54 protein-coding genes are annotated in these 55011 nt (G+C 65.4%); 30 read left to right on the forward strand and 24 right to left on the reverse strand.

What is annotated here, in order from left to right; genetic code table 11:
- Positions 1–234, reverse strand: a 234-nt coding sequence (locus BI327_RS39665) for a transposase (RefSeq protein ID WP_143271787.1), incomplete at its 3' end; no start/stop codon positions are given.
- A 351-nt stretch (positions 235–585) separates the two neighbouring features.
- Here BI327_RS39665 and glpD point away from each other — a divergent pair.
- From glpD to BI327_RS39710, 9 genes are all read left to right on the forward strand, one after another.
- Entirely contained in the window at positions 586–2130 is a 1545-nt protein-coding gene (glpD, locus tag BI327_RS39670) for a glycerol-3-phosphate dehydrogenase (RefSeq protein WP_076867081.1), read from the forward strand.
- The gene (locus BI327_RS39675) at positions 2127–3242 is read left to right on the forward strand and encodes an ABC transporter ATP-binding protein (RefSeq protein WP_076867082.1); all 1116 of its coding nucleotides are present in this window, start codon (positions 2127–2129) and stop codon (positions 3240–3242) included. Before glpD ends, BI327_RS39675 begins: the two co-directional genes overlap by 4 nt.
- The gene (locus BI327_RS39680) at positions 3229–4314 is read left to right on the forward strand and encodes an ABC transporter ATP-binding protein (protein ID WP_076867083.1); all 1086 of its coding nucleotides are present in this window, start codon (positions 3229–3231) and stop codon (positions 4312–4314) included. The genes BI327_RS39675 and BI327_RS39680 overlap by 14 nt, the downstream gene beginning before the upstream one ends.
- Positions 4314–5288, forward strand: coding sequence for a carbohydrate ABC transporter permease (locus BI327_RS39685; RefSeq protein WP_076867084.1), 975 nt, complete (start codon positions 4314–4316; stop codon positions 5286–5288). Before BI327_RS39680 ends, BI327_RS39685 begins: the two co-directional genes overlap by 1 nt.
- A complete protein-coding gene (locus BI327_RS39690; RefSeq protein ID WP_021075985.1) occupies positions 5288–6094 on the forward strand; it encodes a carbohydrate ABC transporter permease in 807 nt (268 codons plus the stop codon). The genes BI327_RS39685 and BI327_RS39690 overlap by 1 nt, the downstream gene beginning before the upstream one ends.
- Before the next feature lie 9 nt (positions 6095–6103).
- A complete protein-coding gene (locus tag BI327_RS39695) occupies positions 6104–6430 on the forward strand; it encodes a DUF2160 domain-containing protein (RefSeq protein ID WP_076867085.1) in 327 nt (108 codons plus the stop codon).
- A 115-nt stretch (positions 6431–6545) separates the two neighbouring features.
- Positions 6546–8288, forward strand: coding sequence for an ABC transporter substrate-binding protein (locus tag BI327_RS39700; RefSeq protein ID WP_167386936.1), 1743 nt, complete (start codon positions 6546–6548; stop codon positions 8286–8288).
- Positions 8289–8465: 177 nt separating this feature from the next.
- Positions 8466–9176, forward strand: a complete 711-nt coding sequence (locus BI327_RS39705) for a hypothetical protein (RefSeq protein ID WP_076867087.1) — start codon at positions 8466–8468, stop codon at positions 9174–9176.
- Between the two features lie 44 nt (positions 9177–9220).
- Positions 9221–9463 (forward strand): hypothetical protein, encoded by a 243-nt coding sequence (locus BI327_RS39710; RefSeq protein ID WP_076867088.1) that lies wholly within the window; start codon positions 9221–9223, stop codon positions 9461–9463.
- A 92-nt stretch (positions 9464–9555) separates the two neighbouring features.
- Here the strand turns inward: BI327_RS39710 and BI327_RS39715 are convergent, their stop codons facing one another.
- The 5 genes from BI327_RS39715 to BI327_RS39735 all read right to left on the reverse strand — a co-directional run bounded on the left by BI327_RS39715 (position 9556) and on the right by BI327_RS39735 (position 14866).
- Positions 9556–10389, reverse strand: coding sequence for a tetratricopeptide repeat protein (locus BI327_RS39715; RefSeq protein WP_076867089.1), 834 nt, complete (start codon positions 10387–10389; stop codon positions 9556–9558).
- Positions 10390–10576: 187 nt separating this feature from the next.
- Positions 10577–11680, reverse strand: a complete 1104-nt coding sequence (locus BI327_RS39720) for an alkene reductase (RefSeq protein WP_076867090.1) — start codon at positions 11678–11680, stop codon at positions 10577–10579.
- A gap of 87 nt (positions 11681–11767) precedes the next feature.
- Complete coding sequence (locus BI327_RS39725; protein WP_076867091.1) at positions 11768–12628, reverse strand: SDR family NAD(P)-dependent oxidoreductase; 861 nt, start codon at positions 12626–12628, stop codon at positions 11768–11770.
- Between the two features lie 88 nt (positions 12629–12716).
- Positions 12717–13220 (reverse strand): DUF1993 domain-containing protein, encoded by a 504-nt coding sequence (locus BI327_RS39730; protein WP_076867092.1) that lies wholly within the window; start codon positions 13218–13220, stop codon positions 12717–12719.
- Between the two features lie 293 nt (positions 13221–13513).
- Positions 13514–14866, reverse strand: a complete 1353-nt coding sequence (locus BI327_RS39735; RefSeq protein ID WP_245335073.1) for a lytic murein transglycosylase — start codon at positions 14864–14866, stop codon at positions 13514–13516.
- Positions 14867–15052: 186 nt separating this feature from the next.
- Between BI327_RS39735 and BI327_RS39740 the strand changes: the two genes are divergently transcribed.
- Positions 15053–16708 (forward strand): ATP-binding protein, encoded by a 1656-nt coding sequence (locus BI327_RS39740; protein ID WP_076867093.1) that lies wholly within the window; start codon positions 15053–15055, stop codon positions 16706–16708.
- A gap of 225 nt (positions 16709–16933) precedes the next feature.
- The gene (gene htpX / locus BI327_RS39745) at positions 16934–17866 is read left to right on the forward strand and encodes a zinc metalloprotease HtpX (protein ID WP_076867123.1); all 933 of its coding nucleotides are present in this window, start codon (positions 16934–16936) and stop codon (positions 17864–17866) included.
- 189 nt (positions 17867–18055) lie between these two features.
- On the opposite strand, the gene BI327_RS39755 is transcribed toward htpX, so the two are convergent.
- On the reverse strand, positions 18056–19006 hold the full coding sequence (locus BI327_RS39755) for an aldo/keto reductase (RefSeq protein ID WP_076867095.1): 951 nt from the start codon (positions 19004–19006) through the stop codon (positions 18056–18058).
- 244 nt (positions 19007–19250) lie between these two features.
- On the opposite strand from BI327_RS39755, the gene BI327_RS39760 reads away from it, so the two are divergent.
- On the forward strand, positions 19251–19709 hold the full coding sequence (locus BI327_RS39760) for a GYD domain-containing protein (protein ID WP_245335074.1): 459 nt from the start codon (positions 19251–19253) through the stop codon (positions 19707–19709).
- Between the two features lie 284 nt (positions 19710–19993).
- Here BI327_RS39760 and BI327_RS39765 read toward each other — a convergent pair whose 3' ends face one another.
- Together BI327_RS39765 and BI327_RS39770 are read right to left on the reverse strand one after the other, a co-directional pair.
- Positions 19994–20206, reverse strand: a complete 213-nt coding sequence (locus tag BI327_RS39765; protein WP_076867097.1) for a hypothetical protein — start codon at positions 20204–20206, stop codon at positions 19994–19996.
- On the reverse strand, positions 20199–21191 hold the full coding sequence (locus BI327_RS39770; RefSeq protein WP_076867098.1) for an SPFH domain-containing protein: 993 nt from the start codon (positions 21189–21191) through the stop codon (positions 20199–20201). The genes BI327_RS39765 and BI327_RS39770 overlap by 8 nt, the downstream gene beginning before the upstream one ends.
- Before the next feature lie 442 nt (positions 21192–21633).
- Here BI327_RS39770 and BI327_RS39775 point away from each other — a divergent pair, with 442 nt between their 5' ends.
- The 3 genes from BI327_RS39775 (at position 21634) to BI327_RS39785 (ending at position 23427) form a co-directional block, all read left to right on the forward strand.
- A complete protein-coding gene (locus BI327_RS39775) occupies positions 21634–22380 on the forward strand; it encodes a S1 family peptidase (RefSeq protein WP_076867099.1) in 747 nt (248 codons plus the stop codon).
- Between the two features lie 76 nt (positions 22381–22456).
- On the forward strand, positions 22457–22882 hold the full coding sequence (locus BI327_RS39780) for a hypothetical protein (protein ID WP_076867100.1): 426 nt from the start codon (positions 22457–22459) through the stop codon (positions 22880–22882).
- 287 nt (positions 22883–23169) lie between these two features.
- Entirely contained in the window at positions 23170–23427 is a 258-nt protein-coding gene (locus tag BI327_RS39785; RefSeq protein WP_076867101.1) for a hypothetical protein, read from the forward strand.
- A gap of 33 nt (positions 23428–23460) precedes the next feature.
- Here the strand turns inward: BI327_RS39785 and BI327_RS39790 are convergent, their stop codons facing one another.
- Positions 23461–24903 (reverse strand): helix-turn-helix domain-containing protein, encoded by a 1443-nt coding sequence (locus BI327_RS39790; protein ID WP_076867102.1) that lies wholly within the window; start codon positions 24901–24903, stop codon positions 23461–23463.
- A gap of 241 nt (positions 24904–25144) precedes the next feature.
- On the opposite strand from BI327_RS39790, the gene BI327_RS39795 reads away from it, so the two are divergent.
- From BI327_RS39795 to BI327_RS39805, 3 genes are all read left to right on the forward strand, one after another.
- Positions 25145–25354 (forward strand): DUF4170 domain-containing protein, encoded by a 210-nt coding sequence (locus BI327_RS39795; RefSeq protein ID WP_016839740.1) that lies wholly within the window; start codon positions 25145–25147, stop codon positions 25352–25354.
- A gap of 213 nt (positions 25355–25567) precedes the next feature.
- The gene (locus BI327_RS39800) at positions 25568–26143 is read left to right on the forward strand and encodes a hypothetical protein (RefSeq protein ID WP_076867103.1); all 576 of its coding nucleotides are present in this window, start codon (positions 25568–25570) and stop codon (positions 26141–26143) included.
- A gap of 22 nt (positions 26144–26165) precedes the next feature.
- Complete coding sequence (locus BI327_RS39805; RefSeq protein WP_076867104.1) at positions 26166–26933, forward strand: glycine-rich domain-containing protein; 768 nt, start codon at positions 26166–26168, stop codon at positions 26931–26933.
- Positions 26934–27028: 95 nt separating this feature from the next.
- On the opposite strand, the gene BI327_RS39810 is transcribed toward BI327_RS39805, so the two are convergent.
- Entirely contained in the window at positions 27029–27916 is an 888-nt protein-coding gene (locus BI327_RS39810) for a metallophosphoesterase family protein (RefSeq protein WP_076867105.1), read from the reverse strand.
- Positions 27917–28063: 147 nt separating this feature from the next.
- Here BI327_RS39810 and BI327_RS39815 point away from each other — a divergent pair, with 147 nt between their 5' ends.
- From BI327_RS39815 to BI327_RS39825, 3 genes are all read left to right on the forward strand, one after another.
- On the forward strand, positions 28064–28552 hold the full coding sequence (locus BI327_RS39815) for an NUDIX domain-containing protein (RefSeq protein WP_076867124.1): 489 nt from the start codon (positions 28064–28066) through the stop codon (positions 28550–28552).
- Between the two features lie 39 nt (positions 28553–28591).
- Complete coding sequence (locus BI327_RS39820) at positions 28592–29104, forward strand: GNAT family N-acetyltransferase (RefSeq protein ID WP_076867106.1); 513 nt, start codon at positions 28592–28594, stop codon at positions 29102–29104.
- 114 nt (positions 29105–29218) lie between these two features.
- Positions 29219–29536 (forward strand): EthD family reductase, encoded by a 318-nt coding sequence (locus BI327_RS39825; RefSeq protein ID WP_076867107.1) that lies wholly within the window; start codon positions 29219–29221, stop codon positions 29534–29536.
- 290 nt (positions 29537–29826) lie between these two features.
- Here the strand turns inward: BI327_RS39825 and BI327_RS39830 are convergent, their stop codons facing one another.
- The 6 genes from BI327_RS39830 to BI327_RS39855 all read right to left on the reverse strand — a co-directional run bounded on the left by BI327_RS39830 (position 29827) and on the right by BI327_RS39855 (position 39860).
- Positions 29827–32193 carry a TonB-dependent receptor gene (locus BI327_RS39830; RefSeq protein WP_076867108.1) on the reverse strand — a complete coding sequence of 789 codons (2367 nt, stop codon included), beginning with the start codon at positions 32191–32193 and terminating at the stop codon, positions 29827–29829.
- 113 nt (positions 32194–32306) lie between these two features.
- A complete protein-coding gene (locus BI327_RS39835) occupies positions 32307–32729 on the reverse strand; it encodes a DUF2946 family protein (RefSeq protein WP_076867109.1) in 423 nt (140 codons plus the stop codon).
- Between the two features lie 163 nt (positions 32730–32892).
- Positions 32893–34956: a hypothetical protein gene (locus BI327_RS39840; RefSeq protein ID WP_076867110.1), complete on the reverse strand. Its 2064-nt coding sequence runs from the start codon at positions 34954–34956 to the stop codon at positions 32893–32895.
- Positions 34957–35104: 148 nt separating this feature from the next.
- Positions 35105–37915, reverse strand: coding sequence for a DUF4159 domain-containing protein (locus BI327_RS39845; protein ID WP_076867125.1), 2811 nt, complete (start codon positions 37913–37915; stop codon positions 35105–35107).
- Complete coding sequence (locus BI327_RS39850) at positions 37915–38856, reverse strand: DUF58 domain-containing protein (protein WP_076867111.1); 942 nt, start codon at positions 38854–38856, stop codon at positions 37915–37917. The genes BI327_RS39845 and BI327_RS39850 overlap by 1 nt, the downstream gene beginning before the upstream one ends.
- Positions 38856–39860 carry an AAA family ATPase gene (locus tag BI327_RS39855; RefSeq protein WP_050421964.1) on the reverse strand — a complete coding sequence of 335 codons (1005 nt, stop codon included), beginning with the start codon at positions 39858–39860 and terminating at the stop codon, positions 38856–38858. The genes BI327_RS39850 and BI327_RS39855 overlap by 1 nt, the downstream gene beginning before the upstream one ends.
- Positions 39861–40089: 229 nt before the next feature.
- On the opposite strand from BI327_RS39855, the gene BI327_RS39860 reads away from it, so the two are divergent.
- The 4 genes from BI327_RS39860 to BI327_RS39875 are packed head-to-tail and all read left to right on the forward strand — an operon-like array spanning position 40090 to position 42923.
- Entirely contained in the window at positions 40090–40728 is a 639-nt protein-coding gene (locus tag BI327_RS39860; protein ID WP_076867112.1) for a DUF1285 domain-containing protein, read from the forward strand.
- A gap of 46 nt (positions 40729–40774) precedes the next feature.
- A complete protein-coding gene (locus tag BI327_RS39865) occupies positions 40775–41410 on the forward strand; it encodes a CoA pyrophosphatase (RefSeq protein ID WP_394329917.1) in 636 nt (211 codons plus the stop codon).
- Entirely contained in the window at positions 41407–41670 is a 264-nt protein-coding gene (locus BI327_RS39870) for a DUF6111 family protein (protein ID WP_076867113.1), read from the forward strand. The genes BI327_RS39865 and BI327_RS39870 overlap by 4 nt, the downstream gene beginning before the upstream one ends.
- Positions 41667–42923 (forward strand): CCA tRNA nucleotidyltransferase, encoded by a 1257-nt coding sequence (locus tag BI327_RS39875; protein ID WP_076867114.1) that lies wholly within the window; start codon positions 41667–41669, stop codon positions 42921–42923. Before BI327_RS39870 ends, BI327_RS39875 begins: the two co-directional genes overlap by 4 nt.
- Before the next feature lie 147 nt (positions 42924–43070).
- On the opposite strand, the gene BI327_RS39880 is transcribed toward BI327_RS39875, so the two are convergent.
- The 6 genes from BI327_RS39880 to BI327_RS39910 form a co-directional block, all read right to left on the reverse strand.
- Positions 43071–43343 carry a DUF2158 domain-containing protein gene (locus BI327_RS39880; protein WP_076867115.1) on the reverse strand — a complete coding sequence of 91 codons (273 nt, stop codon included), beginning with the start codon at positions 43341–43343 and terminating at the stop codon, positions 43071–43073.
- A 113-nt stretch (positions 43344–43456) separates the two neighbouring features.
- Complete coding sequence (locus BI327_RS39890) at positions 43457–44197, reverse strand: HAD family hydrolase (protein ID WP_076867116.1); 741 nt, start codon at positions 44195–44197, stop codon at positions 43457–43459.
- Positions 44188–45084: an oxygen-dependent coproporphyrinogen oxidase gene (gene hemF / locus BI327_RS39895; RefSeq protein WP_174683077.1), complete on the reverse strand. Its 897-nt coding sequence runs from the start codon at positions 45082–45084 to the stop codon at positions 44188–44190. The genes BI327_RS39890 and hemF overlap by 10 nt, the downstream gene beginning before the upstream one ends.
- A 2-nt stretch (positions 45085–45086) precedes the next feature.
- Entirely contained in the window at positions 45087–45452 is a 366-nt protein-coding gene (locus BI327_RS39900; protein WP_050404001.1) for a 6-pyruvoyl trahydropterin synthase family protein, read from the reverse strand.
- A gap of 91 nt (positions 45453–45543) precedes the next feature.
- Complete coding sequence (gene queE, locus BI327_RS39905; RefSeq protein ID WP_076867127.1) at positions 45544–46176, reverse strand: 7-carboxy-7-deazaguanine synthase; 633 nt, start codon at positions 46174–46176, stop codon at positions 45544–45546.
- A 10-nt stretch (positions 46177–46186) separates the two neighbouring features.
- On the reverse strand, positions 46187–46657 hold the full coding sequence (locus BI327_RS39910; protein ID WP_076867117.1) for a tRNA (cytidine(34)-2'-O)-methyltransferase: 471 nt from the start codon (positions 46655–46657) through the stop codon (positions 46187–46189).
- Between the two features lie 277 nt (positions 46658–46934).
- Between BI327_RS39910 and petA the strand changes: the two genes are divergently transcribed.
- The 3 genes from petA (at position 46935) to BI327_RS39925 (ending at position 50450) form a co-directional block, all read left to right on the forward strand.
- Entirely contained in the window at positions 46935–47465 is a 531-nt protein-coding gene (gene petA / locus BI327_RS39915) for a ubiquinol-cytochrome c reductase iron-sulfur subunit (RefSeq protein ID WP_076867118.1), read from the forward strand.
- A 72-nt stretch (positions 47466–47537) separates the two neighbouring features.
- Positions 47538–49610, forward strand: coding sequence for a cytochrome c1 (locus BI327_RS39920; RefSeq protein WP_076867119.1), 2073 nt, complete (start codon positions 47538–47540; stop codon positions 49608–49610).
- 165 nt (positions 49611–49775) lie between these two features.
- On the forward strand, positions 49776–50450 hold the full coding sequence (locus tag BI327_RS39925) for a dienelactone hydrolase family protein (RefSeq protein ID WP_050422030.1): 675 nt from the start codon (positions 49776–49778) through the stop codon (positions 50448–50450).
- A 53-nt stretch (positions 50451–50503) separates the two neighbouring features.
- On the opposite strand, the gene BI327_RS39930 is transcribed toward BI327_RS39925, so the two are convergent.
- The gene (locus BI327_RS39930; protein WP_076867128.1) at positions 50504–51499 is read right to left on the reverse strand and encodes a VOC family protein; all 996 of its coding nucleotides are present in this window, start codon (positions 51497–51499) and stop codon (positions 50504–50506) included.
- Between the two features lie 341 nt (positions 51500–51840).
- Between BI327_RS39930 and BI327_RS39935 the strand changes: the two genes are divergently transcribed.
- Both BI327_RS39935 and BI327_RS39940 read left to right on the forward strand, forming a co-directional pair.
- Complete coding sequence (locus BI327_RS39935; RefSeq protein ID WP_076867120.1) at positions 51841–54006, forward strand: anthranilate synthase component I; 2166 nt, start codon at positions 51841–51843, stop codon at positions 54004–54006.
- Positions 54007–54120: 114 nt separating this feature from the next.
- Complete coding sequence (locus BI327_RS39940; protein WP_076867121.1) at positions 54121–54660, forward strand: adenine phosphoribosyltransferase; 540 nt, start codon at positions 54121–54123, stop codon at positions 54658–54660.
- The last annotated feature ends 351 nt before the right edge of the window (positions 54661–55011 follow it).

Raw genomic sequence — 55011 nt, forward strand, 5'->3', positions numbered from 1 at the left:
TTCAAGGCCCGGATCGGACAGCCCATACCATTGCTGCAGCAACAGCGCCTTAAACAGCGCCAGCGACGGGTAAGCTGGCGCTCCCATCGCCCCGCTGCGCAAGCCGCTCAGCAGCACTTCGATCGCGCCCCAGTCGACCAGTTCCGACACCCGCTGCAATGGCGCATTGGCTCGAGCCGCGTCACTCACCAGCCCGTCCGTAAAGCTCAGCTGACCAATCTGGCGCTCCGCCATCCATCCCTCCGGCGAATCCTTCACCTAAGAGAATCATCCCCACTGACTTCTGCAAAGCCCTCGCTTAAAGCGGGGCATCCAGTGGAGTGCGACGAAGTTGCGCGCTTGATCCTCCCACAACGATTTCCGCGCAGCGGCGCAATTGCGCGCCATGCTCGCATCTCCAGCGCTAGCGGCGAAAGCCGATGGGGCGAGGGCGTCAGCCTTGCCTGCCCCCGCCGCGATCATCCCGCCCAAGAAATCCCCAGCCAAAGTTCCCCATTTTCGCTTTGCTTTCGTTTTTGGTTGTGATTTACTCCAATCCGAAAGTAAAACCGTCAAAGCGAAGGCGGTTGCCGGGGGAAGCGTTCTTTGGACCAGATTTACGACCTCGCCATCATTGGAGGCGGCGTTAATGGCTGCGGCATCGCGCGCGATGCGGCGGGCCGGGGTAATTCTGTTTTCCTCTGTGAGATGAATGACTTGGCCAGCGGGACGTCGTCCTGGTCGACCAAGCTCGTGCATGGCGGCCTGCGCTATCTCGAATATTACGAGTTTCGTTTGGTGCGCGAGGCGCTGATCGAGCGCGAGATCCTTTGGCAAATCGCACCTCACATCATTCGCCCGCTGCGTTTCGTTTTGCCGCATCACGCCGGCCTGCGCCCGGCCTGGCTGCTGCGGCTCGGCCTCTTCCTCTATGACCACATCGGCGGCCGGCATTTGCTGCCGGCGACGCGCTCGGTCGATCTGACCCGCGACGTGGTCGGCAAGCCGTTGATCCCGGGCCGCTACACCAAGGGCTTCGAATATTCCGACTGCTTCGTCGACGACGCGCGGCTGGTGGCGCTGACCGCGCGCGATGCCGCCGATCGCGGCGCCGAGATCCGCACCCGCACCCGCGCGGTCGAGATCAGGCAGGTCGACGGCGTCTGGCACGTCACGGTCGAAGACACCACGAGCGGTTCGCGCGAGACGATCCAGTCGCGCGTGCTGGTCAATGCCGGCGGCCCCTGGGTCGAGCAGGTGCTGGCGTCGGGCGCCGGCGTCAACGCGCGGGCCAAGGTGCGGCTGGTGCAGGGCTCGCACATCGTGGTGCCCAAGCTCTACGACCACGACCGCGCCTATATCTTCCAGAACGCCGACGGCCGCATCATCTTCGTCATTCCCTATCAGGACGATTTCTCGCTGATCGGCACCACCGATCGCGACTATGACGGCGATCCGGCCAAGGTGAAGGCGACGCAGGAGGAGATCGAATATCTCTGCGCCTCCGCCAGCGCGTATCTCGCCAAGCCCGTGAAGCCCGAGGACGTGGTGTGGAATTACTCCGGCGTGCGACCGCTTTATGACGACGGCGCGAGCGAGGCCAAGGCCGCGACCCGTGACTACGTGTTCGAGCTCGATACGCCCGGCGGTGCGCCGCTGCTGTCGATCTATGGCGGCAAGATCACGACCTATCGCCGGCTCTCCGAAGAGGCCCTGGAGCGGCTGTCGCCCTACCTCCGCGGCACGAAGGCGCAGGAGGGCTGGACCGGCAAGGCACCGCTGCCCGGCGGCGATATGGATGTATCCGCGGTCGCGGCGCTGAGTGCCGAACTGGTTCGTAACCATCCGTTCCTCGCGCCATCACATGCCAACCGTCTCGCGCATGCCTACGGCACGCGCGCCAGCAAGATCTTGGGCAATGCAGCATCGGCTGAAGATCTCGGCCGCACCTTCGGCGCCACCTTGACGGAGAGTGAAGTCCGGTACCTGATGGCGAACGAATGGGCTCGGACTGCGGAAGATGTCGTCTGGCGACGATCCAAGCTGGGCTTGCGGATGACGGCGGGTGAAATCGCCGCGCTCGACGAGTGGATGGCCGCCAACCGCGTGTCCGGTGAACGTCCCCTCCGCGAAGCGGGAGGACGGGTATGAGCGTTACACTGCAGAATGTCACGCGAACCGTGGATGGCATTCCGACCATCCGCGACGTTTCGCTGACGCTGGAGCGTGGCACGCTCAGCGTGCTGCTCGGGCCGACGCTGTCGGGCAAGACCTCGATCATGCGATTGCTCGCCGGCCTCGACAAGCCGACCACCGGCCGCGTGCTGGTCGACGGCAAGGACGTCACCGGCGCCGATGTGCGGCAGCGCTCGGTCGCGATGGTCTATCAGCAGTTCATCAACTATCCCTCGCTCACGGTGTACGAGAACATCGCCTCGCCGCTGCGGGTGCAGGGCAAGCCGAAGGCCGAGATTGAGAAGCGCGTCACGGAGGCGGCCGGCCTGCTGCGGCTCGAGCCCTATCTGAAGCGCACCCCGCTGCAACTCTCCGGCGGCCAGCAGCAGCGCACCGCGATCGCGCGCGCGCTGGTCAAGGGCGCCGACCTCGTGCTGCTCGACGAGCCGCTCGCCAATCTCGACTACAAGCTCCGCGAGGAGCTGCGCGCCGAGCTGCCGCGGATCTTCGAGGCGTCGGGCGCGATCTTCGTCTATGCCACCACCGAGCCGTCGGAGGCGCTGCTGCTCGGCGGCGACACGGTGTGCATGTGGGAAGGCCAGGCGCTGCAAACCGGCGCGACGCCGAAGGTGTACCGTCATCCCGATACGCTGCGCGTCGCGCAGGTGTTCTCCGATCCGCCGCTCAACATCATCGGCATCGAGAAGAAGGGCGCCCAGGTGATCTATGCCGGCGGCGAGCAGGCGCCGGCGGCCGGGCTCTATGCCACTCTGCCTGACGGTGTCTACCGGATCGGCTTCCGCGCCCACCAGCTCGAGGTCGGCAGCGCCGCGGCAGGCCACCACAAATTCTCCGCGACCGTGACGGTGACCGAGATCACCGGCTCGGAGAGCTTCGTCCACGTCCATGTCCACGACTCCAACTGGGTCGCGGTGTTGCACGGCGTGCATGAATATGAGCCCGGGCAGGTGCTCGACGCCGCGCTCGATCCCGCCAACATCTTCGTGTTCGACGCGGCCGACCGCCTCGTCGCTTCACCCGCAACAAAGTTTCTCGAAGTGAGGGAGATGCTTCATGGCCCGCATTGACCTCGTCGATCTCGCGCAGTCCTACAACGGCAACGACGCGCCGCTGGAATCCTTTGCGCTGAAGCCGGTCACCATGACCTGGCGGCAGGGCGGCGCCTATGCGCTGCTCGGGCCGTCCGGCTGCGGCAAGACCACGCTGCTCAATCTGATTTCCGGCATCGTGACGCCGTCGCGCGGACAGATCCTGTTCGACGGCCGTGACATCACGCCGCTGTCGACGCAGAAGCGCAACATCGCGCAGGTGTTCCAGTTCCCCGTGATCTACGACACCATGACGGTGGGTGAGAACCTGGCGTTCCCGCTCAAGAACCGCGGCGTCGCCAGGGCCGAGGTCGATGCCCGGGTCAAGCAGATCGCCGATCTGCTCGACCTGACGCCATATCTGAACCGCAAGGCGACGCGGCTCACCGCCGATGCCAAGCAGAAGATCTCGCTCGGCCGCGGCCTGGTGCGCTCCGACGTCGCCGCCGTGCTGTTCGACGAGCCGCTGACGGTGATCGATCCCGAGCTGAAATGGCAGCTGCGCTCCAAGCTCAAGGCGCTGCATCGCGAGCTTGACCTCACGATGATCTACGTCACCCACGACCAGACCGAGGCGCTGACCTTCGCCGACACCGTCGTCGTGATGCATGACGGCCGCGTGGTGCAGAGCGGCACGCCGGCCGAATTGTTCGACAAGCCGGCGCACACCTTCGTCGGCTATTTCATCGGCTCGCCCGGCATGAACATCGTGCCCGCCGAGGTCTCGGGCCACGAGGCCCGGATCGACGGCCATGTCATCGGCCTGCGCCGCAATTACGGCGTCCTGCCGGCGGGCAAGAAGATCGAGATCGGCGTGCGGCCGGAATTCGTTGATGTTGCGCCGCCCGCGTCAGGGCTGCTGTCGGCCACTATCGAGCGGATCGACGATCTCGGCCGTATCCAGTTCGCCCGCGTCCGCGTCGGCAATACCAAGCTCGCGGCGCGCGTGCCGCCGGGCTTCTCGGTCTCCGGCGACACCGCCGGTCTCGTTTTCAATCCTGCCTATGTCCACGTCTATGCCGACAGCCATTTGGTGGAAGGGGTCGCCTGATGGACAAGACGATCAACCAAAAAGCCTGGTTCCTGGTGCTGCCGGTGTTCCTGGTGGTCGCGTTCTCGGCGGTGCTGCCGCTGATGACCGTCGTGAACTATTCGATGCAGGACACCTTCGGCAACAACCAGTTCTTCTGGAACGGCGTCGGCTGGTTCAAGGAGCTGCTCGATCCCTCGACCGATCTCGGCGGCCGCTTCCTGGCCTCGCTCGGCCGCAACCTGTTCTTCTCCGCCGTGATCCTCGCGATCGAGGTGCCGCTCGGCATCATCGTCGCACTGTCGATGCCGCGCGAGGGCTGGAGCGTCGCGGCCTGCCTCGTCATCCTCGCACTGCCGCTTTTGATTCCGTGGAACGTGGTCGGCACCATCTGGCAGATCTTCGGCCGTCCCGATATCGGCCTGCTCGGCTATGTGCTGAATCACCTCGGCTTCAACTACAACTACGTCTCCAATGAGGTCGACGCCTGGGTCACGGTCATCGTGATGGACGTCTGGCACTGGACCAGCCTCGTCGCGCTGCTCTGCTACGCCGGCCTGAAGTCGATCCCCGACGCCTATTACCAGGCGGCGCAGATCGACGGCGCCTCGCGCTGGGCGGTGTTCAAGGCGATCCAGCTGCCGAAGATGAACCGCGTGCTCCTGATCGCGGTGCTGCTGCGCTTCATGGACTCGTTCATGATCTACACCGAGCCGTTCGTGGTCACCGGCGGCGGTCCCGGCAACTCGACGACCTTCGTCTCGATCGAGCTCGTCAAGATCGCGCTCGGCCAGTTCGACCTCGGCAAGGCCGCAGCGCTGTCGCTGGTCTACAACCTGATCATCCTGATCGTGTGCTGGGTGTTCTACACCGTGATGACCAATGCGGGCACCGAACGTAAGGCCGTGGCGCAGGGCGAGCCGGCGGCCGAGCCCAAACCAGCGGCCGCACCCAGGCCCGCAGGCGTGCTCAAACCGAAGGAAGGAGTGGCCTGATGCACTCGATCCCCGGTCGTCGCCTGATCATGGCGCTGTTTTTGATCTTCCTGCTGTTGCCGATCTACTGGCTCGTCAACATGAGCTTCAAGACCAACGCCGAGATCGTCTCGACGATGACGCTGTGGCCGCATACGCCGACGCTGCAGCACTACCGGCGCATCTTCACCGACGAGAGCTGGTATTCCGGCTACATCAACTCGCTGGAATATGTCGTCATCAACACCGTGATCTCGATCGCGGTGGCGTTGCCGGCGGCCTACGCGTTCTCGCGCTACCGCTTCCTCGGCGACAAGCACCTGTTCTTCTGGCTGTTGTCCAACCGCATGGCGCCGGCGGCGGTCTACGCGCTGCCGTTCTTCAACCTCTATTCGGCGATCGGCCTGTTCGATACGCCGTGGGCGGTCGCGCTCGCGCACTGCATCTTCAATGTGCCGCTGGCGGTGTGGATCCTCGAAGGCTTCGTCTCCGGCGTGCCGCGCGAGATCGACGAGACCGCGTTCCTCGACGGCTATTCGTTCCCGCGTTTCTTCATCAAGATCCTGGTGCCGCTGATCGCGAGCGGCATCGGCGTCGCCGCGTTCTTCTGCTTCATGTTCTCCTGGGTCGAGCTGTTGCTGGCGCGGACGCTGACGTCGGTGCAGGCCAAACCGATCGCGGCGATCATGACGCGCACGGTCTCGGCTGCCGGCATGGACTGGGGCCTGCTGGCGGCGGCCGGCGTGCTCACCATCATCCCCGGTGCGCTCGTGATCTGGTTCGTCCGCAACTACATCGCGCGCGGCTTCGCGCTTGGCCGGGTCTAGGAGGCAATCATGGAATCCATCGCATGGATGGCATGGACCTGGCCCACCGCGATCTTCTTCGTGCTGCTTGCCTGCACGCTCGGGATGATGACCTGGCTCGCGATCGCCTATCCCGAGGCCGAGCGGGTCGGTGTGCTGCGGATTCCTACCACGCGCGGCGATCGTCTGTTCGTTTCGCTGGTGCTGGCGGCGGTGATCCATCTGCTGTGGATCGGCCTCGTCGGCACCGATCCGATTTTCACCCTGCCGATCGGTGAGGGCATTGATATTACGAGCCTGTGGCTCGCAACACTGATTTCGCTTGCCTCAGCTGCGGTGATCTTTCGCACCGTCTGAGAGGCGAAAAAGAGCAGATCCGGGGTCTACCCGGACCTGGGGTACTTAGTTTGTCGCTGCAACCGGAGGAATCAACATGCGACACTTGAGAAGCACCAAGGATAGTCTTCTGACCATGACCAGCGTCGTCGCGCTGGCTGTGGCTTCGGTGGCTATCGCCGCGCCCGCCCGGGCGGACGAAGCGGCCGCAAAGAAGTGGATTGACAGCGAATTCCAGCCGTCGACCCTCTCCAAGGACGACCAGATGAAGGAGATGCAGTGGTTCATCAAGGCCGCTGCCCCCTTCAAGGGCATGGAGATCAACGTCGTCTCCGAAACCCTGACCACCCACGAATATGAATCCCGCACGCTCGCCAAGGCGTTCGAGGAGATCACCGGCATCAAGGTCAAGCACGACATCATCCAGGAAGGTGACGTCGTCGAAAAGATCCAGACCCAGATGCAGTCCGGCAAGAACGTCTATGACGGCTGGATCAACGACTCCGACTTCATCGGCACCCACTTCCGTTACGGCCAGGCCGTCGACCTGACCGAGTGGATGAAGGGCGAGGCCAAGGACGTCACCGACCCGATGCTCGACGTCGACGACTTCATCGGCAAGTCGTTCACGACGGCACCGAACGGCCACCTCTACCAGCTGCCCGACCAGCAGTTCGCGAACCTCTATTGGTTCCGCTACGACTGGTTCACCAACCCGGACTACAAGGCCAAGTTCAAGGCCAAGTACGGCTACGATCTCGGCGTGCCCGTGAACTGGTCGGCCTATGAAGATATCGCCGACTTCTTCACCAACGACGTCAAGGAGATCAACGGCGTCAAGGTCTACGGCCATATGGACTATGGCAAAAAGGACCCCTCGCTCGGCTGGCGTTTCACCGACGCCTGGCTGTCGATGGCCGGCAACGGCGACAAGGGCCTTCCGAACGGCCTGCCGGTCGACGAATGGGGCATCCGCATGGAAGGCTGCCGTCCGGTCGGCTCGTCGGTCGAGCGCGGCGGCGACGTCAACGGTCCGGCGGCGGTCTATTCGATCGTCAAATACCTCGACTGGATGAAGAAGTATGCTCCGCCGCAGGCGCAGGGCATGACCTTCTCCGAGTCGGGCCCAGTGCCCTCGCAGGGCAACATCGCCCAGCAGATCTTCTGGTACACCGCCTTCACCGCCGACATGGTGAAGCCGGGAATCGCCGTGATGAACGCGGACGGTACGCCGAAATGGCGTATGGCTCCGTCGCCGCACGGTTCGTACTGGAAGGACGGCATGAAGCTCGGCTACCAGGACGTGGGTTCGGCCACGCTGCTGAAGTCGACCCCCGTCGATCGCCGCAAGGCGGCCTGGCTCTATCTGCAGTTCATCGTCTCCAAGACGACGAGCCTGAAGAAGAGCCATGTCGGTCTCACCTTCATCCGTGAATCCGACATCTGGGACAAGTCGTTCACCGAGCGTGCGCCGAAGCTCGGCGGCCTGATCGAGTTCTACCGCTCGCCCGCGCGCGTGCAGTGGACCCCGACCGGCAACAACGTGCCCGACTATCCGAAGCTCGCTCAGCTGTGGTGGCAGAACATCGGCGATGCGTCGTCCGGTGCGAAGACGCCGCAAGCTGCGATGGACGCGCTCGCCGCGGCCCAGGATTCGGTGATGGAGCGTCTTGAGAAGTCCGGTGTGCAGGGTGCCTGCGGACCGAAGCTGAACAAGAAGGAAACCGCCGAGTACTGGTACAAGAAGGCCGAAAAGGACGGCACCATCGCTCCGCAGCGCAAGCTCGCGAACGAGAAGCCGAAGGGCGAAACGATCGACTACGACACGCTGATCAAGTCGTGGCCGGCGAGCCCGCCCAAGCGCGCCGAAGCGAAGTAAGGCGTACCAGCCCACGCCATCCGAAAACTGCGAAAGGCCGGGAGCAATCCCGGCCTTTCTTGCTTGATCGACGCCTCCATCCGGAAGTGTGGAGCCTGGTTCCGGATTGTGCTCAAATGACGCGATGAGATCGTCGCGCGCCTCCTCGTCGTCGCATCATGATCCCGGAGTTTCGCCATGCGCATGATTTTTCGCTGCGATCCGCAGCTTGCCGATCATCTGCCGCGGCCGTATCCGGCGCGCAGCGCTTTGCCCGATTGGCTGCGTGCGATGCCGGCGAAGGCGCATTCCGGCATTCACGGCCGCGAGATCCGCACCGTCAAGCAATGCCCGCCCTTCGTCGACGCGATGGCCTATGGCGTGATGATTCCGCTGCCCTGCGATGTCAGGGTCGAGCGCGGTGCGTTCGCCTGGGACTGGGACATTCCGCAGCCGGCGACTGAGGGCCATCCGCGCGCGCCGCTCAGCTTCCATCCCGTCGCGCAATTTGACGGCGCGCCGTTCGCCGACGGGCAGGCCGCACTGAAATTCAACAGCTTCTGGACCATCGAGCTCGAACCCGGCTGGTCGCTGTTCGCGACGCATCCGGTCAATCGCGACGACCTGCCGTTCCGCTTGATCTCCGGGCTGGTCGACGCCGACCGCTTTCACGATGGCGGAATCAATTTCCCGGCGGTCTGGACCCGGCCTGATTTTGCCGGTGTGCTGCCGAAGGGGACGCCGATCGCGCAATGCTTCGCCGTGCCGCGCGAGGCCCCCGAACTTAAGTTCGAGGCCTTCGACGACGCGCATCGCGAAGCCTATTCGAAGGTCGTCGGCGAGGTGCTCGCCGCGCCCAATGTCTACCGCAAGCATTTCCGCGCCAAGCGCGGCCGGCTAACCCACTAACATGCGAGATCTAGGTGCACGGTCTTTAAGGGAGCCGAGAGCTGATGTTGGAGTTAGCATTTCTCTCCTGGGTTGCGCTTGGATCGCTGATTTTTACACTCACCTTCTTGAGGATGATTTGGGGTGCGCTCCAGGTTGGTGAGCAATGGTCATCACTGGTTGGGGGGACCTTTATCCTGGCAGAATACAATCGCAAATATCGCGTTAGCTTGTTTGCCGGCTTCGGCTTCGCATTCATCGGCGCGCTCATATACAACATATTGTTCAGCATGGGATTTGGGCAGTGATGGGCTTCCTTGCGCTCGGATAGCCTTTCTTGGACGGCAAATACCGGGTGGGCCGCCCAGCAATTCCGCAGAATCCATCATCGCAATTGGGGCTAGTCTTGGGACGGGAGAGAGTTGGGCTCTAGGGCCAGACGCAACGCGCGCTCGTCGATCCAGAGTCGGCCATGTGAGGCCGAGGTCAACGCCATTGCGATCGAGCCGAACATGTCGGGACGCAGACGATAGGCGCTTGCATAGGCGAGCATCGCGGAATCGGGGTCGCCGGCCTCCTGAAGCACGATCCCAAGATTCAGCGCGGCCTCAGCGAAGTCCGGCTTGATCTCGAGTGCCTTGCGATAGGCGCTTGCGGCGCCGTCATGGTCGCGCAAATCCTGCTTTGCGACGCCGAGATCGAACCACACCGAGGCGGGCGCCGCGCTCGCGGCGGCACGCTCGAGCAGGCTCACCGCGCCGGCGAGATCGCCATTCTCCCAGGCCAGCCGGCCGAGCCGCGCACGGGCTTCCTGATGCTCCGGGATGGCCTCGAGGATCGCCTCCCAGGCCTCGCGCGCCTGCGCCTTGCGGCCGGCCAATTCCAGCGTGCGGGCCTTCTCGACGAAGGCCTCGCGTTGCGGCTTCAGTGCGATGGCGCGGTCGAGATGCGTCAGGGCCGCGTCGAATTCGCCGCCGGAGCGGGCGAGACGGCCGGCGAGCAGACGCGCCGCCGCATTGTCCGGGCGCCGCGCCAGGCTCGCCTCGACATGCTTGCGCGCCGGCGCGATCTCGCCCTTGGCAAACAGCACGGCGGCCAGCAGATGGCTCAGCATCGGCTCGCCGGGTTGGTGCGCGAGGCCGCGCTCGCAGAGCTCGACGGCTTCGCCATGTCGTCCGGCATTGAACGCGGTGGTGGCGCGTCGAACGATATCCTCGGTGGTGTCCTTGCTCATTCCGTGCGCGACCGACTTCCGGCTTGTTCGTCACGCGCCATGCTATGCGGCTCTGGAAGTCATGACCAGCGCTTACCGGGACGCGGAGTGGTCAACTGCTGGCCGCGAAGAGCGGTGAGGGGTCGACGCATGAAAATGGCCCAGAGCGCGGATGCACTCTGGGCCATTTGATCGAGGGGACGTTGCGTTACTCCGCAGCTTCGGTCGCCTTCAGGGTCGGGTAGTCGGTGTAGCCCTTGGCGCCGCCGCCGTAGAAGGTCGCCTTGTCCCACTCGTTGAGCGGGGCGCCGGCCTTGAGCCGCTCGACCAGATCGGGGTTGGAGATGAACGGCTTGCCGAACGCGATCAGGTCGGCGGCTCCTGCCTCCAACACCTTCTCGGCCAGCGCGAAGTCGTAGCCGTTGTTGGCGATATAGGCCTGCTTGAAGCGCTTGCGCAGCGAGGCGTAGTCGAACGGCGCATTGTCGCGCGGGCCGCCGGTGGCACCTTCGATGACGTGGATATAGGTCAGCTTCAGCGCGTTGAGCTGGTCGACGATGTAGTCGAACAGCGGCTGCGGGTTGGAGTCGGAGATGTCGTTGGCCGGCGTCACCGGCGAGATGCGGATGCCGGTGCGATCGGCGCCGGCTTCGGTGGCGACCGCCTTGGAGACTTCCAGCATCAGCCTGGCGCGGTTCTCGATTCCGCCGCCATAGGCGTCGGTGCGCTTGTTGGTGCTGTCGCGGGCGAACTGGTCGAGCAGATAGCCGTTGGCGCCGTGGATCTCGACGCCGTCGAAGCCGGCCGCCAGCGCGTTCGCCGTGCCTCGCTTGAAGTCCTCGATGATGCCGGGGATCTCCGAGAGTTCGAGCGCGCGCGGCTCGGAGACATCGGCGAAGGTGCCGTTCACGAACGTCTTGGTCTTGGCGCGGCCCGTGCTCGGCGCCACCGGCGCGCCGCCGTTCGGCTGCAGCGAGGTGTGCGAGATGCGGCCGACATGCCAGATCTGGATGAAGATGCGGCCGCCGCGCTCATGCACGCGGTCGGTGACCTTACGCCAGGCCGCGACCTGTTCCTTCGAATAGATGCCGGGCGTGTCCTGATAACCCTGGCCCTGCTGCGAGACCTGGCTTGCTTCGGTGATCAGGAGGCCGGCGGAGGCGCGCTGGCCGTAATAGTCCACCGCGAGCGGGCTTGGCACCATGCCGGGCGGCACCGCGCGGTTGCGCGTCAGCGGCGCCATCACCAGGCGGTTCGGCAGCGTCAGCGCGCCAAGCTTGTAGGGCTCGAGGAGTTTGGTCGGTTGGCTCATGTGAAATGTTCCAGAGGGTGACTGATGAGACGAGAGTTGTGCATTGCCGCGACGAGCGCAATGGCCCGTCCATGCCCAGATTGCAGGCTAGCCGCGCACGATTCCGCCCATGTGGCCGGCATCGAGGAACAAAGTGTGCGCGTTCACGTAGGAGGATTCATTCGAGATCAGGAACAGCGCAGCATAGGCGACCTCCCAGCCGGTGCCCTGGCGGCCGAAAGGCACTGTCACGGCGCGGTCCGATCGCCTGCGGCTGGCGTCGCGGCCCATCGGCGTATCCATGAAGCCGGGTGCGATCACATTGCAGCGAATGCCCTTGTCCTCGCCGGCCCGCGCGATCGCCCGCCCGAGCGCGATCTGCGCCGCCTTGGAGGATTCATAGGCCGGGTTGCGGCCGCCGGCGCGCTGGCTCGCCATCGAGGAGATCAGAATGATCGCACCGCCCGGCGCCATCACCTCCAGCGCCTTCTGCGCGAACAGCATGTGGCTGCGGACGTTGACGGCATAGTCGCGGTCCCAGGCCTCTGCCGTCATCTTGGGCAGCGACAGGCCGGAGGAGATGCCGACATTCAGCGCCAGCCCGTCGAGCCCGCCGAGTCTTTGCGCGCAGCGTTCGACCGCGGGCGCGATCGCCGCGACGTCGGAGACATCGACCACATCGGTGAAGGCCTTGCCGCCTTCTCTTGTGATCTGCGCGACGGTGTCATCGGCGGCGTCCTTGTTGACGTCGAGGCACGCGACCGCGGCGCCCTCACGGGCGAACAGCACGCTCATCGCGCGCCCATTGCCGATCGGCGGTTGCTCGTCGACGGTTGTGCGCTGTCCCGCGCCGACCACGATGATGCACCGGCCGGCGAGGCGGCCGTGGTTCTTCGCCAGTCCCAGCGCTTCGGCATGCAGCGATGCGGAAGGATCGATGGCTTTCGGGGCGTGGGTTGTGGTCGACATGGCGTGCTCCCTGACGTCTTGTTGTTGTCAGGGAGCAGTAGCACGGCTGCGCGTGCGAGGCTAAAATCCCGCGGCGGGGAATATCGCGTCAGCTGACGCCGAGGAAATCGCGCTTGCCGACCTCGACGCCGTTGTGGCGCAGGATGCCGTGCGCGGTCACGGCGTGGAAATAGAAGTTCGGGAACGAGAAGGCGCTGAGGAATTGCTGACCCTTCAGGGTCATGGTGCGGTCGCCGCCGATCGGGAAGGTGACGTCCTTGGCGTCTGCGCCGTCGAATTGCGCGGGCTTGAACGACTTCACATAGTCGATGGTCTTGGCCAGCCGCTGCTTCAGTTCGCCGAAACTCTTCTCGGTGTCGGGCGTCGACGGCACCTCGCTATGGGTCAGCCGAGCGCAGCCTCTCGCGGCGTGGTCGCAGACCAGCTGAATCTGCTTGGTCAGCGGCAGCATGTCCGGATAGAGCCGCGATCCCAAGAGCACCTCGGGCGCAATCTTCTTCGCCTCGCAATGCGCCTCGGCCTTGGTCAGCTCACCGCTGAGGCTGTTGAGGATCTGCAGATAAGCGGGGACGACGGCGTCATGAAAGGACATGTGATGCTCCCTGGGCTGATGAAGTCCGGATGTTACCGAACGGCGATGCTGCAAATGGGACCGCGGTTGGAAGAATACAACTGCGGGGAGCTGTAACATTTGGTCAAATATTCTTTGTTTTCCCGTCATCCTGAGGAGCGCGAAGCGCGTCTCGAAGGATGTAAGGCCCCAGTGTGGCCGATTCATCCTTCGAGGCTCGCTGCGCTCGCACCTCCAGCGACAATGGCTACGCCATTGCGCGGGGATGACGGGCTGAGAGCCAGACTAGCCATTCCGGACGAGATGCCGACGTCTTACCGCGTCCCCGGCATCGCGGCGTCCGCGGCCGGCTGCGCACGGCCGCCGCGCATCCGAGCCAGCAGCTCCGCGGTCGGCCAGGAATCCGCCGGCAGTCCGTATTTCATCTGCATCGCCTTGACCGCGCTGCGGCTCGCCTGGCCGAGCACGCCGTCGATCTTGCCGACATCGTAGCCGGCGCGCGCAAGCAGCCCTTGCAGTTCCTTGATCTCGTTGAACGGCAGCTGCGCGACCGGCGCGTGTGGCCGCTGCATCGGCGGTGCGCCCGCGATGCGGCCGGCGAGATAGCCCGCGGTGGTGGAATAGATCAGCGAGTTGTTCCACTCGGTGTACGCAGCGAAATTCGGATAGGCGAGGAACGCCGGGCCCATCCGGCCCATCGGCAGCAGCAGCGAGGCCGGCAGCTCGTCATTCGGCAGAGCCTTGCCGTCGGTCAGGGTGACGCCGAGCGATACCCATTTCGAGCGCGGCAGCTTGATCGTGAGGTCGGCCTGGTCCCAAGGGAAACTCGCGAAATTCGCGGCCTGCGGCACGCGCACTTCCTGCAGCCACGGCTCGCCGCGCCGCCACTTCAATCCGTTGGCGATGTAGTTCGCGGTCGAGCCGATCACGTCGGGGCCGCTCTGCAAGAGATTGCGATGGCCGTCGCCGTCATAGTCGACGGCGTAGTTGAAGTAGTGCGTCGGCAAAAATTGCGTCTGGCCGAGCTCGCCGGCCCATGAGCCGATCATCTCGTCGGGAGTCAGGTCGCCGCGCTCGATGATCTTCAGCGCGGCGATGGTCTCGCCCTGGAACATCTCCGAGCGGCGGCAGTCATAGGCCAGCGACACCAGCGATTTCAGCGTCGGCAGATTGCCCATCTGGACGCCGAAATCGCTCTCCAGTCCCCAGAACGCGGCAATCACCGCCGGCGGCACGCCATATTCCTTCTCGGCGCGCGCGAAGGCGGCCGCATAGGTCCGGATGTATTGCTGGCCCTGCTGCATCCGATAATTCGCGGCCATGCGGCCGGCAAACTGGGTGAAGATTTGCCCGAACACGCGCTGGCCGCGGTCGCGGTTGACGATGCCCTGGTCGTAGACGAGATACGGCGCGGCCTCCGCGATCGTGCGCTGCGAGACGCCGGCGGCCACTGCCTTCTGCTTCAATTCAGTGAGGAAGCGATCGAAGTTCTGCCCGTTGTGGCAGGGCGCGGCCCTTGGCGAGGCGACGGCGGCCGGGCGCGGCCTCACCGGGGCCGGCCCAGTGGGATTGGGCAGCAACTGCTGTGCCTGACCAAGCGAGGAGAGCGCCAGCGCGCCTGCGATCGCTGCGATCATGATCGGGGCGCGGAGGGGAGAAGCTGGCATCGATGTCACCGGCTGGGAGAAGGGGATTTGAGGCCCGTCCTGCATACACCAGGGCGATACCGGGCAACAACGGGGGTGCCGCTGTTAGACCAATTGGGCTTCGGCAGGTTGCAGCGCCGCCGCTATGATCGGCCTAATGATTCGCGGGCAGGGGTGTCGGCGGATCAATCACGCCCGGAGGGACCCATGTGGAGTTTTCTCGAGCGTCTTTTGGACTCGTCGACGTTTTCGCCACACGGCATCTGCCTGTTGTGGGAGCCCGAGCTGATCTGGCTCCACGTGATTTCAGACGCGATCATTGCCGCTTCGTATTTCTCGATCCCGTTTGCGCTGGCGATTCTCGTCTCCAAACGGCGCGACTTCCAGTTCGGCTGGATGGCCTGGCCGTTCGCGACCTTCATCCTCGCCTGCGGCCTCACGCATGTGTTCTCGATCTACACGCTGTGGGTGCCGATCTACGGCCTCGAAGGCCTGCTCAAGGCGCTGACCGCAATCGCCTCGATCTTCACCGCGGTGCTGCTGTGGCCGTTGATCCCACGGATCCTGGCGATCCCGACCGAGGCGCAGCTGCGCGAGGCGCATGTCGCGCTCGCAGAGGAGGGACGGCAGCGCCAGCGCTCGGAATTCCTGCTCGAGCGTTTCCGCGAGGCCGAGGCCAATGAGAGCAAGATCCGCCAGGCCCAGAAGATGGAAGCGGTCGGCCAGCTCACCGGCGGCATCGCGCACGACTTCAACAACATCCTCACCGTCATCACCGGCACCATCGACATCCTGGCCGAGGCGGTCACCCACAACCGCCAACTCACCGAGATCACCGCCCTGATCCGCGACGCCGCCGACCGCGGCGCCTCGCTGACGCGGCATCTGCTCGCGTTTGCGCGCAAGCAGCCGCTGCAACCGAGCGACGTCGACATCAATGCGCTGATGGTCGACACCATCGAGCTGCTGCGGCCGACCATCGGCGACCATGTCGATATCGACTTTCGCCCGATGCCGGACTTGCCGCGCGCGCTGGTCGATTCCAACCAGCTCGTCACCGCGATCATCAATCTCGCGCTCAACGCGCGCGACGCGATGCCGAAAGGCGGCCGGCTTGCGATCGAGACCCGCACCGCCGAGCTGAAGCCGTCGGACGCGCACGGCCAGGACGGGCTCGCCGCCGGCGACTATGTCGCGATCGTGCTGATCGACAACGGCCAGGGTATCGCGGAAGCCGATCTCGCCAAGGTGTTCGAGCCGTTCTTCACCACCAAGGACGTCGGCAAGGGCACCGGCCTGGGCTTGAGCATGGTCTACGGCTTCGTCAAGCAGTCCAACGGCCACATCGTGCTCGACAGCGAGGTCGGCCACGGCACCAGGGTGACGCTCTATCTGCCGCGTGCGGCGGTGATCTCGCCGGGTGCGATACCCGAGCGGCGGCAGCCGGAGGTCCGCGGCGCGCAGGAGATCGTGCTGGTCGTCGAGGACGACAGACTGGTGCGCTCCTACGTGCTGACCCAGATCGAGAGTCTCGGCTACGCGACGCTGTCGGCCAACAATGGCGCCGAAGCGCTCGCCGTGCTCGACCGCGGCACGCCGATCGATCTCCTGTTCACCGACGTCATCATGCCCGGCGCCATGAACGGGCGTGACCTTGCCACCGAGGCAGCAAGGCGCCGGCCCGGTCTGCGCGTGCTGTTCACGTCGGGCTACACCGATGATGCCATCGACCAGGACGGCAAGCTCGAGCAGGGCATCCTGTTCCTGGCCAAGCCCTACAGCCGCGCCCAGCTCGCCCGCATGCTGCGGGTTGCGCTGCGCAACGACGAGACGGCGATCGCGCAGCAGGAGCCGGCGGAGTAGGCGCGATGCCGTAGATGCCGTAGCCCGGATGAGCGAAAGCGATATCCGGGGGCGGTCTCCCCGCATGTCGCTTCGCTCATGCGGGCTACGTAACGACAGATGACCAATCGTTAATCCGCGCCGCGTCGCTGCGACGCACGCCTTCCCCTTGCGGCGCGATCGGCAAAATCCCTACCTCAGCGGCGTCAGTTGTGGCAGCATTCCGCCTGCCGCCAGGGAACCACGATGAACTATTTTCGTACCGCGCTCCTGCTTGCCGGCCTCACCGCGCTGTTCATGGGCGTCGGCTATCTGATCGGCGGCGGCACCGGCGCCGTGATCGCGCTGATCGTCGCGGCTGCGACAAATCTGTTCACCTACTGGAACTCCGATCGCATGGTGCTGTCGATGTACGGCGCCCATCAGGTCGACGCGCGTTCGGCGCCCGAACTCTACCAACTCGTCGCCGAGCTCGCGCAGCGCGCTGGCCTGCCGATGCCGCGCGTGTTCCTGATGGACGAGGCGCAGCCCAATGCGTTTGCGACCGGCCGCAATCCGGAGAACGCGGCGGTTGCCGTCACCACCGGCCTGATGCAGCAGCTGAGCCGCGAGGAGCTCGCCGGGGTGATCGCGCACGAGCTTGCGCATATCAAGCACCACGACACGCTGACCATGACGATCACGGCGACCATCGCCGGCGCGATCTCGATGCTGGCGCAGTTCGGCATGTTCTTCGGCGGCAACCGCAACAACAACGGCCCTGGTATCGTCGGCTCGATCGCGATGATGATCCTGGCGCCGCTCGGCGCCATGCTGGTGCAGATGGCGATCAGCCGCACCCGCGAATACGCCGCCGACAATTATGGTGCGCGTATCGTCGGCCAGCCGATGTGGCTGGCGTCCGCGCTCGCCAAGATCGAGAATTCGGCGCATCAAGTGCCGAACATGGAGGCCGAGCGCAATCCGGCCACCGCGCACATGTTCATCATCAATCCGCTGTCGAGCCACGGCGTCGACAATCTGTTCGCCACCCACCCCTCGACCGCGAACCGCATCGCCGCGCTACAGCAGCTCGCCGCCGAACTCGGCACCCAGACCGCGCCGCGCCCCGCAGGCGCGGCCTATCCGCCGCGCAGCCCGTGGGGCGGATCGTCCAGCCAGCGCGGGCCGTGGGGGTAGGGCAGGGGCAGAGCGCGCTTTTCGCGCGAGCGTACGGCATTTGGATTTTGGCAATCGATGCGATCGCCAGCAGGTTCGTCATGCCCGGGCTTGTCCCGGGCATCCACGTCTTCCTTTCCAGGCGAAGAAGGACGTGGATGGCCGGGACAAGCCCGGCCATGACGGTGCAGACCGGTTAGCAGGTCGCCGCTACGCGCTCGCGGCATCCAGCCGTGCAACCTGGTCCTTGCTCAGCTCGAGGTTCGCAGCCGCGACCAGCGTCGTGACCTGCTCGGGCTTGGTGGCGCTGGCAATCGGCGCGGTGATGGAGGGTTTTGCCATCAGCCAGGCGAGCGCGACCGCGGCCGGCTCGGCGCGGGTCTCGGCGGCGACCTCGTCGAGGCCGGCCAGAATGCGCATGCCGCGCGGGTTCATGTATTTGGGAATGCTGCGCGTGCCGCGCGGGCTCTTGGCGAAGTCGCTCTCCGAGCGATATTTGCCGGTCAGGAATCCCGCGGCGAGGGAGAAGAACGTGATCACGCCGACGTCGTTCTCCTCGCAGACGCGTTGCAGCGCGCCTTCGTAGCTCGACCGTTCCGCCAGGCTGTATTCGGGCTGCATGCTCTCATAGCGGGGAAGGTTGTTCGCCTTGGAAATATCGAGCGCAGCCTTCAGCCGCTCCGGCGAGAAGTTCGAGGCGCCGATCGCCCTGACCTTGCCCGCCTTGATCAGTTTGTCATAGGCCGCGAGCGTCTGTTCCTGTGGTGTGGTCTCGTCGTCCTTGTGCGACTGATAGAGGTCGATGTGATCGGTCTGCAACCGCCGCAGCGAGTCCTCGACGGCGCGCGCGATGTAGTCCGGCTTCAGCCCGACATTGCCGTTACCCATGTCCATGCCGACCTTGGTGGCGAGGATGACGCGGTTGCGGTTGCCGCGCGCCTTCATCCATTTGCCGATGATCGTCTCGGACTCGCCGCCGCTGTGCCCCGGCACCCAGCGCGAATAGACATCTGCCGTATCCAGGAATGTCAGCCCCTGATCGAGCACGGTGTCGAGCAGGCGAAACGAGGACGTCTCGTCCACCGTCCAGCCGAATACGTTGCAGCCGAAGCAGAGGGGAGGGACGGTGAGGCCGGAGCGGCCGAGCTGGCGATGCTTCATGTTTGTTCTTTCGCTTGTTCTTGACGAGAGCCGCCGGACACTGAGGCAGATCGATCTTGTTTGCAAGACGCTGCGCTGCAAGGGGAACGTGCCGTCATGCGTGCGTCAGGTCAGGCACGCTGCCCCTCAGTGTGGCGTCGATCAATGGACCGATTCATTCGCGCGCAGGAATGCGATTTCATTTGCCGTGCGCTTGATGTAGATTGCGCGGCGAGCTGCCACCGGTCACGCCGAATTCCGGAGAATGAGCGGCAGCGCACCTGGCCATCGGCAGGCCAATCCTTTTCATTTTTCAGTACGTAATGCTCTGCCGGGGCCGCGCGCCCGGGTGAATGTTTTTTCATTCCAGCCAAACGGAGCGATTGCCATGCATTTCTGCTTCTCTGGTGAATACACGCCACGTGCTCTCAATAACATCATGGAAAACCCGGCAACCAATCGATATGAGGCCGCGCGGAAGTTGATCGAGGCGGCCGGCGGCAAGTTGATTTCGATGTACAGCATGTCGGTCGATGGCCCTGGCGTGATGGTGATCTTCGACGTGCCGGATCCGAGCATCGCTCCTGCGATCAGCGGCGTCGTCGTGGCGGCGGGCACCATGCAGAATGTGAAGCTGGTCCGGCTGTTTACCCAGGATGAGATCAAGGTGGTGCGTCAGCACGCGAGCAAGCTCAAGGCTGCCTACTCGCCTCCCGGCAGCTGACGGCTACGAACGACCGAACGCGGCGCAGATCGATCTGACGACCGCTGTCACTCTCGCGCGGCGGCGCTTCGCAGCGTCCCGCGCGGAGGCGAGGGCCGTTGCGCGCCGCTGATCCGAGGCGCGTTCAACGGATGGGCATCAGCTCGGGCGGATGTCGCGCGCGCATGCTGGCTCGCAAGCCCCGGCCGGTTGTGTCGTCGCATGACGTCCGCCACCTCGCTCGCGGCGTGTCGCCGATCTGCGGCGACGTCTGGCGATGCGCCGGCGTCGAGGTCGCAGGCGTCTTAATCAGAGTCCGATGAGTCTTCTCTCGCGTCCGCCTTCGGCGGCCAGGCGCCGCGCCGGAGCAGCGCCTCGTGCAACAGCTTCTCGATCTGGCCCTGGCGCGAGCGGAATTCCGCGGCGGCCAGCCGGTCGAGGATGTCGAGCAGCGGGCTGCCGAGCCTCAGCAGGATCGGCTCCTTGTCCGGCCCCTTGGGGCGCCCGCGCTTAGGCATACAGCGTCCCGGTGTTGACGACCGGCGTCGCGTCCTTGTCGGAAACCAGCACGACCAGCAGGTTCGACACCATCGCCGCCTTGCGCTCGGGATCGAGATCGATGTCGGTCTGCTCCTTCAGCTTGTCGAGCGCTTCCTTGACGATGTCGACGGCGCCTGACACGACGAGCTTGCGCGCGGCGATGACAGCGCTCGCCTGCTGGCGGCGCAGCATCACCGGGGCGATCTCCGGCGCGTAGGCGAGATGGTTGATCCAGGCTTCGTCGATGGTCACGCCGGCCACCGCAAGGCGCTCCTTGAGCTCGACGATCAGCTCGTTGGTGACCTGGTCGCCACTCTCGCGCAGCGACAGCGTGCGTGCCGCCACCTGGTCGTGGCTGACCGCTTCGTCGGGACCGGCATGCGCGACCGCCTCGTCGAAATCATAGGGATGGCGGCCGGCGATGTGGCGCAGCGCCGATTCGGTCTGCGCGCCGACGAAGTCGGCATAGTCTTCGATCTGGAAGATCGCCTTGGCGCTGTTGTCGACGCGCCAGACCACGACGGCGCCGATCTCGATCGGGTTGCCGATCAAATCGTTCACCTTCAGCTTGCCGCATTCATGGTAGCGGACCCGCTGCGACACCTTCGCGATCTTGAACAGCGGTACCGTCGCGCGCAGTCCGGGCGCCGAATCCGTACCGGCATAGGCGCCGAACAATGTCAGCACCGCGCTCTCGTTCGGTTGCAGCGAATAGATCGACGAGCCGAACAGGATGGCGACGACAAGGCACAGCAGCGCGCCGAGCAGCGACCAAGTCGAGGCATGGAGATCGCCATAGGCATTCCGCGTGAATGCGCCGTAGGCGATGCAGACGGTGAGCACGAGAAAGATCAGCGCGATCAGCAGCGCGACATAGCCGCTGCCGACGAGAATGGCCGGGCGGTCGTCGACCCTGACCTTGATCGAGGAAAGGCCTGAAGCGGAATGGTCTTGCATGGTCATGGGACAAACCCCTGATGCATCCAGCATAATTGCTGATATTTTTTGATATCATAAAATAGGCGCGAGCGGAAGGGGCGGCGTCTGACGTCGCCGCGATCGACATATTTTCGAGCCGGAACAATCATGTAGGCCAGTCGCCGACGGAGCGGGATAGTCCGGGCAGGATCGGCATGAGGTCGCCCCCGGTTTTGCGACTCCGCTCAAGCTCAGGCGCGTGCTTTGCACAGCGTGCTTGATGGCCTTGGACCGCCGACAAGATGCCGCCTTGGAAAATCGGTTACGCCGCGCGAAATGAAGTAGAGAGTGCGGTGTATGTAGAGGCGTTGTCGGCAAAGCGGTTGCGCGGCGGCGTCGGGCGCGGGGTTGGGGTCTGAAGGTGCAGCACTCGGTTTCGATTTCAGGCCGCGCGGCATTGGCGGCGCGCACGAAATTGGCTGTTCGCATGATCCGGCTGGCCTTCGGTGTCCTGATCGGCTGCGCGCTCGATGGCTTCGTGCCGCGCGAGGCGGCCGCGCAGGTGCCATTCTCGCTGTTTCAACCGGCACGGCAGATCGAGGCGGCGAAGCCGCTGGCGCGTGACGTCACCGGCCCGCCGGCGATCAGCCAGCGGCTCGACGGCACCGCGTTCTTCGTCGACGATCTCGGCCACATGCTGACCGCGCGTCATGCCGTCGCCGACTGCGCCCGCATTGTCGTCAGCAAGGAAGGCCGCGCCGTCGCGGCGCGCATGGTGGCACAGGCCACGACCGACATCGCCTTGATCAAGGTGCCGCGCACGCTCGGCCTCGCAGCGGTATTCCCGCGCGCGACCGCGTCCGCCGCCAACGACATGGTGTTTGCCGAGGCGTATGATCGCCTGAAGCCGATGCTTGCCCATGGTGGATCGCTCGGCAATGCCTTCGTCGACACCAGCCTGCGCGATCCCGAGCACCTCGTGCTGCGCTCGAATGTCACCTTCGGCACCAGCGGTGCGCCGGTGCTGGATTCCCGTGGCCTCGTCGAAGGCGTGGTGAGCCGCAGGACCACGATCGATCGCGTGCTGGCGGTCGATGCCGCGCACGCCAAATCCTTTCTTGCCGCGCATGGCGTCCGCTTCCAGGAAGACGACCGGCCGCAGATGAGCGGCACCGCGTCCCGCGCGCATCGCGCGGCCAGCATCTCGGCGCGCGTCACATGCCTGCAACAATGAGCGACTAGTTGCAGCCGCGAACGTTCTCGCGTCGTCCTGTCAGCCTGCTGTCCGCGGTCAACCCTTGTCCAGAACCATGCTCATTCTGCGGGGCACGCTCGTGCTCTCGTTCGGCCTGCTGGTCCTCTCCACAGCGCCGGTCCACGCCCAAGACTTTCGCAATCCCGAACAGGCGCCGCCGGCCTGGGCGCAGTTCGCCAAGCTCGTGAAATACCGGTTCGAGGAATGGATCGCGGCCGACGAGACGGTTGCCAATCGGTTCCGTAACTGGGTCATCGAGCATTCCGGCAAGGAGAACGGGCCGCCGCCGACGCTCGTGGTGCGTGCCTGGCTCAATCCGGACGGCACCGTCGAGCGCGTCACGTTTCCCGCGTTCAACGACGCCGGCGCGACCGAGGATCTGCGCACCATCCTGAAGCGCGGCAATGTCGGCGAGGCGCCGCCGCCGGAAATGTTGCAGCCACTCAACCTGCGCTTCTCGCTCAATCTGCGCAAACCCTGAGGGGTCGCGCCGGTCGCGCGTCCGTCCTCTCGTCATTCCCCGGTGCACAATTGCGCATCTGAGGGCGTGCGAAGCACGAGCCCGGAATCCATGTCATCGCCCGGCTTGACCGGGCGATCCAGTACGCCGCGGCCTATCGGCTCAGGCACTGCTGCCTCTGGAATACTGGATCGCCCGGTCAAGCCGGGCGATGACACCGAGAGTTCGGCTGCGAGCGTTGGATTGCTTCGCTTTGCTCGCAATGACGGTTACGATGACAACCGGTAACAAGTGGAGACACAACTCCAATGGCCCAACAACAACCCGGACGTTCGCGGCGCGCCGTCATCGGCGCGGCCATCGCGGGACTTCCCGCAACGCTTTTGCTGCGAACCGCCGCAGCCTCGGACAAGATGACGAAGCCGCAGGCCGACTATCAGAACATGCCGAACGGCATCTACTCCTGCGGCATGTGCACGCTGTTCGTCGCGCCCGACGGCTGCAAGGTGGTCGATGGCACGATCAGCAAGGACGGCTGGTGCAAGGCGTTTGCGCCGGTGGATTGACTCTTGACCCTCCCCCTCCATGGGAGGGTGAAGCTACAACTCCCGCGCATTCGAGAATGCGAACGACGACACCCGTCGTGTGGTCTCGTCCAGGATCAGCGTGCGCGTGATCGGTGGCTCGGCGCGCTGGCTGCAATTCTCGCGCTCGCAAAGCCTACAGTTGACGCCGATCGGGGTGCCTTCGACCTTCTCCAGATCCATGCCGGTCGCATAGACGAGCTTGGCCGCATGGCGGATCTCGCAGCCGAGCCCGATCGCAAAGCGCGGTTGCGGCTGCGGATAGGGCGCCACCGGCCGGCGAACCGTCTGCGCGATCGAGAAGTAGCGGGTGCCGTCCGGCAGCTCGATCACCTGGCTGAGCAGACGGTCCGGCATGTCGAAGGTCGAATGCACGTTCCAGAGCGGGCAGGTGCCGCCGAACTTGGAGAACGGGAAGGTGCCGGAGGAAAACCGCTTCGACACGTTGCCGGCATTGTCGACCCGCAGCAGGAAGAACGGCACGCCGCGCGCGTTCGGCCGTTGCAGCGTGGTGAGGCGGTGGCAGACCTGCTCGAAGCCGGCATTGAAGCGCTGCGCCAGCACGTGGACGTCGTAGCTCAGGGCTTCGGCGGCGGAATGAAACGCCTGGTAGGGCATCATCGCGGCGGCCGCGAAGTAATTGGCGAGCGTGATGCGATAGAGCCGGCGCGCGGTGTCGTCGAGCGGGCCGGCGCGGCTGACGATGGCGTCGATCGCGGCGCCGCATTCGACGAAGCCGATCTGCAGCGCGAGCTGGAAGCTGCGGCCGGAGCTGTCGACCAGTTCGGAGATCAGCAGCTGCCGGCGATGCCGGTCGAAACGGCGCAGCGTCTCGCGCATCACGTCGACCGGCATGACGCGGCAAACAATCGAATGTTTTTCACGCAAGCGCGTGGCGAGCGCCGTGAACAGGCCTTCGGTCGGCACGTTGAGCTCGTCGCGCAGATTTTCCGCCGCAGTCTCGAGCTCAGGAAAATAATTGCGGTTGGCCTCGATCAGGTCGCGCACCCGCTCGATCGGGTTGGCGTCGAACTGCGAGCCTTCGCGGTCGGCCATCTGCGCCGCCACCAGCGTCTCGCCGCGGCGCGCCTCGGTATAGGCGGCGTAGAGCCGCTGCAACGCATGCGTCACGCCGGGGCAGAGCTCGGCGAGGTCGCGCAGTTCCTGCTTCGGCAGGTCGATCTGGCGGAACAGGGGATCAGAGAAGATCTCGTTGAGTTCCGCGAAGAAGCGATCCTCGTCCGCGGTGGCGAGGTCGCGCAGGTCGAGATCATAGGTCTCGGCCAGCCGCAGCAGGATCTGCGCCGTCACCGGGCGCTGGTTGCGCTCGATCAGGTTGATGTAGGAGGGCGAGATGCCGAGCCCCTCGGCGATCTGGGTCTGTGACAGCCCCAATTGCTGGCGGATCCGCCGGAAGCGCGGACCGACGAACAGCTTCTTTCCGGACTCGCCAGGCATGGCAGCCTTCCTGACCTATTTTGTGACAAAATTTACAAATCGACATTTATTACAAGTTCAGATGTTACATGACATCACCAATAAAAAACAAGGCATCTGTACGAACTTCGCCTTTTCGCGTTTATCTCCTGACACGCACTTCGCGATGCTCTGTCAAGAATGTCGAACCGGCGAGCAGGCGGCGAGGATCAAGTTTCAGGCGGCTGAGCAAAGGCAGCACGGTTTTCAAAGGAGACTGACGATGAGCAAGGGCAGCAATTTCTGGGTGATCGGCGGCGAGTTCGGGTCGATGAACTTCCACAAGCTCGTCGAAGGCTCCGCCCAGGTCCGCGGTCCGTTCAAGACCCGCAAGGAAGCCGAAGAGTGCTGGAAGGAAGTCTCGGAAGAGAGCCGCCACAAGGCCGGCGTGCGCTTCTCGATCGTCGAGGAGCCGTCGCGGGTTTCGGCGTAACCGCCGGAATATTCAAAGTTAAGAAAACGTCCAAGGACGGCGGCCCCATCCGGTTCATCCGGGTGGGGTCGACCGCTTTTGGGACACCGCGAGAGGTTTTTGATCTGGGGATAAGTGGCAGCCTAAGTGCTTGGGAACCAACGTCCTTTGCGGACGTCATGGTTGCTGATAGGTTAATGGGTAAGCAAACCCGTCACCACGAGACCGCAAGGCATGTCCGATCCGCAGAACACCGGCAGTGAGGCGCGCGAGATGCGGCCGACGCTGCGAGAGGCGCTGCGGCGGGCGCGGATCGAGGCGGCCGATCGGACCGGCGTCGTCGTCGAGTTGCGCGATGCCGAGGTGGCGCGGCTCGAGATCCTCAACGATGCGCTCGAGGCGCTGTTCGCGCAGGTGCCTGAGAAGGTCGATCTGTTCGACCGCGGCATCAGCCAGGGCGAGACGCCGCGGCTGTGGATCGATGTCGTAGCCCACGTGCTGATGGGACGCGACAAGCGCATCTACCGCTTCGTGCAGGACACCCGCTTCGGCCGCATCGTGCTCGCCGAATCGCACGACGTGCCAGTCATCGTCGATGCCGTCACCGACTACGTCGCGCGGCGCATGATCGAGCGCGAGCACGCGATGGTGGCAACGCCGCTTCCGGTTGCCGAGCCGCCGGCACCGCCGCCCGCGCCGGCGGTGGCGCCGAAGCGCCGCGGCGGGCTCGGCATGTTCGTGCTCGGTTTCATCCTCGGCGCGCTGGCGCTGTTCGGCTTCGCAATGCTTGCGAGCGTGCAGAATTTCTAACCGCTGAGGGGCGGGGGGCAATTTGGTCATAACACCCGCCTCGGCATTCTTCGGCGTCCTCGCGGCAGGCGCCGTGATCGGCAGCGCGGTGCTGTTCGGCAAATGGCAGGCGCTGCGGCGCGCCGAATATATCCGCACCTTCAAGTGGCCGGCGGGCCTGTTGGCCCGGCTCGAGAAGCATCACCCCGGCTTCACCCGCAAGGACAGCGCGCTGGTCTCGCGCGGCCTGCGGCAGTTCTTCCTCGCCTATCTGATGAGCGGCAAGCGCTTCGTCTCGATGCCCTCGCAAGCCGCCGACGATCTCTGGCACGAATTCATCCTCTACACCCGCGAATATGATGCGTTCTGCCGCCGCGCCTTCGGCGGCTTCCTGCATCACAGACCGGCCGTCGTGCTGGTGAAGGAGCAGCGCAGGAGCAATGAGGGGCTGCGGCGGGTCTGGTGGTACTGCTGCAAATACGAGAACATCAATCCCGTCCGGCCGACGCGGCTGCCGCTGTTGTTCGCGCTCGACGCCAAGCTGAACATCGCGAACGGCTTCATCTATCACACCGACTGCGAGGCGCTGCGCCGCAGCGGCATCGGCGGCAGCAGCCCCTATTGCGGCGGCGATTTCTCGGACTCGTCGATCGATGGATCGTCGGCGGGCTTCGGCGATGCCGGCAGCGATGGAAGTAGCGGCGATGGCGGCGGCCACGGCGGCGGTGATGGAGGCGGCGGCGACGGCGGAGGTGGCAGCGACAGCGGAGGCGGCTGCGGCGGCGGTTGTGGCGGCGGCGGGGGCGACTAGAGCGTTTTCGAGCGAAGTGGACGCCGGTTCGCGTGAAGAAACGCGTCAACAAAAATCCAGGGCTTCGGTTCTGATCAGTCAGAACCGAAAATGCGCTAGGACAGCCGCACCTGCTTCAGCTCGCGAATGCCGTCGTGATTGCCGAGGCCGCGCACGGTCTGCTCGCAGCGCCAGCCATTGCCGTCACGCTCGATCGAGAACAGATTGTAGGCTGCCGCCGGATAGTGCTTGCGCGCCAGCGCCGATGCCGACGGCACGCCGATCGCCGGGATCTTTTGCTCGGGGCCGTCGAACCACATCGTCGAATGAATATGGTCATGGCCATGCAGCACCAGCTCGACGCCGTGCCGCCTGAGCAGCGCCAGCAGCTGATGCGAATCGGTCAGCCGTTTGGCGCGGCCGTCGGAGTGCAGCGGGTGATGCACCAGCAGGACGCGGAAGGCGTCCTCCCGCGACAGCCGTCCGAGGATCGTATCCAGCGCGCCGAGCTGGGCATGGCCGAGCCAGCCGGTCGCCATCAGCGGCGGCGTCGGCACCGCCGAGGAGACGCCGATCAGCGCCACCGGACCGCGGCGGCGCACGAACGGAAAATGCGTCGCCGCGCCATCGGCGTCGCCGCGCAGATAGTCGCCGAAATGGCTGACGAAGCGATGCCGGGTCGCGCGCACATAGGCGTCGTGATTGCCGGGGACCACGGTGACGTCGGCAGCGCCGCCGACGCCTTCCAGCCATTGCCGGGCCGGATTGAACTCGGCGTCCAGTGCCAGGTTGACGAGGTCGCCGGTCACCGCGATGTGGTCCGGCTGCTGCGCCTGCATGTCCGACACCAGCGCATCGAGCACGTCGCGGCGATGATATTTGTGACGGTTGCGCGTCCAGTTCAGATAGCCGAAGGCGCGCTTGCCGGCGAGATCGCGCAGCCGCGCCGCCGGCAGCGGCGGCAGATGCGGGTCCGACAGATGCGCGAGGCGGAACGCCGCCATCAGGCGATTCCCTTCGGATTGTCCGCGAAAAGTGGCCGGCAGCCGGTCATGTCGTGCTATCCCGAACGTCCTGCCCTGTATTGGCAAGAGCTGCGCAGGCGCGCAAGGATCAAAGCAAGGATCAAACACAGAGATGTCGAGGGTTCAGTGACGATCCTGCTGGATTTACGCAAGCGCTTCGAGCCGCAGATCAGGTGGGTGTTTCATTTCTACTGGCGGCTGGTCCGCAGCATGACGCTCGGGGTCCGTGCCGTCGTGCTCGACGCCGACAACAAGGTGTTCCTGGTCAAGCACAGCTATGTCCATGGCTGGTATCTGCCCGGCGGCGGGGTCGAGGTCGGCGAAAGTTTTATCGAGTCGCTGCGGCGCGAGCTGGAGGAGGAGGGGCGGATCGAGCTCACCGGCGAGCCGGTGCTGCACGGCATCTTCCACAACAGCCACGTCTCGCCGCGCGATCATGTCGCGGTCTATGTCGTCAGGAACTACCGGCAGGACCGGCTGCCGGAGCCGAATCGCGAGATTGTGGCCTGCGGCTTCTTCGACCCGGCCGCGCTGCCTGACGAGACCACCCCCGGGACGCGGCTGCGGATCGCGGAGGTGCTCGAGGGCAGGCCGCCGACGGCGACATGGCGGTGATGGACCGCGCCCGCGCCAGATGCTATCCCGCGCCCCACAATGACTGAATTGTCCCTGACCATCCTGCCCGAGACCCCGAAAGACGCCCAGGCGATCGAGCGCCTGCATGAGCGCACCTTCGGGCCCGGCCGCTTCGTACTCAGCGCCTACCGGTTGCGCGAGCATGTCGATCATCTGCTCGATGTCTCCTTCACCGCGCGGATCGGCACGCTGCTGGTCGGCTCGGTGCGCCAGCTTCCTGTCACGATCGGCGATACGCCGGCGCTGATGCTCGGGCCGTTGACGGTCGAGCCGCCGTTCCGCAGCCGCGGCGTCGGCCGCGCGCTGCTCGAGCGTGCGATCAATGATGCCCGCGCCAAGGGCCATCGGCTGATCGTGCTGGTCGGCGACGAGCCGTATTATGCGCGGGTCGGCTTCAAGCCGGTCCCGAAGGGCCGGATGACGATGCCGGGCCCGGTCGACTACAGTCGTCTGCTTGTCATGGAACTGGTCGACGGCGCGTTCGACGGCGTATCCGGGCCGATCCAGCCGGACTGGAGCAAGGCGATCTGACGTTCCCGCGAGCGTCGCCCGGGACGGTTGCGCACTATCGGAAACTGAAGCACAGTTGAGGCAAGCGCCGGGACAAGACCGGCGCATGTCATATCAACAGGGAGAGTGCGCGCCATGATCAAGGTCAGTGTGATGTATCCGAACAATCCAGGCGCACGCTTTGATCACGACTATTATCGCGACAAGCACATGCCCCTGGTGAAGGCGCGGCTCGGCGACGCCTGCAAATACTACACCGTCGACAAGGGCCTCGCCGGCGGCGCGCCGGGGCAACCCGCGACCTATGTCGGCATGTGCCACATCTTCTGCGACTCGGTCGAGGCCTTCGGGGCCGCCATGGGCAAGCACGCCCAGGAAATCATGGGCGACATCCCGAACTACACCGACCTGCAGCCGGTGATTCAGATCAGCGAAGTCGTCGTCGGGCACTGACCGCGAGAGCCGGGCTACGCTACGAGCCGTGCGTCGTGAGATGGCGCCTCACGCTCCCCTGTCGTCCCTGCCTAGTGCGCAATTGCGCACGGGAGCAGGAACCCATAACCACAGGGTACAGTTGCTTGGCGAGATAGCTGCCAGAGTGCCTCTTGCGATGGCCGCGGCGTATGGGTCCCTGCTTTCGCAGGGACGACACCTCGCTTGAGGATACACCTAGCCCAGATGCTTCATCCGGGCCACGCGACGACAAATCCCTCTGCCGTTAACGGCAGAGGGCGACGCTTGTCTCAGAACTTCAAGTTCGCAAACGCCCGCACGCCGAGGCCCGGCATCAGCACCTCGTCCTTGGTGTAGGAGACCGAGTTGCGGATGTTCTGGTTGAGCAGATTGTTGCCGGCCAGACCTAGCGTCATTTCGCGCGCGCCGATCCATGACGACGTAAGCTTCGTATTGTAGGTGATCTCCGCGTTCAGGAGATTGTAACCCGCAGTCGGGGTCTCGCCGATCACGGCGATATCGCTCTGCGCGAAGGCGTGCACCAGGTTGATGCGGGTGAACCAGTTGCTGTCGCGCCAGTAGACGCCGCCGCCGAGCCGCACCGGCGGAATCCGCGGAACGTTGGTGCCGTCGGTGAAGGTGGCGCGCACCACGTCGAACTGGTTCTCGATGCCCCAGATGCCACCGTTGAGCGGGCCGATGTCGAGCTGGCTCTGGAATTCGGCGCCTCGGAAGGTCGCGTCACGCTGCGAATAGACCGCCTGGCGCGCCTCGTTGCCGGGATCGCCGTTGCCGCAGGAATCGAAATCATCGCCGCACAGCACCCCGGTCAGGCGACGATAGATGAAGTTGCTGAAGCGGGTGTAATAGGCGGTGGCCTCGAAGCGGAACGGTCCGGTTGCCTTGCGCAGGCCGACCTCGACCGATTTCGCGGTCTCGATGGTCAGGTTCGGGTTGCCGATGTCGAAGGTCGCGGTGGCATCATGCGCGCCGCGCGAGAACAGCTCCGCGGGCTTCGGCGCGCGCTCGACATATTGCGCCGTGATACTGCCGACGAGATCGCCGGGCAGGTTCTGGATCAGCCCGACGCTGCCGCTGACCGGCGTATAGGACGGATTGCGCGCGATCGCGCTTTGCGGCGCGCCGTCAGGCAGGAAGTCCGGCGGAAAATCCGGCATCGATCCGTGCAGATCGACATGCTCGATGCGGCCGGCGATCTGCGCCTTCGTCGAATCCGTGAACTTGAATTCGTTGAAGACGTACCCCGCGACGCGGTTGTTGTTGTTCGGACTCCACAGGCCGTTGAACAGCGCGCCCGGATCGTCCGGGCTCGGCGCGGTCAATTCCTGGTGCCCGGCCTGCAAACCGAATGCCGTCGTCACCGTCGCGAAGCGCGCGTTGAACGGCATCATCTGCACCTCGACGCGGGCTTCCTGCTCCTTGCTGGTGAAGGTCTGGCGCACGCCGTCGCTGAACAGATCGGCCGGATCGGCCAGGCCGAGCTCGTTGTGGCGATAGTCGGTCGCGCCGACCCAGAACCGCACGGCGTCGATCGCCGCCGCGTCCGGCCGGTACTCGCCCTTGACGGCGATCTTCGTCTGATGCGCGTCGATCCGGGTCTGGTGATCGGCGCCGTCGATGCCGGGGATATGGTAGAGCGAGTCGTTCTGGGTGATCGCCGCGCCGATATAGCCGCCCTGGAAGAAATAGGACGCGCCGACCGAGGCGCCGTCCGACTGCGTCGCGGAGTTCGGCTGGCGCCCGTTGAATGGTTGGCCGGGTACAAATAAATAGGGATTGCCCGGAATGCTGTAGTCGCTGGTGGTGCGGCCATAGACGTCGGCATGCACGGCGACATTGTTGCCGCCGGCGTCCAGCAGCATGCCGCCTTCGACGCCGCGATTGACCGAACTGACCGACGTGCGGGTCTCGACATTGAGGCAGCCCGGACCGCCGGCATCGGCGAGCGGCGCCTTCACCGGCAGACCATAAGTCTGGAACGGCGTCGCCGTGCAGGTCGGCATCGCGTCGGGAATCCGGTTGTTGGTGGCGCTGACCACGCCGCCGATCGATGTCGAGCCGTAGCGCAGCGCGGCAGGTCCCCGCACCACCTCGATCTGGTTGGTCGAGAATGGATCGATCGGCACGAAATGATCTTCGCCGAGATCCGAGACGCCGCCGCCGCCGAGACCATTCTCGACGATACCGACGCGGTTGACGTCGAGGCCGCGGATGATCGGCCGGCTCGCCGCGCCGGGCGCGAAGCTCGAACCGGTGATGCCGGGTTTCGAGAACAGGAGATCGCCGAGCGTGGCGGCGCCGGAGCGCCGCAGTTCCTCGTTCGGTATCACGGTGACGGTGGCGAACTGGTCGGTGACCACGGGCAGCACGCCCTGCTGCGGTGCCGGCGCCGTTGCCGCTTGTGCCGGCTGTGCTGTGGCGGCGCGTTCGCGGTTGCGGCTTGGCGCAGTCCGGACCACGCGGGTCGGCGTGCGGGTGGGTGTCGTCCGGTGGCGCTGGATCGGGCTTGGCGCCGTTACCGTGATGTCAGGGAGTTGCGTCGGCGTGTCATCCGCCAGCGCGCCGCCATGCATTGCGCCGAGCAATAGCCAGCTCGCGCCTCCGATGTGGAGTGCTCGTTTCTTCTGAAGTGTCATTGTCCCGATTCCAGATCCCGTCGAAATGACGGATCGATCCCGATTTGCCCTGCGGGAGCAGGCCGCAGCTGTGACGCGGCCGTCCATTCAGGGCGTGCAGCAATCAGTCGGTGTCAGGACAGGGGAGGTGCGCGGGAGTGGAAGGCCGCAGGCGCCGATTTCAGGTGGACGAATTCGGCATTGGTGGTGCGGAACAGAAGCTCGACGGCTTCGGGGAGCAACAGCACCGGCGGCGCCGTGAACAGCATGCTGCTCGCGAGCGAGATGACGGCGCAGATCGCGCAATTGTCGGCCGGATGGCGGTCGTTGTCGTGCCTGGCGGGCGGCTCGGTGCCGGTCACCTGGACCGCGAGGTCAGGTGTCGCCGAGGTTCCGATATAGGCGAGATCGACCAGCGAAAAGCCGGTCTGCGCCGCTGGTGCCGCTTGCGCGGCCGCAATGGGATGGAAATGCCCGAACGACAGCACGAACTGGACGGCGAGCGCGAACAGCGCCAGCCGCGATCCAGTCTTGATGTGTCGCCGGAACCACTTCATGCCGATTGAGCCCCACCCATCGGGACGGCGCTCATTCCCCGGCCGCCCGATGTTACATTATAACATCGGAGGGTGGCCGCGATGTCAACGGTGGTTCAGACACACTGTGTCGATGTGTTGCCGGTGTGTGTTTGCAGCAACGCAGACGCGAGCCCGGCCGGGCTCAACGTCCCTCACGCAGCCAGGTCGCCGCGAATGCGCCGAGCAACAGCAAGAGGCCGACCAGGCCGGCGAACATCGGCAGCACGCCGACGCCCTTGACCACGCTGGCGTCGCGCATCTTGACGCCGAGCCAGCCGTCGCCGCGGAAGATCGTGGAGGCGCGCACCGGCACGACGCGCGGCATGTCGAGGCTCGATCCGTCGACGATGCGCCGCGCGTCACCGCCGGTCGCCTGCGCCAGCGGCTTCAGCATGTCGGTGGTCGAGGTGACCTCCGAGAACTCCTTCGGGTTGGTCGGGCCGACATTGATGAGCGCCTTCAGCGTGCCGTCGGTGGCCTGCCACAGGCCGAGCTCGTTCGCCGGCAGCGTCGCGCGCCATTCGCCGGGATCGCCGGCGGTCAAGGTCAGTTCATGGGTGGTGCCGCTCGGCGACGTCACGGTGACCGGCGCGACAGTGTCGGCCATGGTCTGGCGCACCACCATCAGGTCCTTGCCCTGCACCTGCATGCGCAGCGCCTCTTCGTCGAGGTCGGGCTGCTTCATCAGCCAGTGCGACACCCGTCGCAACAGATCGAGATGCGGGCCACCGCCTTCGTAACCGCGCGCCCACAACCAGATCTGGTCGGACAGCAACAGCGCGACCCGGCCTTCACCGAAGCGCGACAGCAGCAGCAGCGGCTTGCCGTCGGCGCCGGTCATCACAGGCGGGTTGATCGCGTTGCGGGTGTCGACGGTGCGGAAGAACCGGCTCCAATGCGGCGGCTCGGCGTTCGAGCCTTCCAGCCCGCGCGTCACCGGATGGCGTTTTCCGGCATCGCTCAAATGCGCGTAGAACGGCTTCTCGGTGACGCCGACCGGCTCGGCCGGCAGCACCGAATCCAGCGGCGTGCGCCAGATGCTGGTGGTCGAGGCGTAGTCGGGGCCGGCCGACACCAGCACCGCGCCGCCGGAACGGACATAGCGCGCGATGTTGTCGAAATAGGCGATCGGCAGCACGCCCTGGCGGGCGTAGCGGTCGAAGATGATCAGCTGGAATTCGTTGATCTTCTGCTGGAACAGCTCGCGGGTCGGAAACGCGATCAGCGACAGCTCGTTGATCGGCGTGCCGTCCTGCTTCTCCGGCGGTCGCAGGATGGTGAAGTGCACGAGATCGACGCTGGGGTCGGACTTCAGCAGGTTGCGCCAGGTCCGCTCGCCGGCATGCGGCTCGCCCGAGACCAGCAGCACGCGCAGCTTGTCGCGCACGCCGTCGATCGCGACCACGGCGCGGTTGTTGACCGGCGTCAGCTCGTTCTCGAGCGGCGAGGCCTCGATCTCGACGATGTTGGGACCGGCATGCTTGATGTCGATGTCGACGCTCGAGGTCTGGCCTGAGGTCATCGTGCGCTCGTTGACCACTTCGCCGTCGCGGCGGATCGTGACTTTGGCGCGCTCGCCGGTGACGCCCTGGTCGTCGAGCCGGAAGGTGATGGTCTGGGTCTGGCCGACGATGCCGAAGCGCGGCGCGGCCGATATCGCGATGCGACGGTCGCGCTCGTCCTTGCGGCCGGTGATCAGGGCGTGCACCGGCGCCTGGAAGCCGAGGCCCTGCGGGTTGGCCGGGATATCGTGCACGCGGCCGTCGGTGATCATGAACGCGCCGGCGACGCGCTCGACCGGAACATCCGACAGCGCCGACGTCAGCGCGCCGAACAGCTTGGTACCGTCGGTTTCGCCGTCGGCCTGGCCAGCCTCGACGACGCGGACCTCGAGGCCCTTGATCTGCTTCAGGCTGTCGACCAGCGCCTGCCGCGCCTTGTCGGTCTCCTGGTTGCGCGTGCCGAAATTCTGGCTCGGGCTCTTGTCGACCACGACGGCGGCGACCGAGGACAGCGGCTCGCGATCCTCGCGGGTGAAGGAGGGATTGGCCAGCGCGAGCAGGATCAGCGCGAGCGCGGCGACACGCACCGCGGCGCCACGCGCGCGGGACAGCAACAGCAGTGCCGCGATGACGACGATCGCGCCGAGCGCGATCCACAGCACGATCGAAGGAACCAGCGGTGTGAACGCGATACCGTAGTTCATGGTGTAAACCTATCAGCAGCGTCATGGCCGGGCTTGTCCCGGCCATCCAGGTCTGCCTTTGCTTCCGCGGCAAGGGAGACGTGGATGCCCGGGACAAGCCCGGGCATGACGGCGAAGTTGTCGAGACAATGTTTGCTCATGATACGCATCATTGTCCCAGCCGCTCGATCAAAGCAGGCGCGTGCACCTGGTCGGCCTTGTAGTTGCCGGTCAGCGTGTACATCACGATGTTGACGCCGGCACGGAAGGCGAATTCGCGCTGGCGCGGCTCGCCCGGCGTCAGCGGCAGCATCGGCTGGCCGTCGGGGCGGATCGCCCAGGCGCCGGCAAGGTCGTTCGAGGTGATGATGATCGGCGACACGCCGTCACCGCCGCGCGCTGGGCGCTGCGCAGCCTCCTCATCGTCCTCGCGCGGCAGCGCCTCGACCCAGGTCTGGCCGGAGTTGAAGCGGCCGGGGAAGTCGCGCAGCAGATAGAACGTCTTGGTCAGCACGTGCTCGCGCGGCACCGGCTCGAGCTCGGGCACGTCGAGGGTCGACAGCAACTCGCGCAGCGTCTGCATGGCCGGCGTCTGCGACGCGCCATTGTCGCCCGGCGGCGCCTCGACGGCATCGCGGGTATCGAACAGCACCGTGCCGCCCTGCTTCATGTAGGCGTCGATCTTGTTGATGGCGTCCTGCGGCGGCTTCGGCGCGCCCGGCACGATCGGCCAGTAGATCAGCGGGAAGAACGCCAGCTCGTCGCGCGCGGGATCGATGCCGACGGGATCGCCGGCTTCCAGCGCGGTGCGCTGGCCGAGGAACAGCGTCAGTCCGGACATTCCGGCCTTGACGATGGAATCGACGTCGGCATTGCCGGTGACGACATAGGCGAGCCTGGTCTGCGACACCGCCTTGATGGCGAAGTCGTCGCTGCTGGCGTTCTGCGCGTGCGTCGGCGAGGGCACCATCGTCGTCGCAAGGATGAAGGCCAACGCGAGCACCGCGGGCGCGGCGCGGCGCCGGATCAGCGCGGCGAGACCGCCGCCGAGCATCGCCACCACGATCGCGTCGAGCAGGAACAGCGCCAGCGCCGTCGACAGCATGATACCGCGCAGGTCCCGCGGCTCGGCGTTGGTGTAGGTTGCGTGCTTGGCGCGCAGGGCGGAGGTGTCGAGCGGCGCGATGCGGTCGGCGGAGGCCAGCGTGTTGACCGCGATCGGGCTCTCGGTGGTGCCGTAGAAGCCGGGCGGATGGTCGGCTGTCCCGCGGTCGCGATAGTCCGCCGACATCGGCTTGGCGGTCGAGGGCGGCGGGCCGAAGGCGCCGAAGCCGTCGAGCGTGCGCAGTGGCGCGACCGTCTCGGCATTGGGATCGCTGGCGACGCCGGGGCCGGGCTTCGAGGTGTAGCCGGACATGTCGATCAGCCGGCGCAGCATCTCGACGAAGGTGCCGGACATCGGCAGGTCCGACCAGCGCATGTCGGCGCCGACATGGAACAGGCTGACCACGCCCTTGCCGCGATGCTCGCCGGTGACGAGCGGCGTGCCGTCCTCGAGCGAGGCCCAGCTCTTGGTCGCGAGCACGGCGTCGGGCTCGGCCAGCACCTGGCGGCTGACGGTGATGTCCTTCGGCACGGTGAGGCCCGCGAACGGACCGTCGGCTGCGAACGAGGCCATATGCTGCGGCTTCTCCCAGGTGAGGCTGCCGCCGAGCGTGCGTCCGCCGCGGCGCAGCTTGACCGGAACGAGATCGTCATCGGCCTGGGCGAGGCGCGGGCCTGCGAAGCGCACCAGCACGCCGCCCTGCTCGATCCAGGCGTTGAGCCGGTCGCGGATCTCCGGCGACAGCGTGCCGACGTCGGCCATCACGATCATCGGCAGCCGCTGATCGAGGAATTGCCCGATCACCTGTTGCGGAGCGCCGCGATCGCCGAGCCTGACATCGGCGAACGGCGACAGTGCGCGGGAGAGATAGAAGGTCGATGCCAGCAGCGGCTGGGCGGTGTCGTTGCTCGCACCGGAGACCACGCCGATGGCGCGGCGGCGCCAGCGCCGGTCGAGCAGCTGCACGGCGCCGGCCGAGTGCTCGCCGGAGATTTCGAGCCGTGAGATATCGTTGCGCAGCTCGACCGGAAGATCGAAGGCGGCCTCGGTCTCGCGATCCTGCGGGCCGAATGTGTAGCGGGCCTCGCCGATCGGCGAGCCCTTGGCGTCGACTGCGCGCACGGTACCAGCCGCGATGCCGCTCTCGGTGCGCAGCACCTTCACGGTCATCTTGGCGGCGGCGTTCTCGGCCGCCACCAGCGCCTGCGCGGACTGCGTGCCGCCGGCATAGATCGTCAGATTGCGGTTCTCGATCAGCTTGCCGAGACCTTCGGTGAACTCGCTGCCGCGGCCGGTATCGACGCCGTCGGACAGCCAGGCGATGTCGCAATCGCCGGTCGATTTGAGGAAACGTCCAAGCGTCGCGAGGGTGTCGACGCGATCGATCGAATACGGCTTCGGCGCGAGCTGGCGCAGCGCGACGCGCGCGGCGCCGGCCGGCATCAGCGTGATGTCGCGCGCAGGCTCGGATAGCGGCACCAGCGCGACGCCGCGGCGGTCGCTGTCGGCATTGGTGATCAGCTCGTCGGCGGCCTTGATCCGCGCATCCCAGCTCGAGGCCGCGCTCCAGCCGTCATCGAGCAGGATCACCAGCGGCTGCTTGCCCGCGGCAACGCCGGTCTGCGGATTCCAGATCGGTCCGGCGGCGGCAAAGATGACGAGCGCCGCAGCGGCGAGCCTGAGCAGCGTCAGCCACCACGGCGTGCGCGACGGCGTCTCTTCCTTGGGCGCGATGTCGAACAACAGCCGGGTCGGCGGAAATTCGATCCGGCGCGGCCGCGGCGGCATCACGCGCAAGAGCCACCACAGCACCGGCAGGCTGACCAGCCCCAGCAGCAGCAACGGTTCGGCGAAGGAGAGGGGGAGGCCTGCGATCATGCGCTGCGTCCCGCCTTGACGGTTGAGCGGCCGCCGCCCTTGCTCACCATCATGCCGGCGTGCAGGAACAGCAGCAGTTCGGCCGCGGAGCGGCTCGTGGTGTGGGTCGAGAACAGCCAGTCGAGCCGATTGGTCTCGGCGCGGATCTCCTCGCGATGCAGCGCGACGCGGGCGACATAGTCGCTGGCCCAGCTCTCGGCGCGGCCCGCGGTGATGACGCTGCCGGCCTCCGGCTCGACGAACTCGACGCGGCCCGAATAGGGAAAGGTCTCTTCGGCGGGATCGACGACCTGGATCATCGTGCCATGCGCACCCGAGGAGGAAAGCCCGCCCAGCATCGCCGTGATCTCGGCCAGCGGCGACCAGAAATCCGACAGCACGACGATTTCGGCCAGCGACGACGGCACGAAGGCCGGCGGCAGGCTCGCGCGCGTCTTCTCGTCGTGCAACATCGCTTCAGCCATCTTGTCGATCACGTTGAGGCTTGCGGTCGGGTTCATCAGGCCGGGAATGCCGACGCGTTCGCCGCCCGCAACGAGCAGCTCGGCAAGCGCGAAGGCGACGATCAGGCCGCGCTCCAGCTTGCTGTCGCGCGCCTCGCGTGAGGCAAAGGCCATCGAGGACGACCGGTCGGGCCAGATCCACACGGTGTGCGCGGCCTCCCACTCCTGCTCGCGCACATAGAGATGGTCGTCGCGTGCCGAGCGGCGCCAGTCGACGCGCTGCGACGGCTCACCGGAGACGAAGCGGCGGTACTGCCAGAAATTCTCGCCCGAGCCGGCGCGGCGGCGGCCGTGCAGGCCATGGATGACGTTGGCGGCAACACGGCGGGCCTCAAGCACCAGGCGCGGCAGCGAAGCGGCGAGCGTTCGGCTTTCGCCATCTGCACGTCGAACCGCCAGGATCTCCTCGTTCAGGTGCTTGTTGTCAGCTGCCATCAACCGATCCGGGTTTTCAACTGCTTGATCACGTCGGGAATGGTGCGGCCCTCGGCGCGCGCCGAGAAGGTCAGCGCCATACGGTGCTTGAGCACGGGCTCGGCGAGATCGAGCACGTCGTCGATCGACGGTGCGAGCCGTCCGTCGAGCAGCGCGCGGGCGCGCACGGCGAGCATCAAGGCCTGGCTGGCGCGGGGACCGGGTCCCCACGCGATCAGCTTGCCGGCCTCGCCGCCCTCGGTGCCGGGACGCGCGGCACGAACCAGCGTCAGGATCGCCTCGACCACGGAATCGCCGACCGGCAGGCGGCGCACCAGGCGCTGTGCGGTGAGCAGCGTCTCCGCGTCCATCGACGGCTTGGCATGCGCCTCTTCGGCGCCGGTGGTTTCGAACAGGATGCGCCGCTCGGCGTCGCGATCGGGATAGTCGACGTCGATTTCCATCAGGAAGCGGTCGAGTTGCGCCTCGGGCAGCGGATAGGTGCCTTCCTGCTCGAGCGGGTTCTGCGTCGCCAGCACGTGGAACGGCTTCGGCAGATCGTGCCGCGCGCCGGCGATGGTGATGTGCTGCTCCTGCATCGCTTGCAGCAGCGCCGACTGGGTGCGCGGGCTGGCGCGGTTGATCTCGTCGGCCATCAACAGCTGCGCGAACACCGGACCGGAGATGAAGCGGAATGAGCGCTTGCCGGCGGAGCTCTCGTCGAGCACTTCGGCGCCGAGAATGTCCGAGGGCATCAAATCGGGCGTGAACTGGATGCGCTTGGCGTCGAGCCCGAGCGTGACGCCGAGCGTCTCGACCAGCTTGGTCTTGGCAAGGCCGGGGACGCCGATCAACAGCGCGTGGCCGCCGGACAGGATCGTCACCAGGGTGTTTTCGATCACCTGGTCCTGGCCGAAGATGACCGTGGACACCGCTTCCTTGGCGGCCTTGATCTGGCCCGCGACCTGCTCGGCCGAACGGACGATCACATCCTCCAGTTTCTCGACGCTGTCTGCACCAGCCATTCGATCCGCTCCTTCTCGACGATACGCCTGATTCCTGCGTCGTCATCTCTCGGCCCACATGCTAAACCCGCGCGAAGGCCATGTATTCGTTGAATTAAACTATCCCCACCTTATCGGTATTTCAGGGTATGAACGGCATCACGATGTGGCGAGAATATCATCCCGACCACATCTCACGATATGTGCACCAAACGTGCCAGATTGAAGGTAGGAAACTTCAGGGCAAACAATGGCGAAGCAAGGGCAGAGCGATTCCGGCAGGGAAACTACGGGCCTCGGAGGCAAGGGCCTCGAGGGCCTCACCGCTGCCGCCAATCAGGCTGCGACATCGGGTTCGGCCAAACGCAAGGGTCTGCCGCCGGTTCACCTGTGGAATCCGCCCTTCTGCGGCGATCTCGACATGCGAATCGCGCCCGACGGCACCTGGTTCTACATGGGAACGCCGATCGGCCGTCCCGCGCTGGTGCGGCTGTTCTCCACGATTCTGAAGCGCGAGGACGGCAAGCACTTTCTCGTGACACCGGTGGAGAAAGTCGGCATCCGCGTCGATGACGCGCCGTTCCTCGCCGTGGAGATGCAGACCGAGCAAGATGCGCGCGGCCGCTTGCTCAGGTTCCGCACCAATGTCGACGACTGGGTCGATTGCGAGAAGGGCCATGGCCTCAGATTCGAAGCCGCCGAGGACGGCGGATTGACACCCTATCTGCATGTCCGCGCCGATCTGTGGGCCAAGGTGACCCGCGCGCTCTACTACGATCTGGTTGACATGGGTGAGCAGCGGATGGTCGATGGTCAGGAGATGTTCGGCATCGAGTCCGGCGGCGAGTTTTTCGCGATGGCCGACGCCAGCCAGGTGAGGGACAGGTGAGGGACGCACTTTGAACGAGCCGTTGCTGAAGGTGAAGCCGGCGACGATCAGCTCGACGGAATTCTTCGCGCGGGCCCGCACGCGGCTCAATTTCGAAGTGCCGCCGGGCCTGGTCGATCCGCATATCATTCCGCGCACCGGAGATTCCGGCAACGACCGCATGCTCGAGATCGTCGCCCAGGAGCAGCCGGTGCGCCCGGCCGCGGTGCTGATCCCGGTGGTCGACCATCCCGAGCCGACCGTGCTGTTGACGCAGCGTTCGCCCAACCTGTCGAGCCATGCCGGCCAGATCTCGTTTCCCGGCGGCAAGATCGACGCCACCGATGCCTCGCCGCTCGATGCCGCGCTGCGCGAGGCCTGCGAAGAAGTCGGGCTGAAGCGGGAATTCATCGACCCGGTCGGCTATCTCGACCTCTATGGCACCGCGTTCGGCTTCCGCATCCTGCCGACGGTCGCCAAGGTGAAGCCGGGATTCGCCCTTGAGATCAACGAGGCCGAGGTTGTCGATGCGTTCGAAGTGCCGCTCGCCTTCCTGATGAATCCGGAGAATCATCAGATCCACACCAAGGAATTCCGCGGTATGGACCGGTCCTATTATGCGATGCCGTTCGCCGAACGCTACATCTGGGGCGCGACCGCGGGCATCCTGCGCGTGCTGTATGAGCGGATTTATCTGTCATGATCCGCACGGTATTGACCGAGATAGGAATCTTTCTGATCCCTTTCGCGGTCTATGCCATCTTCCTCATCGCGACGCGGTCCGGCGTGACGCTGCCGGCGTCCTGGCCGCTCGACATGATCGCGAAGCTGACCTTGGCGGCGCTGGTGATGGTCATCGTGAGCTTCCTGCTGCTGGCCGAACTGACCGGCGCGCCGCCGAACTCGACCTACGTTCCCGCTCATATCGAGAATGGCAGGCTGGTGCCGGGAGCTGAGAGATGAGCGAGGTGCGCTTGCTGTCCGACGCGCCATGGCTCGCTTCGGGGCCGGCGGCGCGCGTGCTCGACCTGCTCAATGCCGACGGCGAAGAGGCGCGGGTGATCGGCGGCGCCGTGCGCAATGCGCTGATGCGGATTCCGCTCGCCGACATCGACATCGCCACCACGGCGCTGCCGGAGGAGGTGATCCGCCGTGCCAAGCGGGCGAGCATCAAGAGCGTGCCGACCGGCATCGAGCACGGCACGGTGACGCTCGTCGTCGACGGCCAGCCCTTCGAGGTGACGACGCTGCGCGAGGACACCGAGACCTTTGGCCGCAAGGCCAAGGTGGCGTTCGGGCGCGACTGGGTGCGCGACGCCGAGCGGCGCGACTTCACCATCAACGGCCTGTCGGTCGATGCGGCGGGTGTCGTGCATGATCACGTCGGCGGCCTCGCTGACATCGAGGCGAGGCGCGTGCGCTTCATCGGTGATCCCGCGCAGCGGATCGCCGAGGATTACTTGCGCATCCTGCGCTTCTTCCGCTTCCACGCCGCCTATGGCGCGGGCGAAGTCGATCGCGCCGGCTATCTCGCCTGCATCGGTGGACGCGCCGGGCTCTCCGGTCTCTCGGCCGAGCGCATCCGCATGGAGATGCTCAAGCTCGTGGTCGCGAACGGCGCTGCGGGCGCGGTGGTCGCGATGGGTGACGGCGGGTTGTTGGAGCCGCTGTTCGGCGGCGTCGCCTATACCGGGCCGTTCGCGGCAATGATCGAGATCGAGAGACTGATGGCGCTCGCGCCGAGCGCGATGCGCCGGCTCGCCGCGCTGACGGTCGCCGTGACCGAGGATGCGCGGCGCATCGCGAGCCGGCTGCGGCTCTCCAACGCCGAGGCCAAGGCGCTCGATTCGATGGGCCATCGCTGGTGGCGCTTGCCCGGCATGGACGAGGCGCATGCCAGGCGCAGGCTTTACCGGCTCGACGAGGAGCCGTATCGCGACCGCCTGCTGCTCGCCTGGGCGCGAACCGGCACGGGCCGCGATGCCGAGCAGTGGCGCGCGCTCGTCACGCTGCCGCAACGCTGGCGCGCACCGCACTTTCCGTTGCGGGCGTCGGATTTCATTGCGCGCGGGATCGCCGAGGGGCCTGCACTCGGGCACGTCCTGACGCTGGCCGAGGATGCCTGGCTTGCCGCGGACTTTCCGCTCGATCCCAGGATATTGTCTGACATTGCCGACCAGACCACGGCTCGCTTTACCCGTGACCACCGGCTCTGAAGCTGATCTGGATTTTCGCGGTGCCGGCATCTCGATGCCGCCGTGATCATCGGCGGCACGGCAACGATTGACGGGAGCGACGATTGGCCGGTGTCGGATGGAGGCGATGCCGCCGGCGCCTGCCAGGCAGCATCGCGCCAACAGGAATTACGCCGCCTTGCGCTTCTTCTTGCGATCGCCGTCGTCGTCTTCGTCCTCGTCGTCCTCTTCTTCCTCGTCGTCGTCTTCGTCGTCTTCCTCTTCTTCGTCCTCGGGATCGAGTTCGGTGGATTCAAGGGCGACGAGCGGCAGGGTTTCGCGAAACAGATCGCCGTCCGTGCCCATCCACAGACACTCGACCTTGTCCTCCTCGACTTCGACCACCGTGATCGGATGGCCGCCGGATTTCAGCATGACGACGTCGCCTGGTTTCAGTTCCATGATTTCCCTCCGCGCTGGATGACGCGGGCGGCAGGCTAGCGACCGGTGATGACAGTCAAATCACGGCCGGCGTCGGCTTCGATGGAATTGACGTGGAAAACGGGCGCGACGCGCTATTTCTGCGCGGAAGGAACCAGTTCGGTCAACGAGCGGATGATGCGGTCCGGCTTGATCGTCGATCCCACCGGCAGTCCGACACCGTGCACGTCCATCCAGATCGCATAGATGCCAAGCCGCTGCGGCGCCACGACTTCCCACTCGAGATTGTCGCCGATCATCCAGGTGTCCGATGCGGTGACGCCGAGCGCCTGCATCGCGTGCAGATAGGCGCGCTCCTCCGGCTTGCCGAAGCCGTGCTCGCCCTCGATCTGGATATGATCGAAGCGATGGCCGAGCGCGAAGCGCTCGACCTTGGCGCGTTGCATGTCGGCGGCGCCGTTGGTGACCAGTGCGAGCTTGATGCCGAGCGCCTTGAACGCATCGATCGCTTCATGCGCGCCGGGGAAGACGAACATCTCCTCCTCGCGATAGGCGGTGAAGCGATCGGCGATGCGGTCGGCGAGATCGTCGGGCAGCGCGCGGTGGCCGGCCGCTGCAAGCCGAGCGAAGCCGCCCTTCACGGTCAGCCGCCGCGCCTCGCCGAGCTTGATCCGCCAGATCGGCTCGGCGGTCGACCAGAATTGCCGTGCATAGGCCAATAGCGCAGTCGCGACCATGTCCGGGCGCAGGGGCGCGAGCTCCGCGGCGAATTCGGTGGTGATCGTGTTCCAGGCGATCTCGGGGCGCCCATAGGCCGACAGGATGGTGTCATCCATGTCGATCAGCATCGCGCGCGGCAGCTTTGTCACGGCCATTTCACCTCCGGCGGCAGCGACGACAGGATCGAATCCACGTTGCCGCCGGTCTTCAGGCCGAAGATGGTGCCGCGATCATAGAGCAGGTTGAACTCCACATAGCGCCCGCGGCGGATCAACTGCTCGTCGCGGTCCTCCGCGCTCCAGGCGGCCGCGAAATTGCGCCGCACCAGTTCGGGATAGATCTTGAGGAAGCAGCGCCCGACGTCCTGGGTGAAGGCGAGATCGGCCTCCCAATCGCCGCTGTCGTGCCAGTCATAGAAGATGCCGCCGACGCCGCGCGCCTCCTTGCGGTGGGGCAGATAGAAATAGTCGTCGCACCATTTCTTGTACTTGTCGTAGTCGGCGACGCCGTTCGGCCCGCTGCAGGCCGCCTTCATCGCGGCATGGAAGGCGACCGTGTCGGGATCCTCCTGGGTGCGCCGCCGGTTCAGCACCGGCGTGAGATCCGCGCCGCCGCCGAACCAGGCCTTGGTGGTGACGACGAAGCGGGTGTTCATGTGCACGGCGGGCACGTTCGGATTGTGCAGGTGCGCGATCAGCGAAATGCCCGACGCCCAGAACCTGGGATCGTCGGCGGCGCCGGGAATCTGCGCGCGGAATTCGGGAGCGAACTCGCCATGCACGGTCGAGCAGTGCACGCCGACCTTTTCGAACAGCCGGCCCTTCATGATCGACATCACGCCGCCGCCGCCCGGCTTGCCGGTGTGATCGGTGCGGTCCCAGGGGGTGCGCGCGAAGCGGCCGGCATCGCCGGGATAGAGCGCGGCGGGGGCGTCATCCTCGAGCCTCTCGAAGGCCGCGCAGATCTCGTTGCGCAGCGCCTCGAACCAGCCGCGCGCGCGCGCCTTGCGGTCCTCGATGATGGCGGGGTCTGTTGGCAGCATGACTAACCTTGCGGGCCGAAGTAAGTGCAGCTCTCGTTGCAGCTGTCGCGATGGACGCTGACGCGGGTCAGCTTGCCTGCGTGCTGCAAACGCTCCCAGATGAAGCGCGAGAGATTCTCCAGCGTCGGCACGCCGATCGCCTCGATCTTGTTCAGGAACTTGTGGTCGAGGGTCTTCTGCACCTCGGCCATCGCGCGTTCGAGCAGCCCGAGATCGATCACCATCCCGGTTTTCGGATCCGGCGTGCCGCGGACGGTAACCTCGGCTCGAAACGAGTGACCGTGAATTTCCTCGCTGGCGGTGCCAAAGGTCGTTCCGGACAGCGCATGCGCAGCCTCGAACCGAAACGCTTTCGTCAATTCCCACATCTCTCTCAACAATCCACTTCTTGTTAGAGTCTAGTTTGGTCGCGTTTTCTTGACGCGAACCGGTATCCACTTCGCTTGAAAACGCTCCAGTTCATCTAATGCCGAGCGTCTTGTGCGTCTGCACGCTGAGGCGCCATTGCGGGTGCTTCAGGCAATAGGCGATCGCCCGCTCGGTATTCTCGATCACGTCGGGGCCGTCCATCGGTTGCAGCGAGAAGCGCTCGAAGGCGAGCTCGGCAAAGTCCTCCGGTGCATTCTCCGGCTGCGGATAGACCAGCTTGAGTTCGTGCCCGCTGCGTACCACGAGCTCGGATGCGGCCTTCGGGCTGACGCAGATCCAGTCGAGGCCGTCCGGCGGGGCGATGGTGCCGTTGGTCTCGATTGCGATCGCAAAGCCGTGCCCATGCAGGGCCTCGATCAGGGCGGTATCGACCTGCAGCAGCGGTTCGCCGCCGGTCAGCACCACGTAGCGGTCGGCATCGCCCCCGGTCCATTGCGCGGCGATGGTGCCGGCGAGCTCCGCCGCGTCGGCATAGCGGCCGCCGAGCGTGCCGTCGGTGCCGACGAAGTCGGTGTCGCAGAACCGGCAGACGGCGCCGGCGCGATCCTGCTCGCGGCCGCTCCAGAGGTTGCAGCCGGCGAAGCGGCAGAACACGGAGGCCCGGCCCGCATGGGCGCCTTCGCCCTGCAGGGTGAGAAAGATCTCCTTGACCGCGTAGCTCACCAAAAATCCCTTAAGTTACCGAACCGGCCGATATCGAACCGGTTTGCCGCAGCGCCTCGCCGACGGCCATGGCCGCCGTGACGGCCACATTGAGCGAACGCATGGTCGGCCTGATTGGAATCACCAGCCGCGCGTCCGCGGCGGCCACCACCGCGTCGGTCACCCCCGCCGTTTCGCGCCCGAATAGCAGGACATCGGAGGCCGTATACGCGAAATCAAGGTAGGATTTCGCCGCCTTGGTCGTGAACAGGACCAGCCGGCAGCCGGCCTCGGCCCGCCATTCCTCGAATTTCGACCATGAGTCGTGACGCTTCAACCGCACATGGTCGAGATAGTCCATACCCGCCCTGCGGAAATTCCGGTCCGAGGTGTCGAATCCCGCCGGTTCGATGATATGGGCTGCCACGTCCAGGCAGGCGCAGAGGCGCAGAATCGTCCCTGTATTCTGGGGGATGTCGGGCTGGAACAGCGCGATCTGCATGGTGCGGACGACCTGTGAAATCCGGATGAAATTGTCTCAATAAAACATCGCTCGGCGCGGATTTCGTGCATTGCACGTGTGCGAGCCGATAGCGGGCTTGCGCTCGTCCGGCAAGGGTGCCAATAGAACGATTCTGGACTGCTGTTCCGCCGTTTGGGGTGCGGAATGGCGGTTTTCTGCCGCCGCGGGGGCCGCGGGCGCCGGCAGCCTTTCTTGGGGCGTGTTCCACGTCTCTGGGGCGGTTCCACCGGCTGCAGAAAAGAAAGGGCTAGGAATCGTGACGACAGCGTCTTCGGCGGACCATCCCACACGCCGTGATTTTCTTTTTGTTGCAACCGGAGCTGCCGCCGTGGTCGGCGCAGCCGCCACTGTCTGGCCGCTGGTTGCCCAGATGAACCCGGATGCCGCGACGATCGCGGCCGGCGCGCCGATCCAGGTCGATCTGACGCCGATCGCCGAGGGCCAGGACATCAAGGTCTTCTGGCGCGGCAAGCCGATCTACATCAGCCACCGCACCAAGAAGCAGATTCAGGAGGCCCAGAGCGTGGCGCTCTCGAGCCTGCCCGATCCGCAGCCCGACTCGGCCCGCGTCAAGGCCGGCCACGACCAGTGGCTGGTCGTGATCGGCATCTGCACCCATCTCGGCTGCATCCCGATCGCCCATGAGGGCAATTACGACGGTTTCTTCTGCCCCTGCCACGGCTCGCAGTACGACTCCTCCGGTCGTATCCGCCAGGGGCCGGCGCCCGCCAACCTGGCGGTGCCGCCTTACGCCTTCCTTACCGACACCAAAATCCAGATCGGCTAAGTCCCGGACCCTCCGGGACTTAGGCTTCCACTTGGACCCATCGCGTCGTTTTTCTTCTTCAGGATCGCATCAATGAGCGGACCATCTGATTTCCAACCGAGCAACCCCGCCTTGAAGTGGATCGAACGGCGCCTTCCGATCTTCGGCCTGGTCCACTCCTCCTTCGTGGCCTATCCGACGCCGCGCAACCTGAACTACTGGTGGACCTTCGGCGCCATCCTTTCTCTGATGCTGGCGCTGCAGATCCTGACCGGCGTGATCCTGGCGATGCACTACACGCCGCACGCCGATCTCGCCTTCAAGTCGGTCGAACTGATCGTCCGCGACGTCAATTACGGCTGGCTGCTGCGCAACATGCATGCCTGCGGCGCGTCGATGTTCTTCTTCGCCGTCTACATCCACATGTTCCGCGGCCTCTATTACGGGTCGTACAAGGAGCCGCGCGAGGTGCTGTGGATCCTCGGCGTCATCATTTATCTCCTGATGATGGCGACCGGCTTCATGGGCTACGTGCTGCCGTGGGGCCAGATGAGCTTCTGGGGCGCCACCGTCATCACCAACCTGTTCTCGGCCGTGCCGTACTTCGGCGAGAGCATCGTGACCCTGTTGTGGGGCGGCTATTCGGTCGGCAACCCGACGCTGAACCGCTTCTTCTCGCTGCACTATCTGCTGCCGTTCGTGATCGCGGGCGTGGTCGTGCTGCACATCTGGGCGCTGCACGTCGCGGGTCAGAACAACCCGGCCGGCGTCGAGGCCAAGACCGAGAAGGACACCGTTCCGTTCACGCCCTATGCGACGATCAAGGACGCGTTCGGTGTGTCGTGCTTCCTGATCTTCTTCGCCTGGTTCATCTTCTACATGCCGAACTATCTCGGCGACGCCGACAACTACATCCCGGCGAACCCCGGCGTGACCCCGGCGCACATCGTGCCTGAATGGTACTACCTGCCGTTCTACGCGATCCTGCGTTCGATCCCGAACAAGCTCGCCGGCGTGGTGGCGATGTTCTCGGCGATCATCATCCTGTGCTTCCTGCCCTGGCTCGACAGCGCACGGACCCGCTCGTCGAAGTACCGTCCGCTGGCCAAGCAGTTCTTCTGGATCTTCGTGGTGGTCTGCATCCTGCTCGGCTACCTCGGCTCGCAGCCGCCGGAAGGCATCTACGTGATCGCCGGCCGCATCCTGACGGTCTGCTACTTCGCATACTTCCTGATCGTGCTGCCGCTGCTCGCCCGCATCGAGACGCCGCGCCCGGTGCCGAACTCGATCGCCGACGACGTGCTGGCGAAGAGCAAGGGCAGGGCCGCGACCGCAGCTTCGGTGGTGCTCGCGCTGGTGGTGGCCGGTGGCCTGTTCGCCGGCAGCACCCAGAACGCCAAGGCCGAGGAGGGTGGCGACACCCCGCCGGCCCAGAGCTGGTCGTTCTCAGGTCCTTTCGGCAAGTATGACCGCGGCTCGCTGCAGCGTGGCCTGAAGGTCTACAAGGAAGTCTGCTCGGCCTGTCACAGCCTGAACTACGTCGCGTTCCGCAACCTCGCCGATCCCGGTGGTCCCGGCTATTCGGAGGCGCAGGCAGCCGCGTTCGCGTCTGAGTACAAGATCAAGGACGGTCCGAACGACCAGGGCGAAATGTTCGAGCGTCCGGGCCGCACGGCGGACTACTTTCCGGCCCCGTTCCCGAACGAGCAGGCCGCAGCCGCAGCCAACGGCGGCAAGGCGCCCCCGGACCTTTCGTTGATGGCCAAGGCGCGGTCCTACAAGCGCGGCTTCCCGCAGTTCGTGATCGACTTCTTCACTCAGTACCAGGAGCAGGGACCGGACTATGTCGACGCCATCCTGCAGGGCTTCGAGGACAAGCCGCCGGCGGGTGTCACCGTCCCGGAGGGCACCTACTACAACAAGTACTTCCCCGGCCACGCCATCAAGATGCCGAAGCCGCTGTCCGACGGTCAGGTGACCTTCGACGACGGCTCGCCGGCGACGGTCAAGCAGTACGCGCATGACGTCACCACCTTCCTGATGTGGGCCGCCGAGCCGCACATGGAAGCGCGCAAGCGGATCGGCATGCAGGTGTTCTTCTTCCTGGTCGTGTTCGCGATCCTGATGTACTTCACCAAGCGCAAGGTCTGGGCCGACGCGCACTGATCTCGGCGATCGTTTCAAGCGTTCGAAAAAGCCCCTTCGGGGGCTTTTTTGTTTGGTGCGTCATTGCGAGCCAACGGGTTGCAATGACGGCTAATTGATTGCGTCCGCCACCGAGTACGGACAAGATGCCGGCCAATCAGCCGGCAAACAATTGCGGAGGAACTCATGGGTACCAGCATCAGCTTCAAGCGTCCGGACGGCAAGGAAGCGTCAGGCTATCTCGCCAATGCCGCGCGCGGCAACGCGCCCGGCGTGGTCGTGATCCAGGAATGGTGGGGCCTGCAGGACCAGATCAAGGGCATGTGCGACCGCTTCGCGCGAGCCGGTTTCGACGCGCTGGCGCCCGATCTCTACAAGGGCAAGGTGGTGCCGTATCACGACACCGACGCGGCCGGCAAAGAGATGAACTCGCTCGACTTCATGGACGCCACCACCCAGACGGTGCGCGGCGCCGCGCAATATCTCGCCAAGAACGGCGCCAAGGTCGGCCTCACCGGCTTTTGCCTCGGCGGCGCAGTGACCATCATCGGCGCCACCAAGATCCCGGAGCTGACGGCTGGTGTGGTGTTCTACGGCATTCCGCCGGAGCAGGCGGCGAAGCCTGCGGACGTGAGAATTCCGCTGCAGGGCCATTTTGCCACCAAGGATGATTGGTGCACGCCGGCGCTGGTCGATGGTTTCGAGAAGGCGATGAAGGCCGCCGGCAAATCGCTGGAGCTGTACCGCTATGACGCCGACCACGGTTTCGGCAACGAGCAGCGCCTGTCGGTGCACGACCGCCAGTGCGCAGAGCTCGCGTGGGACCGGGCTACGGAGTTCTTCAAGAAGCATCTGGGCTGATTGCGTACCCACGCGAGATGTCGTCCCTGCTTTCGCAGGGACGACGCAGTTTGCTATGCGTCTTTCACCCCGTCCCACCACGGGCAGGTGCCCGACATCAGCCTGAAATTGCCTTCCATCACCTGCACCGGCGCGCGCTTGCCTTCCGAGGCGGCGCGCATTCGCATCTCGCGCGCGACGGCGCGGTCCTCCGGCGACAGCCAGACGCGCTCATGGCCCCACAGGCTCGGGCCGTCATGCATCTCGAACGGCGTCCAGTTCATGGGATCGATCTCGCGGCCGCCCCAGCCGCACTCGACCATGAACGCTGACGGCGACTTGGCGTAGAACGACGTCATCAGATCGTTGGTGTGACGGCCGAGCGTGACATTGACCCGGTCTTCCTGCTGCGCGACGTCATAGGCTTGGCCGACATCGTCGAGCGAGAACAGCTCCACCATCAGATGATGCATGCCGTTGCTGCCGGTCTCGATCAGCGCCAGCGAGTGGTGGCGGGCGTTGACGTGGAAGAAATAGGCGCGGAACGGCTTCTCGATGTAGTCGCTCAGCCCGAAGCCGAGCACGTCGACATAGAAGGCCATCACGGGCGCGATGTGCTCGACCGTCAGCACCGCATGGCCGAGCCCGAGCGGCCCGGTGCGAAAGCCGGAGATCGAGCGTCCGGGCTTGAACGGCGTGTCGTCGATCTCGGCGCCGTGAAACGCCTCGAGACGATTGCCGGCCGGATCGCGGAACGAGATCAGGCCACGCACCCGCCGGCTATCCGCGAGCGCCTGCGGCTCTGACGTCACGGCAACGCCGGCGCGCTCCAGCCGCGCCGCCAGTGCGTCGAGGGCTGTGGCATCCGCCACCTCCCAGCCGAAGAACCTGGTCCCTTCGCCCTGCGCGCGGTCGATCACGATGCGTTGCTTGCGGTCGTCCATCCGGAAGGCGAGCAGCGAGTTGCCGCGCTCGATGGCCTGCAGCCCGACCAGGCCGGTGCCGAACTGCCGCCAGTCGTCGAGCGCGTCGGAGCCGAAGCCGGCATATCCGAGAGCCAAAATCGCCATCTGCGCCTCCGCCATCTGTCTGTTTTTTGGGCGGCCGACCGGCCGCCATTTCCGCAAATCCTACGCGGATTCCCGTCGCCTCAAACCCCGAAATACCGGCCAGAGGGGCGTCCCGGGTTGGGGCAGGGCTGTCAGTCCATCCCTTGACACGGCCCGCGCCGGGTGGTGTGTAACTGATATGAGCACCGTCGCCAGTCCATCCCGTCGTTGGTGGCCCACCTTCTCATAGGTGGCCGGTGCGTTTTCTTTTTTCACAAACGTCGAAGGTCGCCATCGCAGTGCGACGGTACCTTCCCTTGTCCTGTGTGGCGCTCTCTTCCCAAGTCTCGTAAGAGGATCACATGAACAGGACAGTCTTCTCCCTGCCGGCCAAGAGCGAGTATCTGACCAATGGCGGCCTTGCGGTCGCGCGCGTGGTCGAGCAGTTCACCGGCGGCGCCAATCGCCTCGACGACCTCATTGCGCTGCTGGACCGCCGCCGCGGCGTGGTGCTGTCCTCGGGCACCACGGTGCCGGGCCGCTACGAGAGCTTTGACCTCGGCTTCGCCGACCCGCCGCTGGTGCTGGAAACCATGGGCACGGATTTCTCGTTGCAGGCGCTGAACCCGCGCGGCGAGGTGCTGATCGCCTTCCTCGGCGACGTGCTGCGCGAGCCCTGCGTCGTGATCTCGGAGCGGAGTGCGACGAAGCTCTCCGGTCACATCATCCGCGGCGAAGCGCCGGTCGAGGAAGACCAGCGCACCCGCCGCGCCAGCGTGATGTCGCTGGTGCGCGACATGGTGGCGGCGTTCACCTCCAACGCCGATCCGCTGCTCGGCCTGTTCGGCGCCTTCGCCTACGACCTCGTGTTCCAGATCGAGGACCTCGTGCAAAAGCGCGCCCGCGAGGCCGACCAGCGCGATATCGTGCTTTACGTGCCGGACCGGTTGCTGGCCTATGACCGCGCCACCGGCCGCGGCGTGGCGCTGAATTACGAGTTCTCCTGGAAGGGCAAGTCGACCGCCGGCCAGTCGCACGAGACCGCGCCGAGCCTCTACGCCAAGACCGGGCGGCAGGGCTTTGCCGACCACGCGCCGGGCGAATATCAGGCGACGGTTGAAGTGGCGCGCGCGGCGTTCGCCCGCGGCGACCTGTTCGAGGCGGTGCCGGGGCAGCTGTTCGCCGAGCCCTGCGAGCGCTCGCCGGCGGAAGTGTTCCAGCGGCTCTGCCGCATCAATCCGTCGCCCTATGGCGCGCTGATGAATCTCGGCGACGGCGAATTCCTGGTCTCGGCATCGCCCGAGATGTTCGTGCGCTCCGACGGCCGCCGGGTCGAGACCTGCCCGATCTCGGGCACCATCGCGCGTGGTTCGGATTCGATCGGCGATGCCGAGCAGATCCGCAAGCTGCTGAACTCGGAGAAGGACGAGTTCGAGCTCAACATGTGCACCGACGTCGATCGCAACGACAAGGCGCGCGTCTGCGTGCCCGGCACCATCAAGGTGCTGGCGCGGCGACAGATCGAGACCTACTCAAAACTGTTCCACACCGTCGATCATGTCGAGGGCATGCTGCGGCCGGGCTTCGATTCGCTCGACGCCTTCCTGACCCACGCCTGGGCCGTGACCGTGACCGGCGCGCCGAAGCTCTGGGCGATGCAATTCGTCGAAGATCACGAGCGGTCGCCGCGGCGCTGGTACGCCGGCGCGATCGGCTGCGTCAATTTCGACGGCAGCATCAACACCGGGCTGACCATCCGCACCATCCGCATGAAGGACGGTCTCGCCGAGGTGCGCGTCGGCGCGACTTGTTTGTTCGACTCCGATCCGGCCGCCGAGGACCGCGAATGCCAGGTCAAGGCGGCGGCGCTGTTCCAGGCGCTGCGCGGCGATCCGCCGAAGCCGCTGTCGGATTTCGCGCCCGACGCGACCGGCTCGGGCAAGAACGTGCTCCTGATCGATCACGACGACAGCTTCGTGCACATGCTGGCGGATTACTTCCGCCAGGTCGGCGCCAATGTCACCGTGGTACGGCACGTCCATGCCCAGGACATGCTCAAGAAGAAGGGCTGGGACCTGCTGGTGCTGTCGCCCGGACCGGGCCGGCCTGAGGATTTTGGCATCGCGAAAACCATCGACACCGCGCTGGAGAAGAAGCTGCCGATCTTCGGCGTCTGCCTCGGCGTGCAGGCGATCGGCGAATATTTCGGCGGGCAGCTCGGCCAGCTCACCCAGCCCGCGCATGGCCGTCCCTCGCGCGTCCAGGTGCGCGGCGGCAGGCTGATGCACAATTTGCCCAATGAGATCGTGATCGGCCGCTATCACTCGCTCTATGTCGAGCGCGACAGCGTGCCCGAGGTGCTGGCGGTGACCGCGACCACCGAAGACGGCGTCGCAATGGTGATCGAGCACAAGACCCTGCCGGTCGGCGGCGTGCAGTTCCATCCGGAATCGCTGATGTCGCTCGGCAACGAGGTCGGCCTGCGTATTGTCGAGAATGCATTCCGGCTGAATCCGGGAGTGAATTGATTTGGACCGTCATTGCGAGCGCAGCGAAGCAATCCATGCCTCAATCCGGGGAGAGATGGATTGCTTCGTCGCTTGCGCTCCTCGCAATGACGACGCGGAGAAAGCGAGACAGCAATGACCTTCGACCACGACATCAAGGCGACCGTTCGCACCATCCCGGACTACCCGAAGAAGGGCATCCTGTTTCGCGACATCACGACGCTGCTCGCGGATGCCCGCGCCTTCCGCCGGGCGGTCGATGAGCTGGTGCATCCCTGGGCGGGCGCGAAGGTCGACAAGGTTGCGGGCATCGAGGCCCGCGGCTTCATCCTCGGCGGCGCGGTGGCGCATCAGCTCTCGGCCGGCTTCGTGCCGATCCGCAAGAAGGGCAAGCTGCCGCATACCACGGTGCGGATCGCCTATTCGCTGGAATACGGCATCGACGAGATGGAGATGCATGCCGACGCCGTGCAGCCCGGCGAGCGCGTCATCCTGGTCGACGATCTGATCGCGACCGGCGGCACCGCGGAGGGCGCGGTGAAGCTGCTGCGCCAGATCGGTGCCAACGTGGTTGCCGCCTGCTTCATCATCGATTTGCCCGATCTCGGCGGCGCCGACAAGCTGCGCGCGATGGACGTTCCGGTGCGCACGCTGATGACGTTCGAGGGGCATTAAGCGCCACACGCTCCACACGTCGTCCCTGCGAAAGCAGGGACTCCATAACCACTGGCGTTGGTTGTTAGCAAAGGCTGCAGCCGCAGCCTTAGCAAAACCAGCGTTGGTGGATATGGGTCCCTGTGTCTTGGAAGTCTGTCATGATGAAGGTGGGCGGGAAGCCGTTGGGTCCTTGGCGCTTGACGCCGTGATCCGGCCCGGTCTCCCGCCCGTTCCATCTACAACCTGAACAGTTGCACGAGGCTGCGCCAACAGACCTCGCATCACAGGGACAGGCACCATGATCATACCCCTTCGTTACGTCGGAATCGACGTCTCCAAACATCACCTCGATATTTTCGATGAGGCCAT

The organism is Bradyrhizobium mercantei, assembly GCF_001982635.1.
GTDB classification, from domain to species: domain Bacteria; phylum Pseudomonadota; class Alphaproteobacteria; order Rhizobiales; family Xanthobacteraceae; genus Bradyrhizobium; species Bradyrhizobium mercantei.

Excerpts from the sequence above, each read along its gene's own strand:
- BI327_RS39675 (WP_076867082.1), top strand. The coding sequence starts at position 2,127 with ATGAGCGTTACACTGCAGAATGTCACGCGAACCGTGGATGGCATTCCG.
- BI327_RS39680 (WP_076867083.1), top strand. The coding sequence starts at position 3,229 with ATGGCCCGCATTGACCTCGTCGATCTCGCGCAGTCCTACAACGGCAAC.
- BI327_RS39685 (WP_076867084.1), top strand. The coding sequence starts at position 4,314 with ATGGACAAGACGATCAACCAAAAAGCCTGGTTCCTGGTGCTGCCGGTG.
- BI327_RS39690 (WP_021075985.1), top strand. The coding sequence starts at position 5,288 with ATGCACTCGATCCCCGGTCGTCGCCTGATCATGGCGCTGTTTTTGATC.
- BI327_RS39695 (WP_076867085.1), top strand. The coding sequence starts at position 6,104 with ATGGAATCCATCGCATGGATGGCATGGACCTGGCCCACCGCGATCTTC.
- BI327_RS39700 (WP_167386936.1), top strand. The coding sequence starts at position 6,546 with ATGACCAGCGTCGTCGCGCTGGCTGTGGCTTCGGTGGCTATCGCCGCG.
- BI327_RS39705 (WP_076867087.1), top strand. The coding sequence starts at position 8,466 with ATGCGCATGATTTTTCGCTGCGATCCGCAGCTTGCCGATCATCTGCCG.
- BI327_RS39710 (WP_076867088.1), top strand. The coding sequence starts at position 9,221 with ATGTTGGAGTTAGCATTTCTCTCCTGGGTTGCGCTTGGATCGCTGATT.
- BI327_RS39715 (WP_076867089.1), bottom strand. The coding sequence starts at position 10,389 with ATGAGCAAGGACACCACCGAGGATATCGTTCGACGCGCCACCACCGCG.
- BI327_RS39720 (WP_076867090.1), bottom strand. The coding sequence starts at position 11,680 with ATGAGCCAACCGACCAAACTCCTCGAGCCCTACAAGCTTGGCGCGCTG.
- BI327_RS39725 (WP_076867091.1), bottom strand. The coding sequence starts at position 12,628 with ATGTCGACCACAACCCACGCCCCGAAAGCCATCGATCCTTCCGCATCG.
- BI327_RS39730 (WP_076867092.1), bottom strand. The coding sequence starts at position 13,220 with ATGTCCTTTCATGACGCCGTCGTCCCCGCTTATCTGCAGATCCTCAAC.
- BI327_RS39735 (WP_245335073.1), bottom strand. The coding sequence starts at position 14,866 with ATGCCAGCTTCTCCCCTCCGCGCCCCGATCATGATCGCAGCGATCGCA.
- BI327_RS39740 (WP_076867093.1), top strand. The coding sequence starts at position 15,053 with ATGTGGAGTTTTCTCGAGCGTCTTTTGGACTCGTCGACGTTTTCGCCA.
- htpX (WP_076867123.1), top strand. The coding sequence starts at position 16,934 with ATGAACTATTTTCGTACCGCGCTCCTGCTTGCCGGCCTCACCGCGCTG.
- BI327_RS39755 (WP_076867095.1), bottom strand. The coding sequence starts at position 19,006 with ATGAAGCATCGCCAGCTCGGCCGCTCCGGCCTCACCGTCCCTCCCCTC.
- BI327_RS39760 (WP_245335074.1), top strand. The coding sequence starts at position 19,251 with ATGAGCGGCAGCGCACCTGGCCATCGGCAGGCCAATCCTTTTCATTTT.
- BI327_RS39765 (WP_076867097.1), bottom strand. The coding sequence starts at position 20,206 with ATGCCTAAGCGCGGGCGCCCCAAGGGGCCGGACAAGGAGCCGATCCTG.
- BI327_RS39770 (WP_076867098.1), bottom strand. The coding sequence starts at position 21,191 with ATGACCATGCAAGACCATTCCGCTTCAGGCCTTTCCTCGATCAAGGTC.
- BI327_RS39775 (WP_076867099.1), top strand. The coding sequence starts at position 21,634 with ATGATCCGGCTGGCCTTCGGTGTCCTGATCGGCTGCGCGCTCGATGGC.
- BI327_RS39780 (WP_076867100.1), top strand. The coding sequence starts at position 22,457 with ATGCTCATTCTGCGGGGCACGCTCGTGCTCTCGTTCGGCCTGCTGGTC.
- BI327_RS39785 (WP_076867101.1), top strand. The coding sequence starts at position 23,170 with ATGGCCCAACAACAACCCGGACGTTCGCGGCGCGCCGTCATCGGCGCG.
- BI327_RS39790 (WP_076867102.1), bottom strand. The coding sequence starts at position 24,903 with ATGCCTGGCGAGTCCGGAAAGAAGCTGTTCGTCGGTCCGCGCTTCCGG.
- BI327_RS39795 (WP_016839740.1), top strand. The coding sequence starts at position 25,145 with ATGAGCAAGGGCAGCAATTTCTGGGTGATCGGCGGCGAGTTCGGGTCG.
- BI327_RS39800 (WP_076867103.1), top strand. The coding sequence starts at position 25,568 with ATGTCCGATCCGCAGAACACCGGCAGTGAGGCGCGCGAGATGCGGCCG.
- BI327_RS39810 (WP_076867105.1), bottom strand. The coding sequence starts at position 27,916 with ATGGCGGCGTTCCGCCTCGCGCATCTGTCGGACCCGCATCTGCCGCCG.
- BI327_RS39820 (WP_076867106.1), top strand. The coding sequence starts at position 28,592 with ATGACTGAATTGTCCCTGACCATCCTGCCCGAGACCCCGAAAGACGCC.
- BI327_RS39825 (WP_076867107.1), top strand. The coding sequence starts at position 29,219 with ATGATCAAGGTCAGTGTGATGTATCCGAACAATCCAGGCGCACGCTTT.
- BI327_RS39830 (WP_076867108.1), bottom strand. The coding sequence starts at position 32,193 with ATGACACTTCAGAAGAAACGAGCACTCCACATCGGAGGCGCGAGCTGG.
- BI327_RS39835 (WP_076867109.1), bottom strand. The coding sequence starts at position 32,729 with ATGAAGTGGTTCCGGCGACACATCAAGACTGGATCGCGGCTGGCGCTG.
- BI327_RS39840 (WP_076867110.1), bottom strand. The coding sequence starts at position 34,956 with ATGAACTACGGTATCGCGTTCACACCGCTGGTTCCTTCGATCGTGCTG.
- BI327_RS39850 (WP_076867111.1), bottom strand. The coding sequence starts at position 38,856 with ATGGCAGCTGACAACAAGCACCTGAACGAGGAGATCCTGGCGGTTCGA.
- BI327_RS39855 (WP_050421964.1), bottom strand. The coding sequence starts at position 39,860 with ATGGCTGGTGCAGACAGCGTCGAGAAACTGGAGGATGTGATCGTCCGT.
- BI327_RS39860 (WP_076867112.1), top strand. The coding sequence starts at position 40,090 with ATGGCGAAGCAAGGGCAGAGCGATTCCGGCAGGGAAACTACGGGCCTC.
- BI327_RS39870 (WP_076867113.1), top strand. The coding sequence starts at position 41,407 with ATGATCCGCACGGTATTGACCGAGATAGGAATCTTTCTGATCCCTTTC.
- BI327_RS39875 (WP_076867114.1), top strand. The coding sequence starts at position 41,667 with ATGAGCGAGGTGCGCTTGCTGTCCGACGCGCCATGGCTCGCTTCGGGG.
- BI327_RS39880 (WP_076867115.1), bottom strand. The coding sequence starts at position 43,343 with ATGGAACTGAAACCAGGCGACGTCGTCATGCTGAAATCCGGCGGCCAT.
- BI327_RS39890 (WP_076867116.1), bottom strand. The coding sequence starts at position 44,197 with ATGGCCGTGACAAAGCTGCCGCGCGCGATGCTGATCGACATGGATGAC.
- hemF (WP_174683077.1), bottom strand. The coding sequence starts at position 45,084 with ATGCTGCCAACAGACCCCGCCATCATCGAGGACCGCAAGGCGCGCGCG.
- BI327_RS39900 (WP_050404001.1), bottom strand. The coding sequence starts at position 45,452 with ATGTGGGAATTGACGAAAGCGTTTCGGTTCGAGGCTGCGCATGCGCTG.
- BI327_RS39910 (WP_076867117.1), bottom strand. The coding sequence starts at position 46,657 with ATGCAGATCGCGCTGTTCCAGCCCGACATCCCCCAGAATACAGGGACG.
- BI327_RS39920 (WP_076867119.1), top strand. The coding sequence starts at position 47,538 with ATGAGCGGACCATCTGATTTCCAACCGAGCAACCCCGCCTTGAAGTGG.
- BI327_RS39925 (WP_050422030.1), top strand. The coding sequence starts at position 49,776 with ATGGGTACCAGCATCAGCTTCAAGCGTCCGGACGGCAAGGAAGCGTCA.
- BI327_RS39930 (WP_076867128.1), bottom strand. The coding sequence starts at position 51,499 with ATGGCGATTTTGGCTCTCGGATATGCCGGCTTCGGCTCCGACGCGCTC.
- BI327_RS39935 (WP_076867120.1), top strand. The coding sequence starts at position 51,841 with ATGAACAGGACAGTCTTCTCCCTGCCGGCCAAGAGCGAGTATCTGACC.
- BI327_RS39940 (WP_076867121.1), top strand. The coding sequence starts at position 54,121 with ATGACCTTCGACCACGACATCAAGGCGACCGTTCGCACCATCCCGGAC.